The sequence below is a fragment of the Sphingopyxis sp. genome, assembly GCF_019459305.1.
In the GTDB taxonomy this organism is placed as follows: domain Bacteria; phylum Pseudomonadota; class Alphaproteobacteria; order Sphingomonadales; family Sphingomonadaceae; genus Sphingopyxis.
The window spans coordinates 1-47,491 of sequence record NZ_JAIBES010000039.1; the positions used below are offsets into that span (position 1 = coordinate 1).

Sequence of the window (47,491 nt, forward strand, 5' to 3'; positions counted from 1 at the left end):
CCCCCCCCCCCCCCCCCCCCCCCTTTTCGATGCCCGGGCATTACACAGTCGCGCCATCACGCTGCGGCAACTCGACGAAATATCGGCTTTGGATGGAAAACGGACATGAACTCTTCTCCCTTTGAGGGAGAGGATAGCGCAGCTTTGCTCGGTCAGAAGCTAGAGAAGCTTGGGGGTGAAGCGCCAGCGGACGAAAAATCCCCTCTCAACTGCGGCTAGGCAGCAAAGCTGCCGAGCCTTCGTATCTCTTCCTCGACGGGAGAGAGGAAGAACGTGCCAAGTCCTCAATCGGTCGTTTTACCGCCGCTCAATTCACCATCCGCTCATACCCCGCCCAATAAGGCGCCCGCAAATCCTTGCGCAAAATCTTGCCGCTCGCGTTCCTCGGCAAAGCATCAATCACATCAACGCTGCGCGGGCATTTGAACGGCGCAATGCGCTCGCGCGCCCAGGCGATGATGTCGGCTTCGTCGACCGTCATGCCCGGCTTGGCGACGCATACGGCCTTCACGCTTTCGCCCCATTTGTCGTCGGGGATGCCGAAAACCGCGACCTCCTGCACCGCGGGGTGGCCGAAAATCGCGCTTTCGACCTCGGCGGGATAGATATTCTCGCCGCCCGAAATGATCATGTCCTTCATCCGGTCGTGGATAAACAGATAGCCGTCTTCGTCGAGATAGCCGGCGTCGCCGGTGCGGATCCAGCCGTCGGCGCTGACCGTCTTGGCGGTCGCGTCGGGCAGGTTCCAATACCCCAGCATGTTGTTCGAGGATCGCGTGACGACCTCGCCAACGTCGCCGACCGGGACTTCCTCGCCCTCGGGGCCAAGGATCCTGATCTCGACCCCCGGCAGCGGCTTGCCCGCCGATCGCATCCGCGCATTGCCCGCCGGATCATGGTCCTCAGGCGGCAGCATCGAAATGGTGCCGGTTGTTTCGGTCATCCCATATGCCTGAATGAACTGCGCCCCGAACATCTGGATGCACTGGCGCAGCAATTCGAGCGGGATAGGCGCGGCGCCGTAGAGGATATATTTGAGGCGGCTGTAATCAACGCTGGCGCAGCGCGGGTGCATCAGCAGGAATTGCAGCGCCGCGGGAACCATGAAAAAGCGCGTCACGCCATGTTGCTCGACCGCGTCGAACACCCCCTCGGGGTTGAACTCGGCCAGGATGATACCGGGCAGTCCTGCCGCCAGCGCCATGATACCCAGCCCGGTGCCGCCAATATGCGCGCACGGCATCGCAACCAGCACCGCCTCGTCATCGTCCCATTTCGTATAGGGCATGTCGAGGTCGCTGGAATGTTTGCGCAGCGCGAACAAGTTGCGGTTCGACAGCACGGCGCCCTTGGGGTTGCCGGTCGTGCCCGAAGTGTAAAGCTGAAGCACCGCATCATCGGTGCCCGATGGCACGAATGCGGTCCGCGCGGCGCCGTCGATCATCACTCGCGCCTCGGCGGCACCGACGATGGTGGGGGCATGGTCGAGCTTACCGGCAAGCTGATCGGCGAGCGTGTCGAACCCCGGCCCCCCGAACACCATCTTCGCCTGCGTGTCGTTGACAATGAACGCCCATTCGGTCGGCGACAGGCGCCAGCCGATCGGCGCCATCACGATACCGGCGCGCGCGGCGCCGTAGAAGAGGATGAAATAGAGGTCGCTGTTCTTGCCGATCCACGCGATCCGGTCGCCCTTTTGCAGCCCCGCAGCGAACAGCGCCGACGCGACTTTCGCGGTCGCTTCGTCGAGTTCGGCATAGGTGTAAACGCGGCCTTCCTCGCGCAGCGCGACGCGGTCGGCGCGCTCGCTGGCCCAATGGGTCAGGAATTCGTCGAATGTGAAAAGCTCCGAAACGTCGCGGGGCATGAACTCTCTCTCCTCGAATCGCATCTTTTGCGTGCAATTGGGGAAAGGCTAGCGGCTGCGCGTGGCACGTAAAGCGCGTATCGACAACCCTGTCAGCAACGTCAGGTGCGGCGGAACAGCAGCATCAGGTTGTTCGCAGGCATTGGGCGGCGCTCCATGAAGCTCAGGCCCGCGTCGGCGGCGGCCGCCTTGACGTCATCAATGTTACGCAACCCCCACGCCGGATCGCGTGCGCGAAGACTGGCGTCGAAGACAATATTGCTGTCCGCGGTCGGCACATTGGGTTCGACATAAGGGCCGTAAAGAATCAACGGCGCACCGGTGCGCAGCAATCGCGCCGCGCCCGCCAACAGTCCAAGGGTCGCATCCCACGGGCTGATATGCACCATGTTGATGCAAAGGATCGCGTCGGCGCGGTCGATCGGCCAGCCCCCGACAGACGCGTCGAGCGCCAGCGGCAGCGCGATATTGGCAAGCCCCGCGTCGGCGCACCATGCCGCGATCGAAACCAGTCCGGCCGGATCGGGATCGCTCGGCTGCCAGTCCAGCGTTGGAAAGGCCGCGGCGAAATGGACGACATGTTCGCCCGATCCGCTTGCGACCTCCAGCACGGTGCCCGTCGCGGGCAACCACTCGGCGAGCACCGCTGCGATCGCATCGCGGTTGCGCAGCGTCGCCGGGGCGTGGCGCTTGTCGTCGCTGCCGCCGTCGCTGGGCATCCACGGCGGTGACGATGCCATCAGGCTTTGGCCTGCGCCCGTGCGCGGCGTTCGCGGACGATCAGCCATGCGAGCAGCCCGACGGGGCCGACCATCAGGGTCAGAAACAGGAATGGGAACTGCACGACGCGACTGAACCCCTTGTTGTCCGCATCGCGCGCGATCCACATGCCGGTGAACAGGTCGAACGCCAGATAATGCGTCCATCCCAAAGTCGCGCCGCCGGGGCTGTCGAACAGTTTCATGACCCCCGCCAGCGTCGTGAAATTGCCGCCGCCAGGGCCGCCGGGATCGATCCCGCCGCTGAGGAACCCGACAATCATCACGGTGTAGGCGAGGCAGAGCAGGAACACCCCGGCATAGAGGATTACAGCCAGGATTTTCGGACCGCGCGGAAGGAACGCCAGCGCGATCCAGCTGGCGAACGCCCAATAATTGGCGAGCAGAAAGATCGTATCCCAAGTCATCTGTCGTCCCTCCCCTAAACGCAAAACGCGATCCGTCTCCGCGACATGCGTCTTACGCGCGCACGCTGCCGACGTTTCGGTTGACCACAGCCTATATCAACCCGCCAAGCCCGAACAGCACGATCCCGCCGAACAGTGCGACCAGCCCGGTCGTGACGATCAGCAGCGTCATACGCGCCGCGGGCAGTCGCCGCGTCGCCGCGAAGGCCGCGGCGAGTCCCGCCCCGAGCGCGATCAGCGGCGCATAGACGAAAGCCCAGCCGTAGCTGAACTCGCGGCGCACCTCGATCAACTCCCATTGTTCGACAACCAGCCCGTACAGCGTGATCGCGGCGAGCCAGACCGCGACCAAGACGACCGCGAACAACGCTCCGCCGGCCAGACAGCCCGCCGTCGTGCGTTTCGCGCCGCTGTCGCCTCCTTCGCTCAACTGCCGCCGATCTCGCTCGGCGCGGGGGTGCCGGGTGCGGCGGCGGGCTCGTTCCAGGCAAGGATCGGCTTGCGCGCCGCGGCGGTCTCGTCAAGCCGCGCGCGGGGGGCAAAATGCGGGGCGGATTTGAGCGCCGGGTCGCCGTTTTTCGCACGCATCGCAATGCTGCGCAGCGCGCCGATGAACTGGTCGAGCGCCGCCTTGCTCTCGGTCTCGGTCGGCTCGACGAGCATCGCGCCGTGGACAACGAGCGGGAAATAGACCGTCATCGGATGATATCCCTCGTCAATCAGCCCCTTCGCGATGTCGAGGGTCGAGAAGCCCTCGGCGAGGCCTTTGTCGCTGAACAGCGCCTCGTGCATGCACGGCCCCGACGTCGCGAACGGCGCGTCGAGCACGCCCTCCAGGCTGCGCAACACATAATTGGCGTTGAGCACCGCATCCTCGGCGACCTGCTTGAGCCCGTCGGCACCGTGGCTGAGGATATACGTCAGCGCGCGGGTGAACATGCCCATCTGGCCGTGGAACGCGGTCATGCGGCCAAAGGTTTGCGGATGATCCTCCCCCGCGCTTTCCTCTTCGATCAGGCGGAAGCCTTCGGCATGCTTGGTCACGAACGGCAAAGGCGCGAAGGGTGCGAGTGCTTCGGACAGCACCACCGGCCCCGAACCTGGTCCACCGCCGCCGTGCGGGGTCGAGAAGGTCTTGTGCAAATTGATGTGCATGGCATCGACACCGAGGTCTCCGGGGCGCACGCGGCCGACGATCGCATTGAAATTGGCGCCGTCGCAATAGACATAACCGCCTGCCGCATGCACCGCGTCCGAAATCGCCTTCATGTCGCGCTCGAACAGCCCGCAAGTATTGGGGTTGGTGATCATCACGCCTGCGACGTCGGGGCCAAGCCGCGCCTTGAGCGCTGCGAGGTTGACGCGGCCCGCTTCGGTTGCCGGAATATCCTCGACCGCGAAGCCCGCGAATGCCGCGGTCGCAGGGTTCGTGCCGTGTGCGCTTTCCGGGACCAGAATGACGCGGCGGTCCTCGCCGCGCGCTTCCAATGCCGCCTTGATGCAGAGGATGCCGCACAACTCGCCATGCGCGCCCGCCTTGGGCGACATTGCGACGCTGTGCATGCCGGTCAGCGTGATCAGCCATTCGGCGAGTTCGTGGATCACCGCATAGGCGCCCTGTACCGTCTCCTGCGGCTGCAATGGATGCGCGTCGGCAAAGCCCGGCATCCGCGCGACCTTTTCGTTGAGACGCGGGTTATGCTTCATCGTGCAGCTGCCCAGCGGGAACAGGCCAAGGTCGATCGCATAATTCTGCCGCGACAGGCGCGTATAATGGCGCACCGTTTCGGCTTCGCTTAGCCCCGGCAGGCCGATCGGCGCGGTGCGCGCCAGCGGGCCGAGATCGGCGGCGAATGCTGTTTCGTCGAAATCGACGCCAGTCGTTTCGGCCGAGCCGATTTCGAAGATCAGCGCTTCCTCGAGCATCAGCGCGCGGTTTCCGGTGAAGGTGGTGCTGTCATCGGCACCGCCCGCGGCGATCATTTCGGGGCGCCAGCCGCCGGGGTTGAGTGCGGTCATGCCAGCACCTCCTTCAGAGCGGCGGCGAAGGCGGATATATCCGCGGCGGTCACGGTTTCGGTGACCGCAACGACGACGCCGTTCGCGAGGTCTGCGTTGGCGGGATAGAGACGGCCCAGCGATACGCCGCCCAAAATGTCACGCTCGGCGAGCTTATGGATCACCGGCCGCGCTTCGGTCGGCAGCAGCAGGGTGAATTCGTTGAAATAGCTGTTGTTGAGTACCGACACACCCGGGATATTGGCCAGTTCGGCGGCAGCTTGCTTGGCGCGGCCATGGTTGATCGCGGCGAGCTGGCGTAGCCCCGCCTCGCCCAGTAATGTCATATGAATGCTGAAGGCGAGCGCACAGAGCCCTGAATTCGTACAGATATTGCTCGTCGCCTTTTCGCGGCGGATATGCTGTTCGCGCGTCGACAGCGTCAGCACAAAGCCGCGCTTGCCATTGGCATCGACCGTCTCGCCGCAAAGGCGGCCCGGCATCTGGCGGACATATTTGGTCTTGCACGCGAACAGGCCCACGTAAGGCCCGCCGAATTGCAACCCGACGCCGATCGACTGCCCCTCGCCCACCACAATGTCGGCGCCCATTTCACCCGGCGCTTTGATCAGGCCGAGCGCGACGGGTTCGGTGACCACCGCGATCAGCAACGCCCCCGCGGCCTGACACGCCGCGGCCAGCGCGGTCATATCGTCGATGCGACCGAGGATGTCGGGATATTGGACGACAACGCAGCTTGTTTCCTTGTCGATACTGTCCGCGAGTGCCGCCCAATCGGTCCCGGCGTCGAGGCTGGGATCGCCATCGACGAGCACGTCGCCGGTATATTTCGCCATCGTGCGCGCGACGCTGCGATAATGCGGATGCAGCCCGGTCGACAGCAGCGCCTTGCCGCGCTTGGTGATCCGCCGTGCCATCACGATCGCTTCCCAGCAGGCGGTCGAACCGTCGTACATCGATGCATTGGCGACGTCGGTGCCGAGCAGGCGGGCGACCTGCGACTGGAATTCGAACAGCATCTGCAGCGTGCCCTGCGCGATTTCGGGCTGATACGGGGTGTAGGCGGTCAGGAACTCGCCGCGTTGGATCAGATGATCGACGCTGGCAGGAACATGGTGGCGATAGGCACCGGCACCGAGGAAAAACGGCCCGTCGGCCGCAGCGCGGTTCTGGCGCGACAGCGCCGCCATATGACGCTCGACCGCCAGTTCGCTGGCGTGCAGCGGCAGATCGGCGATTGGCCCATCGAGCCGCGCATCGACGGGAACATCGGCGAAAAGATCATCGATCGACGCCGCACCGATGGTGGCAAGCATTGCGCTGCGGTCATTGGTTGTCAGGGGAAGGTAACGCATGAACTACTCCGCAGAAGAAGCTGGTTTTTCGGAAAAAAGCTGGACGGTATCGGCAAGGGTACCGGAGAAAATCGCCGGACCGGCGTGGGTCGTGCGGATCCATGGCGCGAGCCAGATGCGAAAACCCGCGTCGCGAACGCGGCGGCAAAAGGCATAGTCGTCGGAGAGCAACGCCTGGCTTTCGGGCTCGATATAGGGACAGAAAAACGCGGGGACGATATCGCCAACGCCATGCGCCTGCCGCTCGGCGGGGTCGGGCCGGAAAACGAGGTCGGGCATCGCCTTCGCCATGCCGTCGAGCACCGCACGACGGATGAGCATCATCGCGGTGCCGAGCCGCGTTAGCTCGACGAGGTCAGTCATCTTGAAACTCTGCTCGGGGTTCAGGAAATGCAGCGCGAAGTCGCCGGTGTAGCGCGCGAGATCGGCGGGATTAACCTTGCCCAGCCCCTGTTCGACCGCACGCGCGACATTGGCCCAATTGATCATCCGCCGCGGATAGGCGCCGCCCAGCACCCCGCAATCGGGGTTCGCCTCCATCGCGCGGATCAGCGAGAACACATCGTCAGCCGAAAAATCGATGTCGGCATCGATGAACAGCAGATGGGTGCAATCGCTGGCGAGGAACATCGCGTTGAGCATGTTGCGCGCGCGGGTGATCGACGGCTGGTAGAGGATGAATTCGAACCGCACCGAAATGCCCATCGCCTGCGCGCGCAACGCCAGCGCCAGCGCCGCGCGGACATAGGTGCCCTGCGCCCCTTCATAGATGGGTGTCGCCACCATCAGGCGGCAATTGGCGAGGGCATGTTCGGTGGCGATTGCTTTTCTCCCCACTCCCGCTTGCGCGGGAGGGACCGGGGGAGAACCTGTTCGAGGGAGAAGCCTGTCCCCCGACAGGCCCTCCCCTAACCCCCTCCCGCAAGCGGGGGCTCGACTCTACAGCGCGTCGCAGAACGCCTTGTATGCGGCGGCGTCCATCAGCCCGTCGAGTTGGCTCTTGTCGCTGAGGGCGAGGCGGAAGAACCAGCCTTCTCCCTCGGGGTCCGAGTTGACGAGTGCCGGGTCTTCCTCGAGCTGGCTGTTGCCTTCGGTCACGGTGCCATCGACGGGAGCGTAGACGTCGCTCGCTGCCTTCACCGATTCGACCACCGCGGCATCGCCGCCCTGGCTGAGCTCGGCGCCGGTGTCGGGCACCTCGACGAACACGATGTCGCCAAGCTGGCCCTGCGCAAAATCGGTAATGCCGACCGTTGCGACGTCACCATCGACATCGATCCACTCATGCTCTTCGGTATAATAACGCGGCATCGATCAAGCTCCTGTTTTACGAACATAATTATGCGGAACAAAGGGCATGGCCGCGACGGTGCAGGCGACCCGCTTGCCGCGCACTTCGGCAGCGATCGCGGTGCCAGGTTCGGACAGACCGGTCGGCACATAGCCCATCGCGATCGGCGCGCCGACGCTGGGCGCGAACCCGCCCGAGGTCACGACCCCGATTTCGGTGTTGCCGTCGAACAGCTTGGCACCCTCGCGCACTGGCATTTTGCCGTCGACAAGGAGGCCGACGCGCTTGCGCGGGCTGCCGTCGGCGAGGTGACCAAGGATACGCGCCGCGCCGGGAAAGCCGCCTTCCTCGCGGCGGCGCTTGCTGATCGCGAACGCCAGATCGCCTTCGACCGGATCGATCGTCGGGTCAAGATCATGGCCATAAAGCGGCAATCCCGCCTCCAGCCGCAACGAATCGCGCGCGCCCAGCCCGATCGGCTTCACTTCATCCATCGCACACAGCGCGTCAGAAAAAGCGGTCAGCACCTCATTGGGCAGCGAAATTTCAAAGCCATCCTCGCCGGTATAGCCGGAGCGGCTGATCGCGATCGCATGGCCGTTCCACGTCGCACGCGTCGCCTGCATGAACACCAGTCCTGCGGCCTCGGGCACCAGCCGTGCCAGTGCATCCACGGCTTTTGGGCCTTGCAACGCGAGCAGGCCATAATCCTCATTATGGTTGAGCGTGATGTCGTCGGGCAGGTTTTCGCGCAGATGCCCGATATCTTCCCACTTCACCGCGCCGTTGACGACGATGCCATATTGATCACCCTCGTTGGTGATCATCAAATCGTCGAGAATGCCGCCATCCTCGTCGAGCAGCAGGGAATAGCGCATCCGGCCCGGCTTCAGCGCCGAAATATCGCCGGGAACGAGGGTTTCGAGCGCTTCGGCGACCTGGTCGCCCGACAGCGCCAACTGCCCCATATGGCTGACATCGAACAGTCCGGCGTGTTCGCGGACCCACAGATGCTCGGCCATGATGCCTTCATACTGGATCGGCATCCAGTAACCGGCGAATTCGACCATCCGGCCGCCTTTCGCGCGATGCCAGGCATCGAGCGGCAGCACTTCGGTCGCGGCTTCGATCGCGACGTCTTCGTCCAGCTGTTCGGTTTCGGTCATGTCAGTCTCCCGCGGTTGCACGGCGGATGCGCGGCGGGGTGCCGCGCCTTTCGCCATGCCCCCTCTGTCACGGGAACCTGAGAGTTTTCCCCCGGCAACAAAGTGCGGGGTTACCCCTTCGGTGGCTCCAGCCGACAGCCGGAACGCTTTCCAGAGTGTCCGTTCCAGCCTGCGCGGTCCTGCTGACCTGAGAGTTTCCGGGGCGGTTGCTCCTTCGGTGGTGAGGCGCCGGTTGCCCTGCCCTCACGCTCTCCCGCGCGGCCGGTCGAATCCCTTGCGAAACCCGACAGACACCCGAGCCTTGGCGCTGCCCTTAAACGGAGTCAATCGGCGAGCGCGCGGATTGCGTCGTTTTCGTGGATATGCACGCCCGAACCGTCTTGGCCGACGAGCGCAACGATCGCGGCGGCCACCGTCGCGCCATGAATCGCGCGGTAGCGGCGGAACGACCCGTGCAGCAAAGCATCGGCCAACGGCGCCGCGATCATCGCCAGCCCCTCACCCAGCCGCAGCGGCGCGGACCGATCGCCGAGCAGCAGGCCGGGGCGGATCAGGTCGAGCCGCGCGAACCCGAGCGCGCGCAGCGCATCCTCGGTCTCGCCCTTGGTGCGCAGATAGAAATTGCCCGCTTTCGCCGACGCCCCGACTGAGCTGACGATGATCATTTGCGCCGTGCCGCCTTGCCGGGCACCGCGCGCCGCGGCGAGGATCAGGTCATGGTCGACGGCGCGGAACGCCGCTTGCGACCCGGCCTGGCGGATCGTGGTTCCGAGGCAACAGATCAATACCGCAGGTCGTTCGGCGGCGATGATGTCGGGCCAGTTGTCGGGCGGCGCCACGCGTTCGGCGTGGTGCGGTGCGAGCCCTTCGACCGGGCGGCGGGCGACGACCGTGACGCCCCTGCTCCCGAACGCGTCGATCACGGCGCTGCCAACCAGTCCGGTCGCGCCAACGATCAGTGGGTCAGACATGCGCCAACGCTTCGGGCACCGCGGGGCGCCCAAAAATCTCGGCGTAACGGTCGATGGCGAAACGATCGGTCATCCCGGCGATATAGTCGCCTATATGCCGGGTTGTCGCGCATTCTTCGCCGGGCAGACGGGCCGACCAATCCTCGCCCATCAGGCGCGGGTCGTCGGCATAGGCGCCGAACAGCCGCCCGACGACCTCGTTCGCGGCGGCGGCGGCGGCGACCTGTTCGGGGTGGTGATAGAGGTTGGCGTACATGAAGCGCTTGAGTTCGCGCTCCTCGGCCGCGAGTTCGGGCGAAAACCCGCCGAGCGAGCGGCCCGCGGCGCGGACCTCGGCGACACTCGCCACGTCAGCCGCCGCCACATTGGCCGTGGTCGCGGCGATCACGTCGTTGACCATCACCCCGATCTGGTCGCGGACGAGTTCGCGCAGCAAGCGGTCGCGCGGTGCGCCCGGGAAGCGAGCTTCGACGGCGCGGAAATTGGCGGCGACGAACGCCTGCTCCATCAACTGATCGAGATCGAGCAGGCCCGCGCGCAGCCCGTCGTCGATGTCGTGATTGTCATAGGCGATGTCGTCTGCAACCGCCGCAATCTGCGCCTCCAGGCTGGCGTGGCTGCCAAGGTCGAGCGCGAAATCACCATCGATGGCCGCGAGCGCCCAGCCGGGATCGGTCACCGGACCATTATGCTTTGCCAGACCTTCGAGCGTTTCCCACGTCAGGTTCAGCCCGTCGAAACGCGGATAGGGACATTCAAGCGCCGCCAATGTGCGCAGCGTGTGGCCATTGTGGTCAAAGCCGCCGTGGTGCGCCATCGCCGCCTTGAGTGCATCTTCGCCCGCATGACCAAAGGGCGGATGACCGATGTCGTGCGCAAGGCAGAGCGCCTCGGTCAGATCTTCATTCAGCCCCAGCGCGCGGGCGATCCCCCGCCCGATCTGCGCGACCTCGATGCTGTGGGTCAGGCGGACGCGGTAATGGTCGCCGTCGGGGGCAACGAACACCTGCGTCTTATGACGCAGGCGGCGAAAGGCAATCGAATGAATGATGCGGTCGCGGTCGCGCTGAAAATCGTCGCGCGGCCCGCGCACAACGCGGCCCGTTTCTTCATATCGACGCCCGCGGCTTTGCGCCGGGTTGCTGGCACAGGCGGCGACGGTCACTTGATCGGATCGACGGCCTCGCCCGCCTCGCTGTTGAACAGAAACCCGTCGCCCTCCGCCTTTTTATAGTCATCGAGCCATGTCTGGGCTGCCTTGCGATTGGCGAACGGTCCGACCAGCAGGCGCCGCGTCTGGCCCCAGTCGGCGGTGCCGCCCGATTTGCCCTTGAACAGCGCGGCGTTGCGTTTGGCGAAGCGATTATAGTCGAACGCCAGCGCCTTGGGATTGGCGCCGGTCGCGATCTGAACCCAGGTGCGCGCCGGATGCGCCTTTTTCTCGGCGGCTTCGGCCTTGGCCTTGGCGTCGGCTTCGGCCTTGACTCTTGTCGCCGCCGCATCCTTTTCGCGTTTCGCTTGCTCGGCAGCGTCGGCGCGGCGCTTGTCCTCGAGCAATTTGGCCAGCGTTTCGGCACCGATTGCATTTTCGGGCTGGCTCAGCTCTTCAGGCGGAATTTCGATCGAGCCGACAATATCTGCGAGCGAGGCGAGGGGCGCGGAAACAGTGGCGGACGGCGCGGCCGCGACAGTTGCTGTACGAAGCGTCGACCGTGGCACGGTCGTGGAGGCGCCCGCGGCACCACCACCGATGTCGGCAATCGAGAAGCCGGGTCCGACAGGGTCGGCCGATTGGGTTGGATTCGTGCCGACCGGCGCTGCCGCCAATGCCGCGGCGATCGATTCAGTCGCCGCCCTTGATGAAACCTCCACACTCGCCGGTGTCGGCTTCGAAGCGGCGGGGAAAGGATTTTCCGGCGTCGGTCCATCCCGAACTGCGGTCGGCGCCGGGCCGCCAGCGGCGGGAAATGAATTCTCTACAGTCGGTCGCGGTGACGCGGTCCGGGGGGTGGGGTTCACTGTCAATGATGCGACCGTCGCCGGGCGCGCCGGCGTCGCTACAGTGGTCGGCGGAGTGGCAGGGGTCCGCGGCTGGGCATAGGCCGGTCCGAGTGGTCGGGAGCTGGCAGTCGAGGTCGGAGGCGCGGAGGCGGCAACCGACGCCGGCGGCAGACGCTTCGTGCTGGCCGACGCGCGCTTGCCCGATGCAGCGGGGGGCGCCGAAGGCGGCGTTGCGGCCGCCATCTGCACGGGCTTGCGCTTCGGCCCGAGCTGGCCGTTGGGGAAACGCCCGAAATGCGCCGCGGCGGCCTGCTGCGCGGGATTGAGCCGGTCCATCTGGGTCAGATAGGGCAGGATATTCTGCGCCATCGCGGGTGGCATCGTCGCATTGACGATTTCGGTGGCCTCGCCGTCGCGACCGTTCATCGCCAGGATCATCGCGCGCAGCCGCCAGGCGCCGCGATCCTGGGCGCGCAGTTGCGGGGTGAGCATCTGGATCGCACGGTCAGCCTCGCCAGTGATCCCGAGTGACAGCGCGAAGCGCCGGGTCAGTTCGTCATTCGGGGCAATTGACAGCGCCAGCTGATAATCGCGCTGCGCTGCATCCTGCTGGCCGAGCAGGTCGCGCGCCAGCGCCCTGTCAGACAGGAACAGCCGCTCCGGCGCACCGAGCAGTTGCGCTTCGCCGAAATAGTCGAGCGCGCGGGTCGGGTTTTCCATATGCACCATCGCCGACCCAAGCGCCGCCTTGATCGACCCATCGCGCGGGCTCGCCTGTTCGGCACGGACCAGAAACCCCAAAGCCGCACGATAATCATCAAGTTCGATCGACGCCCGCCCGGCGTCGAGCAATGCGCGGGGATCGCTATGGTTCGACGCGATGCGGGCAAGCGCCGACGACAGCAGAGTCCGCGCCGCGGTGCGTTTTTCCATCGCCGCCTTGGTCGCGGCATCGGGCGGCGTCACCTGCGCGGAGGCAGGCGCCGCCGCGAGCCCCAGAAGCAGCGCGCCGAACGCACGGGCGCAGAGCCGCGCGCGTGTCGGCTTCGCCGTCATTTTCGCTTGCCGCATGGGCAAATCATCCCGATCTCCGGTCTGCCGTGCCCTGCAGGCAGCCGTTTACAGCCCCGTTACTGGTTGTTCTGACGCCCCAGGAAACGTGGGATGTCGACACCCTCTTCCTTATCAGCCGCCTCACCCTCGGGCGGAGTGGCTCCACGCGACAGGCGCGACATGCGCTCGAACAAGGTACCACCGCCGATCGAGCGGGCGGGCGATTCTTCACCAGCCGCCGCATCGATGGCCGATGCCGGCACCGTGCGATAGTCGCTTACGGGTGCCTCAGGAGCATCGAGGACAAGTTCGTCGGACGTATCGTCATAGCTCGCGGCGACCTGTGACAATTCCATCGGCTCTTCACCGACCGCAGGCGCTTCGGCTTCAACCGTTTCGCTCAACGAAAAGCCGGGCGACGGTTCATGCGCGTCATCGACGGGAACTTCTGCAACCACCTCTTCTTCGACGACCGGTTCAAAGGCTTCTTCGGCCACCGGCGCAGTGGTCGCGGCGCGCGCCGGGGCAAAGGAGAAGCTGCGCGTCGCGGGCGAGGCCTGCGCTGCCATTGAGCCGCTGCTATCGATGCCGGTCGCAACCACCGACACGCGGATCTTGCCGTCGAGGCTGTCGTTGAACGCGCTGCCCCAGATGATGTTGGCGTCGGGATCGACCAACTCGCGGATATGGTTCGCGGCCTCGTCGACCTCCATCAGGCGCATGTCCTCGCCGCCGGTAATCGAGATGATGACACCCTTGGCGCCCGCCATCGACACGCCGTCGAGCAGCGGGTTGGCAATGGCTTTCTGCGCAGCTTCGAGCGCACGGCCGTCGCCTTCGGCTTCGCCGGTGCCCATCATCGCTTTGCCCATTTCGCGCATCACGCTGCGTACGTCGGCAAAATCCAAGTTGATAAGGCCGGGCATGACCATCAGGTCGGTGATCCCGCGCACGCCCTGTTGCAGCACTTCATCCGCCATGGTGAAGGCTTCTTTGAAGGTCGTGTTCGGATTGGCAACCAGGAACAAATTCTGGTTCGGAATGACGATCAGCGTGTCGACATGCTCCTGCAGCTCGGTAATGCCCGAGTCCGCAGAACGCATCCGGCGCTGGCCTTCAAAGGTGAAGGGCTTGGTCACGACACCGACGGTCAGGATGCCGCGGTCACGCGCCGCCTTGGCGATCACAGGCGCCGCACCGGTACCGGTACCGCCGCCCATGCCCGCGGCGATGAAGCACATATGCGCGCCGTTCAGCGCTTCTTCGACCTGCGCGATGCTTTCCTCGGCCGCCGCGCGGCCAACCTCGGGCCGCGAACCAGCGCCCAACCCCTGGGTAATCTGGGTCCCCAGTTGGATGCGCCGCTCAGCGGGCGACGCGTTCAGCGCCTGCGCGTCGGTGTTCGCAACGATGAAGTCGACCCCCTCGACCCGCGCCGCAATCATGTTCGCGATGGCATTGCCACCCGCGCCGCCGACGCCGATTACCGCGATCCGCGGCTTCAGCTCGTCGACCTGCGGTGGGCCAATATTGATGCTCATCAAAAAGTCTCCCTGCAGCGGCGGACAGGTGCCGCTTCCCCAACCTTGCGACCCAAACGAGCGGGTGTCCCGCCGCCCGGTTTTCTTACCCCGCATTGCACTATTGTGACCGGGGAATCACCCAAAAAATTAACCTTTTTTCGCGTTTCACCGCTAAAAACTGCTTTTTAGGGCCGCCATCAACCGATGCAGGATCGAAGTGCTCGCCGGACGATAGACATCCTGCGACATCATAGGGAGATCGCGCAGGTCGACCGGGTCCGACGCGGCATACAGAACCAGACCGGCGAGCGTCGCGAAAGCGGGGCCGCTGTGCGCATCGGGCAGACCGTGCAGCCCGCGCGGTCGCCCGACACGCGCAGCGCGCCCGAGCGCGCTCTGGGTGTAATCGGCGATGCCTTTCAGGTCGGCTCCGCCGCCGACGAGCACGACCTGACGCCCGATCGGGCCGACGAAATGCAGGTCTTTCAGCGTCCTGCCAATCTCTCCCATCATCGCGTCGAGGCGTTGACGGATCACTGTCACCAACTGCGCGCGGGTGATACGCGGGGCATCGCCGATTGTCGGCGCGCCGGGTTCCAGCTCGATAATCTCGTTATTGTCGCGCGGGCTGGCCGAGGCCGAGCCGTAAAAGCTCTGGAGCCGCTGCGCCTGACTGCGCCGGATGCCAAAGGCCGAGGCAATGTCGTCGGTGATGTCGCTGGCGCCAAAAGGCAGCGACGCCATTTCAACCAGCATGCCACCGGCATAGAGCGAAACCGTCGTCACCGCCGCGCCGAGTTCAACTAGCGCGACGCCGAGGTCGCGTTCTTCGTCCGACAGGCACGCCAGCCCCGCCGCGATCGGTGACGCGACCACCGCATTCACGTCAAGATGCGCCTGCCGCACCGCCGCCTCCAGGTTCCGCACCGGGGCGCCGTCGGCCATGATGATATGGATATCGACCCCTAGCCGGTCGGCGTGGAGTCCGATCGGGTTCTTGACCCCAGTCAGCCCGTCGAGCGTGTAGAGCGCGGGCTGCGCGTGGAGGATCATCCGCCCTTCGGGATCGATCCCGGCACGACCCGCGGCGAGCAGGTCGTCGATGTCTTCTTTCTCGATGCGGTGGCCGCCAAGCTCGCTTTCGATCGGCGCCACATCGCTGAGCAACCCGCCCGCCGAGAAACTGACCCAGACGTCATCGATATTGAGCCCGGCGATGCGCTCGGCCTGCTCGATCGCCTCGCGCACGATATGCTCGGTCTGCTCCATGTCGGCGACATAGCCGCGCTGGACCCCGCGGCTTTCGCGTTGCCCGGTGCCGAGCACGTGCAACTGGCCGTCGGCGGTCTGTCCCGCGATCAGCGCGCACACCTTCCACGACCCGACATCGAGCGCGGTGATGATCTTTTCGATGCGCGGCGGCGCCATGCCCTATCCCTCGTTCGACGCGGTGGTCGCGACCGCATCGACCGCGGCGCGTACGTCGTCGAGCTTTGCGGGCGCCACCTGCCCCTCATGCGGCAGGCGTAGCACGAACCGCGCCGGATCGCGCATGTCGAAACGCAGGATGCCGCGCCCGAGCAAGCGGTTGGCGCCATCCAGATGCGCAAACTTGGCGAGCGCGGCCTTTGCCGCAACTTCACCTTCGGGGAGCGATAGCGTTTCACCGCTCCGGAAACGCAAATCCCAGCGGCGGTTGCCGACCCAGGTCGCGCCCGCGAGCAATTCTTTCAACGAGCTCGCCTCGGCCAGCAAGCGGTCGAGATCCTGCGAGCGCTGGTTCGCCTTGGGGCCGATAACCAACGGCAGGTCGGGCATCGTCGCGACGGTCACCGACTCAAGCACCACGCCCTTTTCGTCGATCAACGACAGGCGATTATTATGCTGCCAGATCGCCGCCGGGGTGCGCTCGACGATGTCGACGACCAACGTATCGGGCAGCCGCCGCGACACGCGCGCATCCTTGATCCAGCCATAGCGCATCAAATCGCCGCGCACGCCGTCGAGGTCGACCGCCGCCATCGAGCGGTCCTTTTGCGCCAGCGCAATGTCGTAAACTTTCAGCCGGTCAATACGATCGGCCCCAACGACCTCGACCTTCTTGACCTGAAACCCAGCGCGGCCGACCGCCTGCGCATATTCCTCATCCATCTTGGCGGTGACCCCGGTGGCGTGGGCGGCAAGGCCCGCGACCGCGAACAGGCTGAGCCCGATTGTCCAGTTGGCGACTTTCTGCAGCCGCTGCGGGCTGATCGGCAGCGCGTTGATGATCGCGTTGAGCCGCGACGTCTGCACCTTGCGGCGCTTCTTCGGCGTCCGTGCTGGTCGGCGTGGCGGCGAGCTGCCGCGTTTGATCCGCGTGTTACTCATAACGCTTCCCCCACGATGCGTTCGACCAGTTCGGCATAATCCATGCCGACCGCGCGCCCCTGTTCGGGCACGAGGCTGAGCGGCGTCATCCCCGGCTGGGTGTTGACTTCGAGCAGATAGATGCCCGCCAGCCCATGTTCGTCGTCCCAGCGAAAATCGGAGCGCGAGGCGCCCTTGCAGCCGAGCAGGCGATGCGATTGCAGCGCCAGGTCCATCATCCGCTGCGCGACGTCAGCGGGGACATCGGCGGGGCAGACATGCTCGGTCAGTCCGTCGGTATATTTGGCGTCATAATCGTAGAAACCCGACTTGACGCGCAGCTCGGTCACCGCGAGCGCCTGATCGCCAAGCACCGCAACGGTCAGCTCGCGCCCCTTGATAAAAGGTTCGGCGAGCAGGCGGTCGAATTCCTGCCACGGACCGACGGCCTCGCGCGCGATCGGGTTGCCGTAATTGCTGTCGTCCTTGACGATCGCGACCCCGACCGACGAGCCCTCGTTGACGGGCTTCAGCACATAGGGGCGCGGCAAGGGGTCGATGGAATAAAGGCTCTCGCTGTCGACCATGGTCCCCGTCGGCATCGGAATACCATGCGGCACCAGCGCCTGCTTCGTCAATTCCTTGTCGATGGCGATCACTGAGGTGACGAGCCCGCTGTGGGTATATTTGAGCCCCATCAGGTCGAGCATGCCCTGCACCGTACCGTCTTCGCCCGGAACACCATGCAGCGCATTGAATACGACGTCGGGTTTCGCCTCGGCCAGCCGCTGCGCCACGTCGCGATCCATGTCGATGCGCGTGACCTTGTGCCCGCGGCTTTCGAGCGCGTCGGCAACGCCGTTGCCGCTCATCAGCGACACTTCGCGCTCAGCCGACCAGCCGCCCATCAGGACGGCGACATGCCACGGTCCCCGGCTCATTCGGGCTTACCCACGCGTTGAATCTCCCATTGCAAATCCACGCCGCTCTTGTTCTTCACGCGGCGGCGAACTTCTTCACCGAGCGCTTCGATGTCGGCGCTGGTCGCATCGCCGGTGTTGATCAAAAAATTGGTGTGCTTTTCGCTGACCTGCGCACCGCCGACCGCGAAACCACGACACCCGGCCTCGTCGACGAGCTGCCAAGCCTTGTGGCCGTCGGGGTTCTTGAAGGTCGAGCCACCGGTTTTCGAACGCAGCGGCTGCGACGCTTCGCGGCTTGCGGAGATGCGGTCCATTTCGGCCTGGATCACCGCGGGCTCGCCGGGCCGACCGCGGAAGGTCGCGCCGATAACAACTGCCCCCTCGGGCAGCTCGCTGTGGCGATAGGTGTAGCCGAGGTCGGCGAGCGACAACGTGCGGCGCTCGCCCGACCGCAGCACCACGTCGGCATCGATCAGTATGTCCTTCACCTCGCGGCCGTAGGCGCCGCCGTTCATGCGGACGAAGCCGCCAACGGTGCCCGGAATGGAGCGAAGAAACTCGAGGCCCCCTACACCGGCATCCCGTGCCGTCGAAGAGACCAGAATGCCAGAAGCGCCGCCGCCGCAGCTTAGCGTCTGCCCATCCTCAACCGCCACCTTGGCAAAGGTCTTGCCGAGCCGGACGACGACGCCCGGGAAGCCGCCGTCGCGGACGATGAGGTTCGAGCCGAGGCCGAGTGCCATCACCGGGATGGCAGGATCCAAGTCGCGAAGGAAATCCGACAGGTCACCCGCGTCCTTGGGTTCGAACAGCCAGTCGGCGGGGCCACCCGACTTGAACCAGACGAGCGGCGCCAGCGGCGCCTTCGCCGTCAACTTGCCGCGCACGACGGGAAGCGTTTCGGCGGTGCTCACGCCGCCTCCACCGCGTTCGCCAAACCCGCTGCCATCTTCGTAATATCACCCGCACCAAGGCAGATCACCATATCGCCCGCGCCCAGATCGCCCGCGGCAATGCTCGCGGCGATGGCCGAGGCCAGCGCCCCCGCATCCGCAACGACGCTCGCCTGCCGATGCCCGCGATCGCGCAAACCCGCGACCAGCGCGTATGATGACACGCCATCGATCGGCGCCTCGCCCGCGGCATAGACCGGCAGCGCCAGCACCATGTCGGCGTCGTTAAATGCCTGCTGGAAATCGTCCATATGGTCGCGCAGGCGCGTGAAGCGGTGCGGCTGAACCACGCCGACGACGCGCCCTGCCCCGACACCTTCGCGCGCCGCCGACAGCACCGCCCGGATTTCGACCGGGTGGTGGGCGTAGTCGTCGATCACCGTAACCACGCCGCCCTCGACCGCGATCTCGCCAACCTTGGTGAAGCGGCGCTTGACCCCGGCAAAGCCGTTGAAGCCCGAAACGATCTTGTCGTCACTGACCCCCATGTGGAGCGCGACCGCAATCGCAGCGAGCGAATTCTGGACATTGTGGCGGCCCGACATCGGCAAATGGATGCCCTCGATCGTCCGGCTGTTCCCGTCGCGGTCGCGCACGACGACGTCGAAGCGGTTGCCGTCAGGACCGGGCACCACATTGGTGCCGCGCACGTCGGCCTGCGCCGAGAAGCCATAGGTCACGATCCGCCGGTCGCGGATGCGCGGAATGATCGCCTGCACTTCGGGATGGTCGAGACAGAGCATCGCCGCGCCATAGAAAGGTACATTCTCGATGAACTCGACGAAGGCGTCCTTGATCGCGTCGAAGCTGCCATAATGGTCGAGATGTTCGGGATCGATGTTGGTGACGACCGCGATCGTGCCGTCGAGGCGGAGAAAGCTGCCGTCGCTCTCGTCGGCCTCGACCACCATCCAGTCGCTGGCGCCGAGGCGCGCGTTCGAGCCATAATTGTTGATGATGCCGCCGTTGATCACCGTCGGATCGATGCCGCCCGCGTCGAGTAGCGCGGCGACAAGGCTGGTCGTCGTCGTCTTGCCGTGGGTGCCAGCGATGGCGACGGTGGATTTCAGCCGCATCAACTCGGCGAGCATTTCGGCGCGGCGGACGAGCGGGATGCGGTGCGCGAGCGCTGCCTCGACCTCGGGATTGCCGCGCTTTACCGCGGTCGAGGTGACGACGACCGCGACGCCATCGACGTTCGCGGCGTCATGACCGATTGCAACCTTGATCCCGCGCTTGCGCAAGCCTTCGATGACATAGCCGTCGGCGATGTCGCTGCCCTGCACCTGATAACCCAGGTTGTGCATCACTTCGGCGATCCCCGACATGCCGATGCCGCCGATACCGATGAAATGGATGGTGCCGATGTCGGTCGCAACGCCGCGCATCATTCGCCTCCCATGCGGGCCGACGCCATGCCGCTCGCTGTGGCGCGCTGGCCCGACGGCGCACCGACGCGGATGACGTCCATCATCGGCGGCGCCGCGAGCGATTCGACCAGATCGGCCAGATCGCGGGTCGCGTCGGGCAGGCCGCAGCTCGCGGCGCGCGCGGCGGCATTTTCCAGCGCGCCAGGTTCAAGCGCCATGCGCTGGATCTGCTTGGCAAGCTCGCTTGCGGTGAATTGCGGCTGCGGGATCGACCGCGCCCCGCCCGCCTGAACCATGTCGACGACATTCCAGGTCTGGTGATTGTCCATCGCGTGCGGATAGGGAACGAAGATCGCCGGTCGCCCGGCGCAGGCCAGCTCAGCGACCGTGGATGCCCCGGCGCGCGCGATCACCAGATGCGCCCAGCGCAGCCGGTCGGGGAAATCGGCAATATAGGTCGCGCACTCGGCGGCGACCCCCATGTCGGCATATTTGCCACGCACCTCTTCCAGATCGGCCTCGCGGCATTGCTGCACCACCTGCAACCGGTCGAGCAGCGCGCGCGGCAGCATCGCGATCGCGGCGGGGACAACGTCGCTGAGCACGGTCGCGCCCAAGCTGCCGCCGACCACGAGCAGGCGAAAAATGCCGTCCTCAGTCAGCGGCGGAAAACCTTCCTCACGGATTGCGATAATATCGTCGCGCACCGGATTGCCGGTGATATGTTTCTTCAGCTCATGCCCCGCCGGGTAACGTCGGATATTGTGGTAAGCGACCGCCACCGCATCGACGCGCGGCGCCATCATGCGATTGACGCGGCCGAGCACGGCATTTTGTTCGTGCAGCACGCGCGGCCGTTTCGTCGCGCCCGCCGCAAGCAGGCTGGGCAGCGACGGATAACCGCCGAAGCCGACGACGACCGCCGGGTCGAAGTCGCGGATCAAGTCGATCGCCATGCGGCGCCCTTGGCGGATCGCCAGCGCCGCTTTTATCCAGCCGACCGGACCGCCCGTGACACGCCCCGCGGGCAGCACATGCGTTTCAAGCTCATGCGGCGCGCCAGGAATTTTCAGGCCGCGGTCATCGCTGACCAGCGCGACGCGGTGACCACGCGCAATCAGTTCGCCCGCAAGGGCATAGGCGGGCAGCATATGTCCCCCCGTCCCACCGGCGGCGAGCAGATAGTGGCGCGTTGCAGTCATTTCTTGTTCCAGTTGCGGGTCATCGACACCCGCGCCGCATAGGGGTTTCGCCGGGTCAGCGACAAGAGCAAACCCATGCCGATCGACAGCGCGATGAACGACGAACCACCATAGCTGATGAATGGCAATGTCATGCCTTTCGACGGGAATATCTGCGTATTAACCGCCATGTTGATCACCGCCTGCCCGCCGAATTGCGCGATCAGCGCCGCGACCGCGAGGATCAGGAAACTATCCTCCTCGTCGAGCAGGCGCACCAGCACCCGCACGATGATCGCGAGATAGAGTATCGCGATCGCGATGCACGCGATCATCCCGAATTCTTCGCCGATGACCGAGAAGATATAATCGGTGTGCGCTTCGGGCAGCTGGAATTTCGCCAACCCTGCGCCCGGACCGGTGCCGATCAGCCCGCCTGCGGTCAGGGTCGCATGGGCCTTGTCGACCTGAAAACTGTCACCCTCGGCGAACAGCCAGATATTGATGCGCTGCTGCGCCACCGGATAGAAGAAATAAGCGAGGATGATGCCGACGACCCCGGTCGCCGCGAGCATCCCCATGATCCGCATCGACAGCCCAGCGACCAGCACCAGCACCAGCCAGGTCGCGGCGAAGATGACGGTCTGGCCGAGATCGGGTTGGCCCATCAGCAACACCGCGATCACCCCGGTCAACACAAAGCTGAGCGGGACGACCGGCAGGGTCTGATCGTGCAAACGGAGCGACAATATCCACGCGAGGGACACGGCGAAGAAGGGCTTGAGGAACTCCGACGGCTGCAACCGGAAAATTCCGCTGCCGATCCAGCGCTGCGCGCCGTTCACCGTGGTGCCCAACAACGGCACGAGGAACAGCAGGACTAGAAAGATGATCGTGCCGTAAATCGCGAAACGCCGCGCCTGCGCCTTGGGCAGCATCGACACACCCAGCATCACCGGCACCCCGACGATCACCCACATCAGCTGGCGATAGAAATAATAAAGCGGATCAAGCGACGCCGTGCTGGTCGACAATTTCTGCGCCGCCACCGGTGACGCTGCGGCGACCGCGACCAACCCGATTGCGACCAGCATCGACACCAGCAGCAGCAGGACGCGGTCGATTTCCCAGAACCACAGGCCCAGCGGGGTGCGGTCGGCGCGGCTGAGCCGCGGGCCGCGGCGCTTGACGGTGCGCGTCGCCGCGATCACCGGCCGTTCGGTCGTGGCGTCCATATTGTCCAATCCCCCGCTCATGTCCCAAGCGCCTGCACAAGTCCGCGAAAGACATCGCCGCGCTGCTCAAAATCCTTGAACTGGTCGAACGACGCGCAGGCGGGCGACAGCAGCACGATGTCGCCGGCCTTTGCCGCCGCCGCCGCATGCGCAACCGCCGTCGCCATATCGCCGGAATAATCGACCGGAACCGCATCGCCTATCTCGGCGGCAAAAGATTCCATCGCAGCGCCGATCAGATACGCCTGCTTGACATGGCCGAGCCACGGGCGGCACGACGCCAGCCCGTCGCCTTTCGCCTGCCCGCCGACAATCCAGTGCAAACGCTGGTCCGGCGCCGGCGGAAAGGCCGCCAGCGCCGGTGCAGCGGAAGCCGCGTTGGTCGCCTTGCTGTCATTGAACCAGCGGACACCAGCGACTTCGCCGACCAATTCCATGCGATGCGGCAGCGACGTGTAGGTCGCGAGGCCGCGCTCAATCTGTTCGTCGTTCAATCCCAGCACCCGGCACACGGCAATTGCGCAGACGGCGTTCTGCGCATTGTGCGGGCCTTGCAGCGCGGGCCAGCGGTGCTGGTCGACCGGATCGATGTCCTGGCCCGACACGCGGTGCAGCCGATGATTGATCCGGCTCGCGATCATCTTCGACGGATCGTCATCGATCGCAACGATCGCGACCTGATCGCGGCGCTGCAAGCCGAACAGCCGCGCCTTCGACGCAGCATAGCCGGTAAAGCCGTCATAGCGGTCGAGGTGATCGGGGCTGAGATTCGTAAGAACCGCGACGTCGCACGCCAAGCTGTGCGACAGGTCGATCTGGTAGCTCGACAATTCAAGCACATAGACCCCGCCCTCGGGCAGCGGGTCGCGCGACAGGATCGGCAGCCCGATATTGCCTCCCATCAACGACGGGACCCCCGCGCTCTCCAGCATATGGTGGATCAGCGCAGTGACAGTCGACTTGCCGTTGGTCCCGGTGATCCCGACGACCTTGTGCGGCGGCAGGTCGCCCCGCGCCTCGGCAAACAGCTCGACGTCGCCGATCACCGGCACATGCGCCTCACGCGCATGGGCCGCGATCGGGTGGCGATTGAGTGGCACGCCCGGCGAGACGACGACCCCGGCGAAACCGATCAGGTCGATGTCGAGCGGATTGCCAATGTCGGCGCCCAGCGCCATCGCATCGTCGCACGCCTCCTCGCGGTCGTCCCAGGCGGTGACCCCGGCGCCGCTGGCGACGAGAGCCTCGACCGTCGCGAGCCCCGAGCGCGCCAGCCCCAGCACCGCATAGCGGCGTCCGGCAAAGGCGCGCGAGGTGATCACCGCAGTTTCAAGGTCGCGAGTCCCGCGAGCGCAAGGACGATCGACACGATCCAGAAACGGATAACCACGGTCGATTCGGGCCAGCCCAATTGTTCGAAATGATGGTGGATCGGCGCCATGCGGAACACCCGCTTGCCGGTGCGCTTGTACCAGAACACCTGGATGATCACCGACAAGGCCTCGACCACGAACAGCCCGCCGATCAGCACCAGCACCAGTTCGTGCTGCGCGGTCACCGCGATCGTCGCCAGCGCGCCGCCGAGTGCGAGGCTACCGGTATCGCCCATGAACACCGCCGCGGGCGGGGCGTTGAACCACAGGAAGGCCAGACAGGCGCCGATGATCGCGGCGGCGAAGATGGCGAGCTCACCCGCCCCCGCGACGTGCGGAATGCCCAGATATTCAGCGAACTTCGCGTTGCCCGACAGGTAAACGATGATCAGCATGGCCATGCTGGCGATGATCACCGGGAAGGTCGCGAGACCATCCAGCCCGTCGGTCAGGTTCACCGCGTTGCCAAAGCCGACGATCAGCACCATCGCAAACACATAATAGAGCGGCCCGAGTTCGAGCACGATACCGCTGAAAAACGGCAGATACAGGTCGGTGCCGGTGCGCGACACGATCAGGAACACCGCCACGCCCGCGATCAAAAACTCGATCAACAGCCGCACCCGCCCCGGAATACCGCGGTGGCTGGCCTTGGTGACCTTGTCGAGATCGTCGAGGAAACCGACCGCCGCGAACCCGCCGGTCACAAAAATACACGCCCATACAAAGCGGTTCGACAGGTCCATCCACAGCAGCGCCGAGATCATCAGCGAGATGAGGATCATCAGCCCGCCCATTGTCGGCGTGCCTTTTTTTGCAAGGTGGCTTTGTGGCCCGTCCTCGCGGATCGGCTGGCCCTTTCCTTGCCGCATACGCAGCATCAGGATGAAGCGAGGCCCGATCCACAGCCCGATGATCAGCGCGGTCGCAACCGCGGCGCCCGAGCGGAAGCTCAGATAGCGAATTAGGTTGAGAACCCCCGGAAAGCCGAGCCATTCCGCCAGCCAGTAAAGCATCAAAATTCCCCGTTGGTCAGCGCGGTCACCAGATGCGACAGGCCGACGCTGTTCGACCCCTTGATCAGCACCGTATCGCCGGGAAGGATCAAGTCGCCTAGCCGCGCTCTGGCGGCCGATTGGTCGGCGACATGCGCGAAATCAATCTGACCCTCAAGCGCCTTTGCCAGCGGCGCCATCTCGTCGCCGACAAGCAGGGCGAATTGCACCCCGGCTGCGACGAGTGGAGCCGCGAGGTCGGCATGATAGGCCGCGCCGTCAGGACCAAGTTCCTTCATCGCTCCCAGAATCGCGATCCGGCGCTCGCCCGATTCGCTGCCGAGCTGGCCGATCGTCGCCGCCATCGAAGCGGGGTTGGCATTATAGCTCTCGTCGATCAGCAAAATATGCCCGCTGCCGTACGGCGCGCGGTGGCGCGCGCCGCGCCCGGCGAGCCCCGCCATTTCGGCAAAGGCCAGTCCTGCTGCGGGCAGGTCGCCGCCCACCGCCTTCACTGCCGCGAGCACTGCGAGCGAATTGGACACCCAATGCGCCCCGGCCTGCGCGATGGTGAAACACAGCAGCGCATCCTGCACCTGCGCAGTCACGAGCGATCCGCCCTTGCCATCCGAAAGCCAATCGACCGCGCGAACATCGGCATCGGCACCCAGCCCAAAGCTGATGACATGCGCGGCGTGCTGCTCGGCCTTGGCGCGCAGCCGCGCGTAGTGCGGGCTGTCGAAGGGCACGATCGCAGTGCCGCCGGGCTCCAACCCTTCGAAAATCTCGCCTTTCGCGTCGGCGATAGCTTCTTCGCTGCCGAAAAACTCCATATGCGCCGGGGCGATGGTGGTGACGATGGCGACATGCGGGCGGACCATGCGCGTCAGTTCGGCGAGTTCGCCGGCATGGTTCATTCCCATCTCGAACACCCCGAAATCGGCGGTCGAGGGCATCCGCGCCAGGCTGAGCGGTACGCCGACATGGTTGTTATAACTTTTGACCGAGCGGTGCGCCTTGCCGGGACGGAAGCGATCGAGCGCCGCAAACAATGCTTCCTTGGTCCCGGTCTTGCCCGCGGACCCGGTCACGCCGATGATCCGGCCATGGCTGCGCGCGCGCGACGCGGCGCCGAGCGCGTTCAGCGCCGCGGAACTGTCGGCGACGCGGACATGCGGGTGGTCGATGGTACTTTCGCAGACGATGCCCGACGCTCCCGCCGCAATCGCCTTGTCGATAAATTTGTGCCCGTCGGTCGCCTCGCCGCGCATTGCGACAAACAGGTCGCCTGCGGTCACCTCACGCGAATCAAACGCCACGCCGTGGACGGTAAAATCGTGGCTCGCCTCCCCGCCCGTGGCAGCAGCAATGGCGCGCGCGGTCCACAGCGGGGTCATGCCGCGCACTCGCGCGCGACGGCGACGTCGTCGAAGGGAATGACGCGCATGTCAGCGCCAGCGCCGACGATCTGCCCCTGTTCATGGCCCTTGCCCGCGATGCAGACAATGTCGTCAGCGCGCGCCTCGGCAATCGCGGCAGCAATTGCGGCACGGCGGTCGCCGATAACCTGAGCGGTCGGCGCGCCCGAAGCAATCGCGGCGCGGATCAATGCCGGATCTTCGCCGCGCGGGTTATCGTCGGTGATGATCAGCACATCGGCTTTCGCGGCGGCCACCCGGCCCATCCCGGGGCGCTTCGCCTGATCGCGGTCGCCGCCGGCGCCGAACACCAGGATCAGCCGCCCGCTCGCGTGCGGGCGCAGCGCATCGAGCGCCGCCTCGATCGCGTCGGGGGTGTGGGCATAATCGACATATACTGGCGCGCCAGCGCGGGTTATCGCGGCGCGTTCGAGCCGCCCGCGCACCGGCTGGAGCCGCGCCAGATTGGCAAGCGTCTGGCCAACCTCGCCGCCCGTCGCGATGACCAGGCCCGCCGATACCAGCGCATTGGCGACCTGATAAGCGCCGATCAGCGGCAGATCGATCTTGTGGGTCCCATCGCCCGCCGCGATGACGAGCGACTGGCCAAGCTGGGTCGGTTCGCGCGAAACAAGGCGCAGGTCGTCGCCCATCGCGCCGACGGTCATCAGCCGCACGCCGCGCGCGCGGACCGCGTCGATGACGGCGGCCGAATAGGCATCGTCGTTCCATACGACTGCCGTACCGGCCTGCTCGACCACCTCGGTAAACAGCCGCAACTTGGCGGCGAGATAGGCATCCATCGTCCCATGATAGTCGAGATGATCGTGGCTGAGGTTGGTGAACGCCGCCGCCTTGATCGGCAGCCCCTCGGTGCGATACTGTTCAAGACCATGGCTCGACGCCTCGAACGCCGCATGGCTGACACCCTCGGTCGCCAGCCCAGACATATTGCTCAGGAAGGTCACGATGTCGGGCGTGGTCAGCCCGGTCGAGGCGATGTCGTTCGACGTCGTGATGCCCAGGGTGCCGATCGACGCGGCGTAGAAGCCCGCCATCCGCCACAGCTGCCGCGTCATTTCGACGGTCGACGTCTTGCCGTTGGTCCCGGTCACTGCGACGCAGGTCGCGGGAAAACGATGAAAATAATGTGCCGCAATATGGGCAAAAGCGCGACGCGGATTGGCATCGGCCACATGCACTGCGCCGGCAACCGGCGCCTCGGGCCGCGCGACAACCGCAATCGCCCCGGCTTCGACTGCCGCCGGAATGAAATCTTCGCCGTTGAATTTTTCGCCGACAAACGCGCCGAAGATCGTCCCCGGCGCGACCTTGCGATGATCGATGGCAAGGCCGGTGACGACCGGATCGGTGCCCACCGGCCCAGCGTCCCCTATCAGCGCGGACAGGCGCATTATTCCTCTTCCCCGTTTCTCCACAGCAGCGGGGTGAGTTCGGACACGTCGACGTCGCGGCTTTCGTCAGGGAAGACGCCCAGCATCGGACCGGCGCGGGTGACGACCTTGCTCACCACCGGCGCCGCGGTCCAGCCCGCAGTACGCTGGCCCGAACTAAAGGCATTGCCCTTCGGTTCATCGATCATCACCAGCACAACGTAGCGCGGATTGTCCATCGGAAAGGCCGCGGCAAAGGTCGCGACGACCGAGCTGCGGCGATAACCGCCCGCGCCGGGCTTTTCGGCGCTGCCGGTCTTGCCCCCGACGCGGAAGCCAGGCGCTTCGGCCTTTTTGCCCGTGCCGTCGGACACGATCAGACGCAGCAGCTGGCGCATCCGGGCGCTGGTCGCGGCCTTGAACACGCGGCGGCCCTTGGGCGGCGCCTGGTCGCCGAGTTTGGTGACCGTCGCCGGACGATAAATGCCGCCGTTGACCAGCGCGGCATAAGCGCTGGCGAGATGCAGCGGGGTAACAGCAATGCCATGGCCGTACCCGGTGGTCATCGTCGTCAACCGGCCCCAGTCGCGCGGCCACAGCGGAAAGGCGCGTTCCTTGATATCGATCTGCGGGCGACCGTCGAATCCCAGGCTGCGGAACATCGCCTCCATCTTTTCGCGACCAAGTTCGTCGGAAATGCGCGCGGTGGTGATGTTCGAACTGTGGATCAAAGTCTCGGGCACATTCAGCCAGCGGTTCGACGGATGGCTGTCGCGGATCCGGAACCCGGCGATCGCCAGCGGCTGCGTCGCGTCATAGCGGCGCGCCATGCTGGTGACGGTGCCCGCGTCGATCGCAGCGGCAACGGTCAACGGCTTGAAGGTCGACCCAAGCTCATACAGATTATGCGTCATAGCATTGCGGCGCGTCGCGGGATCGCTGCCGCTCAGCTTGTTCGGGTTGAAGGTCGGCAGCGACGTCATCGCCATCACTTCGCCCGTGTGAACGTCGAGGATGATCCCCGCGCCGCCGATGGCTTCAAGGTTTGCAACCGCCGAACCCAATTCGCTTTCGAGCACCCCCTGCACGCGCGCGTCGATCGACAGGGCCAGCGGATCGCCGCGCGTCGCCTTGTCGATCAGGCGGTTGTCGAACGCGCCTTCGACCCCAGTCACGCCATGTCCCGCGGCATCGGTGAAGCCCAACACATGCGCAGCAAGCGAAAGCTGCGGATACAACCGCTCCTTTTCGCGCGGAAAATCAAACCCGACGTCGCCGATCGCATTCACCGCCGCGACCTGGTCAGGCAGCGCGCGGCGGCGGATATAAGTCGGGCGCGGTCCGCTGACCTTGGCGAGCAGCTCGGCGCGGGGCATATCGGGAAAAATCTTGTGCAGTTCGTCAGCCAGATACTGTCGGTTATTGAGCAGCTTTTCGGGAACGACGCGGATCGCGTAACCGTCGATCGTGCGCGCCAGCGGCACACCGTTGCGATCGACGATATCGGCGCGCACCGGGATGAAGGCGGCCGACGCCGACCCATTACGCGACCCGGTATCGAACAGCGCGAAATAGACCAGACGGACCGACACCAGAAAAAATGCCGCCATGAACAGCAGCATCAAGATCATCAGACGCTGCTGCGCGGTCAGCAAGATCTGCTGCCGCACCCCAGCGGTACGCACGCGCGTCGGACGGACGACCAGCGTGTTCATCGGCTGGGCTTGCCCCCTGCGGTTTCGGCGGCGGCGGCACGCTTCAGGTCGGCGAGCGTCGATTCGGCGAGCAACTGGTCCTCGATCATCTTGAGCTGCTCGCGGCGACGGGTCGGCGTCATGCGCGGCACAGCGTCGCTGCGGATGCCGGTTTCGGCCTGCGCCAGCACGACGGGCTTCGTCGCAGCGGGCTTTGCTGCAACCGGGCTTTCCTTTGGCGCTGCGGGAAGGGCGACCGGCGATACCATCGCCATCAACACCGGCGCGACCTCGTTGGCGCCGCGGGCGCGCGGCAGGCCATCCAGCGAGGCGAGCTGTCGCTCGTTGGCGAGATACTGATCGGCACCGGGCGCCGAATAACCAAAGGTGTCGGCGTTCCACTGCTCGAGCTGGCGCATCGACGCGCGCACCGCGAGTTCGGATTCGAGGTAGCGGATATTGTCGCGGCTGCGCTCAATCTCTTTTTCGATGCGCGTCAGCTCGCTGCGCGTCGCGGCGACCTTCAGCGACACGGGATAGAGCATCATGGCACAGATGAGCACGAGCAGGACCAGCCCGATGCCCTGAAGTTTGCGCGCCGCCATCAGCATGAGATCGCCTCCTTCATATTGGATTGACCCGGCCAGGCCGGGGCTGCTGTCCGCACCGCGCTGCGCAGCGTGGCCGATCGAGCGCGCGGGTTGCGCGCCTCTTCGGCCTTGCTCGGCCGCACTTTGCGCGCCGGAGTTTCGAACGTGGCGGCCCGCGCCAGAGGGATCGGCGCGGGCCGGTGACGCGAACCGGCGGCATCGCTTCCGCTCCGTTCGCGCAGAAAATTCTTCACGATCCGGTCTTCGGTGCTGTGAAAGCTGACCACCGCCAACCGGCCGCCCGGGCGCAGCAACCGTTCAGCGGCGGCCAGCCCCGCGACCAACTCGTCGAGTTCGGAATTGATGTGGATGCGGATCGCCTGAAAGCTCTTGGTCGACGGATCCTTGGGCGCGCCGGGCGGATGGCGCAGCGCCTTGCGGATCACCGTCGCCAGCTCGGCGGTACGGCTGAGCGGGCGCGCCGCGACGATCGCGCGCGCGACGCGGCGCGACTGACGCTCGTCGCCAAAGTGAAACAGCACATCGGCGATCTCGGTCTCGTCGGCGCGGTTCAGCCACTCGGCGGCGCTTTCGCCGTCCTGCGCCATCCGCATGTCGAGTGGGCCGTCTTTCTGGAACGAAAAGCCGCGCTCGCCCTGGTCGAGCTGCATCGAAGAGACGCCGATGTCGAAGGTGATGCCATCGACGGCGTCGATGCCGCGTTCGGCGAGCAACCGGTCGATTTCACCAAAGCGGCCGTGGAGCAGCGTCAGCTTGCCATCGGCTTGCTCGACCAGCACCTGTCCTTCGGCAATCGCATCGGGATCGCGGTCGCAGGCGACGACGTCGGCGCCCGCGGCGAGCATCGCGCGGGTATAGCCACCGGCACCAAAGGTCGCATCGACATGACGCTCACCCGGGGCGATGGCGAGCGCGGCGATCACTTCGTCGCGCAGGACGGGGTCGTGGCGGGGATCGCGGGAAAGATCGCTCATTTGCGCCCCTTCCCTTTGGTCACATCCCATGCCGCGGCGAGCCGCTGCAACACCGGATCGGCGTCGGCGCATTCGGCGAGCGTCGGCAGCCACCAGATTTCAAACCGGCGACCCGACCCGACAAAGGCGGTCGCACCGACGTCGCCTACGCGGTCGCGGTGGGTGAAGCCGGGCAGGAAGCGCCCGCTGTCGTCGAGCGCATAGGCATCGGTGTAGCTGAAGCGCTTCTTAAACTCGGCATCCTCGTCGAAATCGAGGTTGCGCGAACGCGCCGTATCGCGATCGCGTTCGATCTCGCCATTCAGCCGGTCATATTGATCGTGGCCATAGGCAACGAGGCAGGGCAGCTTTTCGTGGAAGCCAACCCAAAGCACGCGCTGGCCGTCCGCAGTAAGGGGCACATTGTTGCGGAACTGAGAGGGGACGGCGATGCGTCCCTTGCCATCGATCGCGGCGAAGCTGGTTCCCGCATACTGGCCGGGCGTCACAATCGCCATCGCTCTGCCCCCCCGTATGCGCCTGCGGGCAATACTTTCCTGGCCCCAGAATCGCGTGATTCCAGTTGGTTCGGTTTCGGCGGAGATTGCCCCTCTCCGATTCCTGACTATCAACTATAGAGTGGGGTGAAAAGGGGAAATTTAGGGTGAAATAGGGAATCTAGCCCCTAATCGTCGCAAAATGACCAAATAGTCGGTCGAAATGCGGTCGGCACGGATCGGCGCAGCCGCAAGACGCAGCTTCGTCAGGGCAAAATGGGGTCAAAAGGACACCTCAGTTGGCGCGGGCGCGAATCCAAAGCGGTTGCAGCACCGCGAACCCGGCACCGGGCCACAGCTGCGCCGACAGCCATTCGATCGTGTCGGCCCGCCGAAGATGGTCTGCCCCCGGCACGAGCGGCGACCAAAGGGGCGCAAACAACAGGTCGGCATCACCTACCAGCCACGCCTCGCCCGCTCCGATCCGGCATTGCGCGACGTGGCGGTCGGCGAAGCTTCGGCACGTCGGCGGCAGGCGTTCAAACGCCCCGGCGCTCGACAGGCGCAGCCGCGCGCCCTCGACATCGACCACCGACGCCGCGTTGTCATCGGTCGGTGCTGCGCCCAGCGCCACCCCCCAATGATCGAGCAGCGGGGTGAGCAAGCTGGTCACCGGCGGATTGCGCGGATCGCCGAGTGGGTGAGCCGCGGGCCAGCCCGACAGTGCATCGGCAAGCACCACCGCCTTGCCGCCACCGCGGACAAAGGCGTCAATCGCCACGAGTTCCTGCGGCGCCAGCGCGCGCGGGTGCGCAATGAGCAACGTACCGCCCGGCGGCGGTACCGAATCGACCAGACTATCGACCAGCGACACCTGCCCCATGGCCTCAAGCTGGGCCAGCGCCGGATCATCCCCTCCCCCATCGGCAATGATCGCCGCAATATCGCCGCTACCCGACCAGCGCAGAGGCAGGCCCGTCAGCATCGTCATCGTCGGAGCGCAAGACGATGCCGTTGCGGGCCGATAGAGCGCAGCGAGCAGCCCATGGCCACCCCCAAATCCGACTATCACCAGCACCGCCCCGGCGAGCCAGGGCAGGACTGTCCTTCGCGGGCGCCATTGCACCAAGCGATCGGCGACAAAAGCTGCCGCCGCGCCGGTCAGCAACGTAATTCCCAATTGTAACCAAGCCATCGATCCTGCCAGCACGGACCCAAGCAGGGCTTGTGCCACCGCCAGAAACGCCAGAGCGGCAGTCAACGTGCGCCATCGCAGCGCAGTTCTCACTCCGCGATGCCACAGCGCCAGCAGCAGCATCGGCAGCGCGATGATGGGGACCGCGAGCGCGGGATCGATCCGGCCAAGCCATGCTTGCCCGCCACCGATCCACGTCAGCAGCAGCGTCAAGACAGCAATCGAAACAGCGCGCACCAACAGGCGGCGCGACAATATCGTCACGGGGCCGATTTGCGCGCGCGCTGCAATTCGGGATCGGGCTCAAGATCAGGAACGGTTGCGGGCGACGGTGCCGCCTGCGGTACCTTCACAGGTGTCTCGGCATTTTCATCTTTCGACGATGGGGACACCGGCTGAACCCCCAGCTCTTCAAGCGCGGCGCCGCCGGTCTTAACTTCATCGCCGGGCATTTTGACCTCGGCAGAGGTCGCTGTGTCGTTCTCTGCATTTTCGCGCGCGCGGTCGCCGATCAGACCCGCCATGCCGACGAGCAACAACACCGTAAGCACCCCGGCAATACCGATCTGCAACCGCCGCATCGTGTCGTTGACCGGCGTCGGGACCACGACCTTGGGCGGCGCATTTTTGTCGATCCGCATATCGGTCATGCTGTCGCCTCCGCCAGACCTTTGCTCGCCAGCCACTCGGGGTTGTAGAGCGTCGAGAGATAGCGAAACCCGCTGTCGCACAGGATGGTTGCGATACGCTTGCCCGGGCCGAGCTCCCGCGCTAGCGCCATCGCGCCGGCGACGTTGATCCCCGACGACAGGCCCAGGCACAGCCCTTCGTCATCGAGCAGCGCCCGGACGACCGCCAGCCCCTCCGCATCTGAGATGCGGAACTGGGTGTCGATCGGCGCGCCGTCGAGGTTGGCGGTGATGCGGTTCTGGCCGATGCCTTCGGCAACGCTGCTGCCTTCGGCTTTCAATTCGCCGCACTGGTAATAATTATACAGCCCGGCGCCATGCGGATCGGTCAGCGCAATGACAATGTCGGGATTATGCGCCTTCAACCCCAGCCCCGTGCCTGCGATCGTCCCGCCCGTACCCGCCGCACAGGTGAAACCGTCGATCCGGCCGCCCATCTGCTCCCAGATCTCCTCGGCGGTCCCCATCACATGCGATTTGCGGTTGGCGATATTGTCGAACTGGTTCGCCCAGACCGCATTGTCGGTTTCCTCGGCAATGCGGCGCGAGGTGTGCACGAAATGGCCGGGGTTGGCGAACGGCGCTGGCGGCACCAGCACCAGCTCGGCGCCGAGCGCGCGGATTGTCGCCATTTTCTCGGCGCTCTGGTTGTCGGGCATGACGATGATCGTCTCATACCCCAACGCGTTGCCGACGAGCGCCAGCCCGATGCCGGTGTTGCCCGCAGTCCCCTCGACGATCGTGCCGCCCGGGCGCAGCGTGCCGTTCGCTTCGGCATCGCGGACGATGTAAAGCGCGGCGCGGTCCTTCACCGACCCGCCGGGGTTGGCATATTCGCACTTGCCCCAGATTTCGCAGCCAGTGGCTTCGCTCGGCCCCTTCAGCAACACCAGCGGGGTGTTGCCGATCAGGTCGAGGCTGTTTGCAGCAATAGTCATGCAACTGATTTAGGGGCGTGCCGGGGTGGCCGCAAGACAGCATCGCTTGGCATCAGCGAGATCGCACTTTGTCGACCAACAGCGCCGTGCTGCCGACAAACTGCCAAAAAAATTGCAGGGTCGATGCTTGCCTTAGTAACAGTATAACATTACTGACCCCGTCATATTCCCTCTGCAATGATCAGGATTTTTCGTCAATGCGTCTGCTTTCCTCCGTCGGTTTCTCCCTTGCCATCTTCCTCGCCGCCCCAGCCTTTGCGCAGGATCGTGCTGCAGGGAGCGATGACGATGTGCACACCGGCGACCCGATTATCGTCACCGCGCCCTATGTCCGCAGCCTGGACATCCTGGGCAACGTATCGGTGCTGGAGGGTGACGAGCTGGCGCGCGACATCCGCGGCCAGATCGGCGACACGCTGACCCGCCAGGCCGGCGTATCGGCGACCAGCTTTGCCCCCGGCGCGTCGCGCCCGGTGCTGCGCGGCTTTTCGGGCGAGCGGGTCCGCGTTCTGACCGACGGCATCGGGTCGATCGACGTATCGAACACCTCCGCCGACCACGCTGTTACCATCGACCCGCTAACCGTCGAGCGGATCGAAATCCTGCGCGGACCCGCGGTGCTGCTGTTCGGCAGCCAGGCGATCGGCGGCGCGGTCAACCTGTTCGACCGCCGCATCCCGCGCAAGGTGCCGGCGGACCATGTCCACATCGATGCAATCGGCGGCTATGCGACGGCAGCCAACGACCGCAATATCGGCAGCTCGATCGACGTCGCGCTGACCCCCCAGATCGTTGCGCATCTCGACGGCAGCTGGCGCAAGACCGGCGATGCGCGGTCGGGCGGCTTTGTCTATGCCCCCGGTATCCGCGATGACTTGCTCCACTTGGCCGAGCATGAAGTCGAAGAAGGGCACCTCGACGAAGCCGCTGAACTGACCGCCGACGCCAACCGCCGCGGCAAGATTCCCAACACCGCCAGCGAAACCTGGACCGCCGCGGGCGGCCTGTCGCTGATCAACGACGGCGGGCAGCTGGGCATTTCGGTCAGCTATTACGACAGCAAATATGGTGTTCCCAGCCGCCCGGGCACCGAGCATCACGAGGAAGGTGAAGAAGAGGAAGGCCACGACCATGGCGAAGCGCCCGTCACCATCGGCCTGAAGCAATGGCGTGCTGACCTGCGCGGCGAGGTCGAAATGGGCGACGGTTTCTTCGACAAGCTGCGCATCCGCGCCGGGTTCGCCGACTATGAACATACCGAATTTGAGGGCGACGAGGTCGGCACCGTCTTCACCAACCAGGGCGTTGAGGGTCGGCTCGAGCTGGCGCAGAACGACCGCGGCGGCTGGCGCGGCGCCAGCGGTATCCAGTACAGCCACCGCGATTTCAACGCGATCGGCGCCGAAGCCTTTGTCCCGCGCAACCTGACCGACCAGTTCGCGCTGTTTACCCTGCAGGAATGGACGCTGGGTTCGCTCGGCGTCGAAGCCGCGGCGCGCTATGAAACAACCGATGTCCGCGCCCCGGCGCTCGGCATCGCGCGCAGTTTCGGCACCTTATCGGGTGCCTTGGGCGCGAATTACGACATCAGCAACAGCGCGAAGATCGGCCTGTCGGTCGCTCGCGCCGTCCGCGCCCCGTCGGCCGAAGAGCTCTTCTCGAACGGGCCACACATCGCGACGCAATCGTTCGAGGTCGGCGACGTCAATCTGAAGCGCGAAGCCAGCTGGGGTGCCGAAGCGTCGTTCAAGGTGAAGACCGAAGCGTTCAGCCTTAGCCTGACCGGCTATTCCAACTGGTTCGACAATTTCATCTATTCCGAAGCCACCGGCGGGGAAGAAGATGAGCTGCCCGTCTTCCAATATTTCCAGCGCGACGCCCGCGTCTGGGGTTTCGAGGCCGAGGCGAGCGCCCGGCTGGCGCAGATCGGCGGTTTCAACATTGTCGGCGATGTCGTTGCCGACATGACGCGCGCCAAGATCAAGGGCGGCGACCATGTCCCGCGCATCCCGGCGATGCGCGTGCTCGGCGGGCTTGAAGCGCAGGGCGAGCGCATCGACGCGCGCGCCGAGGTCGAATGGACCGACGACCAGACCCGCATCGCGCCGTTCGAAACGGCGACCAAGGGCTTCACGCTGGTGAACGCCTCGATCAGCTGGCGGCCGCTGCCCGACACCAAGAACCTGACGCTGTCGCTAGCGGCGAACAATATCTTCGATATCGAGGCGCGGCGCCACGCCAGCTTTACCAAGGATTATGTGCCGCTGATCGGCCGCGATATCCGGATTACCGCGCGGGCGAGTTTCTGAGCGCTAAGCTTAAAATAGCACCGTCATTGCGAGGAGCGAAGCGACGCGGCAATCCAGAGTAGGGTAAACCGCCCTGGATTGCTTCGCTTCGCTCGCAATGACGAGTCTCGCGGGAGCGATCTTCCAATCGATCGTCAAAACGGCAATTGTTTCCGCTTGTTCCAGTAAATCGATGTCGCCGCCGCATAGGCGCCGACCTTTTCCCACGCCGCTTCGTCGACCTTTTCAATATCGACGCCATTGTCGATATAGGCCTGGACGATCGCCATGATCTGATCTTCCGTCATGTCGCTCGACAAGTCGGGGTTCGCGCCTGCCGGGCCGAAACCGAGCGCCTTATCGACGATCGCCGACGGCAGGTTGAGCTTGGCGATGTCACCGACCAGCCACTCGCGCGAGATGCGCGCGAGGCTGTAATCGAAATACGCGGCCTTCTGCGCTTCGGCGATGCCATGCTTCGTCACGCAGCCCTCGGTAATCGTCGCAAGTTGCTTGAACAGGACTTCGCGTGAGGCATCGTCGCCCGCGCCTGCCATCGCCGCACCGATCGACGCCTTGATGTCGGCAGCGACCGCCGACACAGCGCAATCGAACTTCTCGCCTTCCTGCGCCGCGGCCCCGGCGGGTAGCGCCGCGATTGCCAAGGCAGCGCTCGCGATCAAACCCTTCAGCATCCCGATATTCCCTTCACTGTCACCGCGCGATCCATCAGGACAGCATGGCCATGCCGCCGTTCACATGCAATGTCTGACCGGTGACATAACCCGCTTCTTTCGACGCCAGATAGACAACTGCGGCGGCAATATCGCTGCCCTCGCCCATTCGCCCCGCCGGAATGCGCTGGTTGAGCGCTTCCTTCTGCGCGTCGGGCAGGTCGTCGGTCATTGCGGTGGCGATAAAGCCCGGCGCGACGCAGTTCGCCGTCACCCCCCGGCTCGCCAACTCCTGCGCCAGCGCCTTGGTCATCCCGGTGACCCCAGCCTTCGACGCCGCATAATTGGCCTGCCCCGGGTTGCCGGTGGCGCCAACGACGCTGGTGATCGAAATGATCCGCCCGAACCGCGCCTTCATCATCGGCTTCGCGGCCGCGCGCGCGAGGCGGAAATTGGCCTCCAAGTTGATACGGATGACGTCCATCCACTCCTCGTCCTTCATCCGCATGATCAGATTATCGCGCGTCACCCCGGCGTTGTTGACCAGGATGTCGAGCTTGCCACCAAGCGCCTCGACCGCCGCCGGCACGAGCGCATCAACTGCCGCCGCATCGCCCAGATTGCAGGGCAAAGCCACATGATCGCCGCCGAGCGTGTCGCGAAAAGCGTTCAGCTTGTCGGCATTGGAACCGGACACCGCGAGCCATGCGCCCTGCGCCGCCAGCGCCTGAGCAATCGCCGAACCGATACCGCCCGATGCGCCGGTAACAAGGGCCGTCATGCCGGTGAGATCGAACATCTGAATTTCTCCTGAAATCTTTGAATTAGAGCGTCTTGAGCAGCGCTTCAATGTCGTCCATCGAAATGACACTCACCGTCTCGACCTCGCCCGACGCGCTGCGCTTGACCATCGGCGACAGCACTTTGCCGCCGAATTCGACGAAGCGCGTCACCCCGACACCCTCCATCGCGCCGACGCTTTCGCGCCAGCGGACGCGGCCGGTGACTTGCTGGACCAGGATGTCGCGGATCATGCCGGGGTCGCTGACCGGGCTGGCGGTGACGTTGGCGACGACCGGCACCAGCGGCGCAGACGGCGGGTCGGCGCGCAGCGCGTCTGCCATCGCGTCGGCGGCGGGCTGCATCAGCGGGCAGTGGAAGGGCGCCGACACCGGCAGCAGTACGCCGCGCTTGATGCCAAAATCCTTGACCAGCGCGACCGCGCGTTCGACCGCGCCCTTGTGGCCCGAGATCACGACCTGCGACGGATCATTATCGTTGGCGACGGTGCAGATTTCACCCTCGGCGGCCGCATCAGCGAGCTTCTGCGCGGTCTCGATATCGGCGCCGAGCAGCGCCGCCATCGCGCCGATGCCGACCGGCACCGCGGCCTGCATCGCCTGCCCGCGCGTCTTGAGCAGCCGTGCTGTGGTCGCAAGGTCAAAGGCGCCCGCTGCGCAGAGCGCCGAATACTCGCCGAGGCTGTGGCCCGCGACATAATCGGCTTTGGCCGCCAGCGTCACGCCGCCTTCCTTTTCGAGCACGCGCAGCGTCGCGATCGCATTGGCCATGATCGCTGGCTGGGCATTTTCGGTAAGGACCAACTGGTCCTCCGGCCCTTCGGTCATCAGCCGGAACAGTTTTTGCCCCAGCGCATCGTCGACTTCCTGAAACACCTCGCGCGCGACCGGCGATGCGTCGGCGAGCGCCTTGCCCATGCCAACCGCCTGGCTGCCCTGACCCGGAAAGATGAATGCGCGCATGATTCGTTCCTCATCGTCATCCCAGCGCAAGCTGGGGTCGGTTGCATCCTAACTCCCGCGATCCCAGCTTACGCCGTGATGACGGAAAGATGCCGCGCCTATTCCCTCACCCGGCGCGATGCAAGCCGAAGGGGACCACCTTGTTGTCCGCATCATGCCCGATGTCGGCGCGGCCAAGATATGGGATGTCGCAGCGCGCGCACCACTCCTGCGCGATCTCCTCGGCCTCCATGCCGAACGGGCGGTCATTCTCGCGAATGTCGCCCACCCGGCCGAGCCGTAGGCCGGCGAGTCCGAGCGGACCAAGATAGCTTGCGACATGAAAAAGGGCGCGGTCGAACGCATAGAGATATTCGCTCACCTCCTCCACCACCAATACATGCCCCGCGAGGTCAGGCTCCAGCGGCGTGCCGAGCAGCATCGACAGCGTCATCAGGTTAAACGCCGCATGACGCGCGCCATGCTGCAAACCCGGCTCACAAGCGCCCGGATCGCGCGCGACGAGCCAGTCGAGCGCGCGCAGCACCGCCGCATCGCCGCCGTCACGGCGGATGTCGGCGACCATCGGCCCGTGCGCGACATGGTCGAAACCCTCGCGATAGAGCGCGCCGAGCAGATTGCCCTGATCCGAATAGCCCAGAAACGCCTTGCCCCGCGCGACGTCGGTCATCGCCGCGACCGCATACTCGGCGATCCGGCACGCGCCATAACCGCCGCGCGCGAACCAGATCCCGTCGATGTCGGGGCGGTTCGCCATCTCGACCAGCGCCGCAAAACGATGCCCGTCCTCGCCCGCAAAATGACCGTGCGTCGCGAAGCATTGCGGGTCGAAGATCAGCTCGACGTCGGGATAGCCAAGGCTGGCGAGCGCCCGGACCGCCTCGGCATCGTCGGGCAATATGGGGGTCGAGGGAGCAACAATCCCGATACGCATTTTCAGCCAACCCCCTGTTCCGTTCGCATCGAGCAAAGTTGCGATGCCCCTCGGCCCCGCGCTGTCCCGGTGGGTGTCTCGTCTTCGCTCGACAAGAACGGACTTTGCGGCGGGCGCCAGTTGCAAACCTTGCAACAAGCCCATATCGCGCCGCCATGTCGGAAAACAAATCCTATTTCTTCTGCGGCATCGGCGGGTCGGGCATGTTGCCGCTGGCGACGATCGTCGCGGCGCGCGGCGCCAGCGTTGCGGGGTCGGACCGCAGCCATGACGAAGGCCGCTCGCCCGACAAATTCGCGTGGCTTGAAAGCCAGGGCATCGCCTTTTACCCGCAAGACGGCAGCGGCCCGAAATCCGGCCAAATCCTCGTCGCGTCGGCGGCGGTGGAGGACAGCGTTCCCGATGTCGCCGCGGCCAACGCGCTCGGGCTCGCGCGCATGACCCGCGCCGACCTCAACGCCGCGCTGTTCAACGCTGCGGACAAGGCGATCGGCGTCGCCGGGACCAGCGGCAAGTCGACGGTTACCGGGATGATCGGCTGGATACTCGAAAGCGCGGGCCGGAAGCCCACCGTGATGAACGGCGCGGTGATGCGCAATTTCGCGAGCGACGACCGGCCCTTTGCCAGCGCGCTGGTTGGCGATGCGGAAACCTATGTCAGCGAGGTCGACGAAAGCGACGGCTCGATCGCGCTGTACAACCCCGACGTCGCGGTCGTCACCAACATCAGCCTCGATCACAAAAGTCTTGTCGAACTGCACGCATTGTTCGACGATTTTGCTGCGAAGGCGCGCATCGCGGTGATCAACGCCGACGACGCCGAATCCGCACCGCTGCTCGCGGCTCAAAACGTCATGCGTTTTGGTTTCAGCGACGCAGCGGCGATCCGCGGCGGCGATTTCAAAGCTTTGCCCAATGGCTGCCGGTTCACGGTCAGCTTTGCTGGCGACCGGCACGCGGTGCGCCTGCGGATGCCCGGGCGCCACAATGCGATGAACGCCCTTGCGGCAATTGCCGCGGCGCGCGCGGTCAACATTTCGGTCGATCAGTCGGTCGCCGCCCTCACCGATTTCGCGGGCCTCGCGCGCCGGTATGAAGTGCTAGGCCAAGCAAACGGCGTCACCGTCATCGACGATTTTGCGCACAACCCAGACAAAGTCGCCGCAACCCTCGCCGCGGTCGCCGAGTTACCGGGCCGCGCCCTGCTGTTCTTCCAGCCGCACGGTTACGGCCCGCTACGCCAGATGGGCAAGGAACTCGCGGCGAGCTTTGCGAAGGGAATGCGCGACGGCGACAAGCTCTATGTCTGCGATCCCGTCTATTTTGGCGGCACTGTCGACCGCAGCATCGGCAGCGAGGCACTCGTCGCCGACATCGTCGCGGGCAGCGGCGATGCGGCGCATCTGACCACCCGCGACAATTGCGGCGCGGCGATGCTGGACGAGGCGAAATCCGGCGATCGCATCCTGATCCTCGGCGCGCGCGACGATAGCCTCACCGAATTCGGGCGCCAGCTTCTCGAAAGATTGTCAGCATAGAAAAGGCGCCGGTGGTCAAAGACTGCCGACGCTTCCCCGAACATCATGATCAATCAGCGGTGCGCGATCGGGTCGCGGCTGCCGTCGGGGTCGTTGATCGCCAGCCCGTCGGCGCGCACGGCGCCCAGCAGGAACAGACCCGCCACATGCGGCGTCGCCATCGAGGTACCCGAAATGGTGTTGTAACCGCCGTCTTTCCAAGTCGACTGGATCGAAACGCCCGGCGCCGCCCAGTCGACCGGCGGATTGCCGAAGTTGGAAAAGCTCGCCCAACATCGTTGCGATCGACGGCGGAAACGGTGACGATATTGGGTCCGTTGGCGCGCGCCGGCGACTTGGTCGTGGCGCTAGTGCTTTCGTTGCCTGCGGCGAGCGCAAAGACGATGCCATTGCTCGCCGCCGCGATCACCGCATTGTCGAGTGCATGCGAGGCACCGCCGCCAAGGCTCATATTAGCGACATCGCCGCTGCGCCCGGTCGCCGCGACATAATCGACCCCCGAGATGATGTCGGCATAGCTGCCGGTACCGCGGCGATTGAGCACCCGTACTGCGGCAACCCGTGTCTCCGGCGCGACCCCCACGACGCCGATGCTGTTGTTCACCGCCCCGATGGTCCCGGCGACATGCCTGCCGTGGCCGTTCGCATCCTCAGCCGAGCTCTCGCGCGCCACGAAGTTGCGACTGAGCACGGTGTCGACGATCAGGTCGGGTTGGTTGAGGTCGATGCCCGTGTCAATGACCCAAGCGATCCCGGCGGCGGTCGTCGTGCCACCGCCGACGCGGGCGATCCCGACCGGCACCGTCTGCGCGGGTGGCGTACCGCCACCGCCGCCCGGCTTGGCATTGATGCCGACCGGATCGATAATCGACGCCACCTGGTCCTGCTCGCAATAGGCGATGTTCGGATTGCGCGCCTGCATATTTGCAACGCCTTGCGCTGACGCCTGCACGGCAAAGCCCTGCAAGGCGGTTGAATAGACATGGCTGACATCGCCGCCGTCGGCACTGGCCGATCGCACGGCTTCGGACCGCTCGTTACCGCGGCCGACGGCGCGGACGCGAAAGACGCAGATATAGCTGCCCGCGATCTTGCAGCCGGCCTTCAGCTCTGCGACCGGCGCCTTGGCGGATGCCGCCGCGGGCGTCGAAGCTGTCCCGGCTGCGGGCAATTGCACCAGCCACTCGCCTGGCATGCCCTTGCCGCCAGCCGCCGCATAAGCCGCCCCGACCAATGCCACGAGCGCCACGCCACCAATAATTCCGGATTTACGGAGCAAAAATCTCCCCGTTTTCGATCCGGGAAAGCTGCGCCCATCGGACGCGCAATGCTATCAATTTCTCATCTCGAGCCGCCCTTTTGCGCGCCTTGGCGGGAAGCATCGTCGTCCGAGTGGTTTCTGTATCAAAATTACCCATCATGGCGCGTGATACTGGCAGGTTGCCGCCAGCCCCCAAAGCTTGCTTTCCGTCGCCAGATCTGTATAGGCGCCCTCATTCGGGGCGAGGCTCTATGCCATCGCCCCGTTTGCTTTGCACCAATTCGCAAAGCGAGACGACAGCCGGAGGGGCCTGCGATTGGCGCAGGTCAGCGATCGGCCAAATCGAAGGAAGCGCATCATGCCGTTCTACGAGCATGTTTTTATCGCGCGTCAGGATCTGAGCCAGGCTCAGGTCGACGCGCTGGCGGAAACCGTCACCAACGTCATCACCGAGTATAAGGGCGAGGTCCATAAGACCGAAACCTGGGGCCTGAAACAGCTCGCCTACAAGATCCAGAAGAACCGCAAGGGTCATTATGTGATGTTGTCGGCCGAAGTGACGGGCGAAGCGATCGCCGAGATCGAGCGTCAGGCGGCGATCAGCGAAGACATCATCCGCTGGATGACGATCAAGGTCGACGAACTCGAAAAGGGCCCGTCAGTCATGATGCGCAAGCAGGAACGTCGGGGCGGCCGTGGCGGCCGTGACCGCGACGGCGAAGAATAAGGATAGAGACCATGGCACGACCCTTTTTCCGCCGCCGCAAGACCTGCCCCTTCACCGCGAAGGACGCACCGGTCATCGATTACAAGGACGTTCGCCTGCTCCAGGGTTACCTGTCGGAGCGCGGCAAGATCGTCCCGTCGCGGATTACCGCGGTGTCCGCCAAAAAGCAGCGTGAGCTGGCAAAAGCGATCAAACGCTCGCGCCACATCGGCCTGCTGCCCTACATTGTGAAGTAAGGAGGGCTGGTCTGATGGAAATCATTCTGCTCGAACGCATCGAGAAACTCGGCGGCATCGGCGATGTCGTCAACGTCAAGAACGGCTTTGCCCGCAATTACCTGTTACCCAACAACAAGGCGCTGCGCGCGAACGACACCAACCGCAAGCTGTTTGAAGCGAACCGCACCAAGATCGAGGCCGATAACGCTGAACGCCGTGGCGAAGCCGAAGGCCGCGCCAAGGACATCGACGGCAAGCAGATCGTTCTGATCCGCCAGGCGTCTAACACGGGCCAGCTTTATGGTTCGGTTTCGGTCCGCGACATCGTCGATGCGCTGGCCGAAGAAGGCATCACGGACATCGGCAAGTCGATGGTCGCGCTCGAACGCCCGATCAAGGCGCTCGGCTTGGTCGACGTCAAGGTCAAGCTGCACCCTGAAGTTATCGTGTCGGTCGGCGTCAACGTCGCCCGCTCGCCCGATGAAGCCGAGATGCAGAAGCAAGGCATCGACGTCATCGCCGCGATGTTCGAGGAAGAACAGGCCGAAGCCGTCGCAACGGCGCTCGAGCCCGACAGCGAAGACGAATTCGACGACGCAACGCCGCCGTCGGAACTGGTTGCCGAAGCGCCTGTCGCGGACGAAGCCGAAGAGAAAGCCTGAGGCGTCTCTGGCGAAAGCTTTTCGAAAAGGGCCGCGTTTCCGAAAGGAAGCGTGGCCCTTTTATTTTGCGGGATGCTTGACGGTGCGGTCCGGTTTCGACCAAAAACAGCCGTCGCCCGCGAAGGCGGCGGCCGCTGTCGGCTTACGCGGCGACGCAGGAATAGGCCCCTTGCGGCCCCCGCCTTCGCGGGGGCGACGTAAGGCGAACGGCAGCTAACCATCTGTGGACCTCGGGTAATCGCGGCGCCGAGTCGGATTGTCGATAGTGTTGCGATCTGGGCGCTTTGCCCGGTGGTAAGCAACACTGGAGGATTCGATGCCGTATTCCGTAGGATTGGACGTTTCGCAGAAGACTACTGCAATATGCGTGGTTGATGCTGAAGGCACGCGTATCTGGAGAGGCGACTGCCCCACGCATCCCGAGAAGATCTCCACGCTGGTTTCCAAGCACGCTGGATCTGATGCAAAGGTTGGAGTGGAGACCGGTGCAATGACGCCGTGGCTGGTTCATGGCTTGCGAGCTTCAGGCCTCCAAGTCGATTGTCTCGATGCGCGCCGGGTGAAGTCAGCGCTGCAGATGCGATTGAACAAGACGGACCACAACGATGCAGAAGGCCTAGCGCAGGTAGTGCGAACGGGGTGGTATCGGGCGGTGCACGTCAAGTCGCTTGAAGCTCATCAGGCGCGATCGCTTCTTGGAGCCAGAGCTCAGCTGGTCGGTATGCGAACGCGGCTTGCCAACATGATACGGGGTGTTCTGAAGACCTTCGGCATCTTGCCCGGGAGTGAGCGAGGTATGCGGTTCGATCGACGCGTTGAGCATGCCATGGAAAATTCGCCCGAAGTGGCTGCGATAGTGCAACCGCTGCTGGTGTCATGGAGACACTTGCGTGAGCAGATTGCCGGTTTCGACGTCGCCATCCAGCGCCGCGTCAAGGCTGACCCGACCTGCCGGCTGCTGATGAGCGTTCCGGGCATTGGGGCACTATCGGCGCTCGCATTCGTCAGCACCATCGAGGACCCGGCACGGTTCTCTCGTTCTCGGGCTGTCGGTGCTCACCTCGGTCTGACGCCCAGACGCTACCAGTCGGGAGAGATCGATCGAAGCGGGCGGATCTCCCGCTGCGGCGATGCCTTGGCGCGAACGCTCATGTATGAGGCAGCGGTCGTGATCTTGCACCGGGTCAAGCGCTCGTTGCCTTTGAAGGACTGGGCACTGGCGATCGCCGAGCGCTCGGGGCCGGGCAAGGCGCGTATAGCTCTCGCACGCAAGCTATCGGTGATCCTGCACAGCATATGGCGATCGGGCGAGCCGTTCCGCTGGGAGCCTGAGACCGCCGCGCAATAGTTTATCAGTTCATCCCCCAGGCGGATGAACTTGTCGCCTCGGGCGAGGTGCGGGTGACTGCGCTTTAGGGGCCATGGGCACGTCACTGTGACGCAAGCCCGTTGTGGACCTTGCAGCACTCGCGCTTTTCCAACCGGACCAGATGTTGCGGCGGCATTTGCCGACCGCGGAGAGAACCATGACCCGGAAAGCGACGAAGAAGCAGGCTTGACGAGGGAGGCGCGATTAGAGAACGCCCCAAAAGACGCAAGCAGTTTTTGGAGGTAGTTCACGTAGTCGGATGCTGCCATCTGTCCGGCCTCTGATGCAGCATCGGAGGCTGCGGGCCCGTATGGGAGTTCGCGGACCGGAACCACATCACCCACAGCGTGCTCGCGGCACGGTGGTTAGCCCTGGTTCTTCCGGCCCCGTCTCGCCGACTGTTGTGCCATACTCTCCTTCGACCGACTACGCCTTCCGGCGACCTCTGGTCCGCCTTGGCTTACGCCGCGGCTGCGACCGGAGCTCTGTAATCCTCTTCTTTCACTAGCACGGCCCAGATGATCCGCGCTGTCTTGTTGGCAAGGGCAACCGTGACCAGCATACGCGGTTTCCTCGCCATCATCTGCTCTAGCCATGAGCCCTTAGGCGCGCCTCGCTTGCTGGCCTGCAGGACCACCGCACTGCAACCGATGATGAGCAATCGCCGCAGGGTGCGCTCGCCCATTTTGGATATCGAGCCCAGCTTCTGCTTGCCCCCCGTCGACATCTGCCTTGGCGCCAGCCCTAGCCACGCCGCAAAGTCCCGTCCCTTGGTGAAGGTTTCTGCCGGCGGCGCAAGAGCCGCCAATGCGGTGGCCGTTATGGGCCCAACCCCAGGGATCGTCATCAGCCGCCTCGCGACGGCATCCTCACGAGCCCGGCGCGCAATCTCCTTGTCGAGATCGCCGATCTTCTCGTTCAGCTCCTCCAGCAGGTCGAGCATCGTGCGGAACATCGCCCTGGCTGCCTCGGGTAGCGACGAGCCCATCTCGTCCTCAAGCAGATCGCCGAGCATCGCGACCTGCGACGGGCCTTTGGGCGCTACCCAGCCATATTCGGTCAGATGGCCTCGGATGGCATTGATCAGCTGGGTACGTTGCCGCGCCAGCAGATCACGGGTCCGGAACACCAGGCCTGACGCCTGCTGCTCTTCACTCTTGATCGCCACGAACCGCATGCTCGGGCGCTGGGCGGCCTCGCAGATCGCCTCCGCATCCGCCGCATCATTCTTGTTCCGCTTCACGAACGGCTTCACATACGCCGGCGGGATCAGCTTCACCTCGTATCCCAACCGTGTGAGCTCTCGGCCCCAATGGTGCGCTCCCCCACAGGCTTCCAGCGCGACCGTACAACGCTGGTGCCCAGCAAAAAACTCCAGGAGCTTCCCTCGGCCGATCTTGCGGCTGAACAGCGCCCGCCCGCTCGCATCCGCGCCGTGCGCATGAAAAACATTCTTCGCGATATCCAGACCGATTATGCTAACTTCCGACACGGACGCCTCCTCTAGTGGTGTGACAACACCTCCACTATGGCACATCGATGCCGCCGGGGGGCGTCCACCCCATCACCCCTGAGCACACTCGCGTCACCGGTTCATCCCATCTGGCCAACCCGCTTCGCCTTTCCTATGGCTCGGCAATGGCCGACGATCCCTTCCAGCGCCGCTTTGCTGCCGATGCAAGTCTGCTCCCGCATATGGCAGATCTTGCCAACGATCGGGTTCTGGTCGCGCTGCTTGCAGAGCCCGACTATCGCGCCGCAAGCTTTCTCGACCAGCGGTTGCTTACCGATCGCATCAGGCGTGAGTGGCTGCCGTGGGACGCGCTCCCTGACCTCGGCGCCGCCGCGCCCCCGCCC

General features: G+C 64.9%; 43 protein-coding genes, 1 pseudogene and 2 riboswitches. Of the genes and pseudogenes, 7 read left to right on the top strand and 37 right to left on the bottom strand.

The genetic code is table 11. The features are described from left to right. Positions 1 to 307: 307 nt before the first annotated feature. The 31 genes from K0M74_RS04220 to K0M74_RS04370 form a co-directional block, all read right to left on the bottom strand. Positions 308 to 1,867, bottom strand: coding sequence for a fatty acid--CoA ligase (locus K0M74_RS04220; RefSeq protein ID WP_293968412.1), 1,560 nt, complete (start codon positions 1,865 to 1,867; stop codon positions 308 to 310). 101 nt (positions 1,868 to 1,968) lie between these two features. Then, positions 1,969 to 2,607 carry a DUF938 domain-containing protein gene (locus tag K0M74_RS04225; protein ID WP_293968414.1) on the bottom strand — a complete coding sequence of 213 codons (639 nt, stop codon included), beginning with the start codon at positions 2,605 to 2,607 and terminating at the stop codon, positions 1,969 to 1,971. Further along, positions 2,607 to 3,053, bottom strand: a complete 447-nt coding sequence (locus tag K0M74_RS04230) for an ABA4-like family protein (protein ID WP_293968416.1) — start codon at positions 3,051 to 3,053, stop codon at positions 2,607 to 2,609. Before K0M74_RS04230 ends, K0M74_RS04225 begins: the two co-directional genes overlap by 1 nt. A gap of 91 nt (positions 3,054 to 3,144) precedes the next feature. Then, positions 3,145 to 3,483, bottom strand: a complete 339-nt coding sequence (locus K0M74_RS04235) for a hypothetical protein (RefSeq protein ID WP_293968418.1) — start codon at positions 3,481 to 3,483, stop codon at positions 3,145 to 3,147. Continuing rightward, positions 3,480 to 5,036: an aminomethyl-transferring glycine dehydrogenase subunit GcvPB gene (gene gcvPB / locus K0M74_RS04240; protein WP_293968491.1), complete on the bottom strand. Its 1,557-nt coding sequence runs from the start codon at positions 5,034 to 5,036 to the stop codon at positions 3,480 to 3,482. The genes K0M74_RS04235 and gcvPB overlap by 4 nt, the downstream gene beginning before the upstream one ends. Positions 5,037 to 5,068: 32 nt before the next feature. Continuing rightward, a complete protein-coding gene (gene gcvPA, locus K0M74_RS04245) occupies positions 5,069 to 6,427 on the bottom strand; it encodes an aminomethyl-transferring glycine dehydrogenase subunit GcvPA (protein WP_293968420.1) in 1,359 nt (452 codons plus the stop codon). A gap of 3 nt (positions 6,428 to 6,430) precedes the next feature. Next, a complete protein-coding gene (locus K0M74_RS04250; protein WP_293968422.1) occupies positions 6,431 to 7,213 on the bottom strand; it encodes a hypothetical protein in 783 nt (260 codons plus the stop codon). A gap of 153 nt (positions 7,214 to 7,366) precedes the next feature. Next, a complete protein-coding gene (gene gcvH / locus K0M74_RS04255; protein ID WP_293968424.1) occupies positions 7,367 to 7,738 on the bottom strand; it encodes a glycine cleavage system protein GcvH in 372 nt (123 codons plus the stop codon). A 3-nt stretch (positions 7,739 to 7,741) separates the two neighbouring features. Beyond that, on the bottom strand, positions 7,742 to 8,884 hold the full coding sequence (gcvT, locus tag K0M74_RS04260; protein WP_293968426.1) for a glycine cleavage system aminomethyltransferase GcvT: 1,143 nt from the start codon (positions 8,882 to 8,884) through the stop codon (positions 7,742 to 7,744). 54 nt (positions 8,885 to 8,938) lie between these two features. Continuing rightward, positions 8,939 to 9,048: riboswitch (glycine riboswitch) on the bottom strand. After that, a riboswitch (glycine riboswitch) is annotated at positions 9,049 to 9,150 on the bottom strand. It lies immediately after the preceding riboswitch. Positions 9,151 to 9,207: 57 nt separating this feature from the next. Continuing rightward, positions 9,208 to 9,855, bottom strand: coding sequence for an NAD-dependent dehydratase (locus tag K0M74_RS04265; RefSeq protein ID WP_293968428.1), 648 nt, complete (start codon positions 9,853 to 9,855; stop codon positions 9,208 to 9,210). Continuing rightward, positions 9,848 to 11,020, bottom strand: coding sequence for a deoxyguanosinetriphosphate triphosphohydrolase (locus K0M74_RS04270; RefSeq protein ID WP_293968430.1), 1,173 nt, complete (start codon positions 11,018 to 11,020; stop codon positions 9,848 to 9,850). The genes K0M74_RS04265 and K0M74_RS04270 overlap by 8 nt, the downstream gene beginning before the upstream one ends. Beyond that, positions 11,017 to 12,912, bottom strand: a complete 1,896-nt coding sequence (locus K0M74_RS04275; protein WP_293968432.1) for an SPOR domain-containing protein — start codon at positions 12,910 to 12,912, stop codon at positions 11,017 to 11,019. Before K0M74_RS04275 ends, K0M74_RS04270 begins: the two co-directional genes overlap by 4 nt. Before the next feature lie 74 nt (positions 12,913 to 12,986). Next, positions 12,987 to 14,450: a cell division protein FtsZ gene (ftsZ, locus tag K0M74_RS04280; protein ID WP_293968434.1), complete on the bottom strand. Its 1,464-nt coding sequence runs from the start codon at positions 14,448 to 14,450 to the stop codon at positions 12,987 to 12,989. 153 nt (positions 14,451 to 14,603) lie between these two features. Continuing rightward, complete coding sequence (gene ftsA, locus K0M74_RS04285; RefSeq protein WP_293968436.1) at positions 14,604 to 15,860, bottom strand: cell division protein FtsA; 1,257 nt, start codon at positions 15,858 to 15,860, stop codon at positions 14,604 to 14,606. Positions 15,861 to 15,863: 3 nt separating this feature from the next. Further along, positions 15,864 to 16,802, bottom strand: a complete 939-nt coding sequence (locus K0M74_RS04290; RefSeq protein ID WP_293968438.1) for a cell division protein FtsQ/DivIB — start codon at positions 16,800 to 16,802, stop codon at positions 15,864 to 15,866. Further along, positions 16,799 to 17,722, bottom strand: coding sequence for a D-alanine--D-alanine ligase (locus K0M74_RS04295; protein ID WP_088440305.1), 924 nt, complete (start codon positions 17,720 to 17,722; stop codon positions 16,799 to 16,801). The genes K0M74_RS04290 and K0M74_RS04295 overlap by 4 nt, the downstream gene beginning before the upstream one ends. Beyond that, positions 17,719 to 18,618, bottom strand: a complete 900-nt coding sequence (gene murB, locus K0M74_RS04300; RefSeq protein WP_293968441.1) for a UDP-N-acetylmuramate dehydrogenase — start codon at positions 18,616 to 18,618, stop codon at positions 17,719 to 17,721. Before murB ends, K0M74_RS04295 begins: the two co-directional genes overlap by 4 nt. Beyond that, positions 18,615 to 20,045 carry a UDP-N-acetylmuramate--L-alanine ligase gene (gene murC / locus K0M74_RS04305; protein WP_293968493.1) on the bottom strand — a complete coding sequence of 477 codons (1,431 nt, stop codon included), beginning with the start codon at positions 20,043 to 20,045 and terminating at the stop codon, positions 18,615 to 18,617. Before murC ends, murB begins: the two co-directional genes overlap by 4 nt. After that, positions 20,045 to 21,229 carry an undecaprenyldiphospho-muramoylpentapeptide beta-N-acetylglucosaminyltransferase gene (murG, locus tag K0M74_RS04310; protein WP_293968443.1) on the bottom strand — a complete coding sequence of 395 codons (1,185 nt, stop codon included), beginning with the start codon at positions 21,227 to 21,229 and terminating at the stop codon, positions 20,045 to 20,047. Before murG ends, murC begins: the two co-directional genes overlap by 1 nt. Beyond that, entirely contained in the window at positions 21,226 to 22,464 is a 1,239-nt protein-coding gene (locus K0M74_RS04315; protein ID WP_293968445.1) for a putative peptidoglycan glycosyltransferase FtsW, read from the bottom strand. The genes murG and K0M74_RS04315 overlap by 4 nt, the downstream gene beginning before the upstream one ends. After that, positions 22,461 to 23,765, bottom strand: coding sequence for a UDP-N-acetylmuramoyl-L-alanine--D-glutamate ligase (murD, locus tag K0M74_RS04320; RefSeq protein ID WP_293968447.1), 1,305 nt, complete (start codon positions 23,763 to 23,765; stop codon positions 22,461 to 22,463). The genes K0M74_RS04315 and murD overlap by 4 nt, the downstream gene beginning before the upstream one ends. After that, complete coding sequence (gene mraY / locus K0M74_RS04325; RefSeq protein ID WP_088440310.1) at positions 23,762 to 24,832, bottom strand: phospho-N-acetylmuramoyl-pentapeptide-transferase; 1,071 nt, start codon at positions 24,830 to 24,832, stop codon at positions 23,762 to 23,764. The genes murD and mraY overlap by 4 nt, the downstream gene beginning before the upstream one ends. After that, positions 24,832 to 26,208 carry a UDP-N-acetylmuramoyl-tripeptide--D-alanyl-D-alanine ligase gene (gene murF / locus K0M74_RS04330; protein WP_293968450.1) on the bottom strand — a complete coding sequence of 459 codons (1,377 nt, stop codon included), beginning with the start codon at positions 26,206 to 26,208 and terminating at the stop codon, positions 24,832 to 24,834. The genes mraY and murF overlap by 1 nt, the downstream gene beginning before the upstream one ends. Then, positions 26,205 to 27,644, bottom strand: coding sequence for a UDP-N-acetylmuramoyl-L-alanyl-D-glutamate--2,6-diaminopimelate ligase (locus K0M74_RS04335; RefSeq protein ID WP_293968452.1), 1,440 nt, complete (start codon positions 27,642 to 27,644; stop codon positions 26,205 to 26,207). Before K0M74_RS04335 ends, murF begins: the two co-directional genes overlap by 4 nt. Then, a complete protein-coding gene (locus tag K0M74_RS04340; protein WP_293968454.1) occupies positions 27,644 to 29,338 on the bottom strand; it encodes a penicillin-binding protein 2 in 1,695 nt (564 codons plus the stop codon). Before K0M74_RS04340 ends, K0M74_RS04335 begins: the two co-directional genes overlap by 1 nt. After that, complete coding sequence (locus K0M74_RS04345; RefSeq protein WP_293968456.1) at positions 29,335 to 29,928, bottom strand: hypothetical protein; 594 nt, start codon at positions 29,926 to 29,928, stop codon at positions 29,335 to 29,337. Before K0M74_RS04345 ends, K0M74_RS04340 begins: the two co-directional genes overlap by 4 nt. Then, a complete protein-coding gene (gene rsmH, locus K0M74_RS04350; protein WP_293968458.1) occupies positions 29,922 to 30,902 on the bottom strand; it encodes a 16S rRNA (cytosine(1402)-N(4))-methyltransferase RsmH in 981 nt (326 codons plus the stop codon). The genes K0M74_RS04345 and rsmH overlap by 7 nt, the downstream gene beginning before the upstream one ends. After that, positions 30,899 to 31,399: a division/cell wall cluster transcriptional repressor MraZ gene (locus K0M74_RS04355; RefSeq protein WP_293968460.1), complete on the bottom strand. Its 501-nt coding sequence runs from the start codon at positions 31,397 to 31,399 to the stop codon at positions 30,899 to 30,901. The genes rsmH and K0M74_RS04355 overlap by 4 nt, the downstream gene beginning before the upstream one ends. 274 nt (positions 31,400 to 31,673) lie before the next feature. After that, entirely contained in the window at positions 31,674 to 32,837 is a 1,164-nt protein-coding gene (locus K0M74_RS04360; protein WP_293968462.1) for a hypothetical protein, read from the bottom strand. After that, positions 32,834 to 33,223 (bottom strand): hypothetical protein, encoded by a 390-nt coding sequence (locus K0M74_RS04365; RefSeq protein WP_293968464.1) that lies wholly within the window; start codon positions 33,221 to 33,223, stop codon positions 32,834 to 32,836. The genes K0M74_RS04360 and K0M74_RS04365 overlap by 4 nt, the downstream gene beginning before the upstream one ends. Continuing rightward, complete coding sequence (locus K0M74_RS04370; protein ID WP_293968466.1) at positions 33,220 to 34,200, bottom strand: cysteine synthase A; 981 nt, start codon at positions 34,198 to 34,200, stop codon at positions 33,220 to 33,222. Before K0M74_RS04370 ends, K0M74_RS04365 begins: the two co-directional genes overlap by 4 nt. A gap of 197 nt (positions 34,201 to 34,397) precedes the next feature. Here K0M74_RS04370 and K0M74_RS04375 point away from each other — a divergent pair, with 197 nt between their 5' ends. Then, complete coding sequence (locus K0M74_RS04375) at positions 34,398 to 36,509, top strand: TonB-dependent receptor (protein WP_293968468.1); 2,112 nt, start codon at positions 34,398 to 34,400, stop codon at positions 36,507 to 36,509. Positions 36,510 to 36,643: 134 nt separating this feature from the next. Here the strand turns inward: K0M74_RS04375 and K0M74_RS04380 are convergent, their stop codons facing one another. The 4 genes from K0M74_RS04380 to K0M74_RS04395 form a co-directional block, all read right to left on the bottom strand. Next, the gene (locus tag K0M74_RS04380; RefSeq protein WP_293968470.1) at positions 36,644 to 37,183 is read right to left on the bottom strand and encodes a hypothetical protein; all 540 of its coding nucleotides are present in this window, start codon (positions 37,181 to 37,183) and stop codon (positions 36,644 to 36,646) included. A gap of 34 nt (positions 37,184 to 37,217) precedes the next feature. Further along, entirely contained in the window at positions 37,218 to 37,961 is a 744-nt protein-coding gene (gene fabG, locus K0M74_RS04385; protein WP_293968472.1) for a 3-oxoacyl-[acyl-carrier-protein] reductase, read from the bottom strand. Positions 37,962 to 37,986: 25 nt separating this feature from the next. Continuing rightward, positions 37,987 to 38,925, bottom strand: a complete 939-nt coding sequence (fabD, locus tag K0M74_RS04390; protein WP_293968474.1) for an ACP S-malonyltransferase — start codon at positions 38,923 to 38,925, stop codon at positions 37,987 to 37,989. 106 nt (positions 38,926 to 39,031) lie between these two features. Further along, on the bottom strand, positions 39,032 to 39,859 hold the full coding sequence (locus K0M74_RS04395; RefSeq protein WP_293968476.1) for an LD-carboxypeptidase: 828 nt from the start codon (positions 39,857 to 39,859) through the stop codon (positions 39,032 to 39,034). A gap of 155 nt (positions 39,860 to 40,014) precedes the next feature. On the opposite strand from K0M74_RS04395, the gene K0M74_RS04400 reads away from it, so the two are divergent. Further along, complete coding sequence (locus tag K0M74_RS04400; RefSeq protein ID WP_293968478.1) at positions 40,015 to 41,397, top strand: Mur ligase family protein; 1,383 nt, start codon at positions 40,015 to 40,017, stop codon at positions 41,395 to 41,397. A gap of 53 nt (positions 41,398 to 41,450) precedes the next feature. Here the strand turns inward: K0M74_RS04400 and K0M74_RS04405 are convergent. Then, positions 41,451 to 42,592: pseudogene (locus K0M74_RS04405) on the bottom strand (S8 family serine peptidase). 424 nt (positions 42,593 to 43,016) lie between these two features. On the opposite strand from K0M74_RS04405, the gene rpsF reads away from it, so the two are divergent. From rpsF to K0M74_RS04425, 4 genes are all read left to right on the top strand, one after another. Beyond that, positions 43,017 to 43,385, top strand: coding sequence for a 30S ribosomal protein S6 (rpsF, locus tag K0M74_RS04410; protein ID WP_293968482.1), 369 nt, complete (start codon positions 43,017 to 43,019; stop codon positions 43,383 to 43,385). Between the two features lie 11 nt (positions 43,386 to 43,396). After that, complete coding sequence (gene rpsR, locus K0M74_RS04415; protein WP_088440322.1) at positions 43,397 to 43,621, top strand: 30S ribosomal protein S18; 225 nt, start codon at positions 43,397 to 43,399, stop codon at positions 43,619 to 43,621. Positions 43,622 to 43,635: 14 nt separating this feature from the next. After that, positions 43,636 to 44,265: a 50S ribosomal protein L9 gene (gene rplI, locus K0M74_RS04420; protein ID WP_293968484.1), complete on the top strand. Its 630-nt coding sequence runs from the start codon at positions 43,636 to 43,638 to the stop codon at positions 44,263 to 44,265. Between the two features lie 316 nt (positions 44,266 to 44,581). Beyond that, the gene (locus tag K0M74_RS04425) at positions 44,582 to 45,613 is read left to right on the top strand and encodes an IS110 family transposase (protein WP_293968485.1); all 1,032 of its coding nucleotides are present in this window, start codon (positions 44,582 to 44,584) and stop codon (positions 45,611 to 45,613) included. 481 nt (positions 45,614 to 46,094) lie between these two features. On the opposite strand, the gene K0M74_RS04430 is transcribed toward K0M74_RS04425, so the two are convergent. After that, positions 46,095 to 47,126 carry an IS110 family transposase gene (locus K0M74_RS04430; protein ID WP_293968487.1) on the bottom strand — a complete coding sequence of 344 codons (1,032 nt, stop codon included), beginning with the start codon at positions 47,124 to 47,126 and terminating at the stop codon, positions 46,095 to 46,097. Positions 47,127 to 47,272: 146 nt separating this feature from the next. Between K0M74_RS04430 and K0M74_RS04435 the strand changes: the two genes are divergently transcribed. Next, the coding region (locus K0M74_RS04435; RefSeq protein ID WP_293968489.1) for a hypothetical protein at positions 47,273 to 47,491 on the top strand (219 nt) is incomplete at its 3' end.

Excerpts from the sequence above, each read along its gene's own strand:
- K0M74_RS04220 (WP_293968412.1), bottom strand. The coding sequence starts at position 1,867 with ATGCCCCGCGACGTTTCGGAGCTTTTCACATTCGACGAATTCCTGACC.
- K0M74_RS04225 (WP_293968414.1), bottom strand. The coding sequence starts at position 2,607 with ATGGCATCGTCACCGCCGTGGATGCCCAGCGACGGCGGCAGCGACGAC.
- K0M74_RS04230 (WP_293968416.1), bottom strand. The coding sequence starts at position 3,053 with ATGACTTGGGATACGATCTTTCTGCTCGCCAATTATTGGGCGTTCGCC.
- gcvPB (WP_293968491.1), bottom strand. The coding sequence starts at position 5,036 with ATGATCGCCGCGGGCGGTGCCGATGACAGCACCACCTTCACCGGAAAC.
- gcvPA (WP_293968420.1), bottom strand. The coding sequence starts at position 6,427 with ATGCGTTACCTTCCCCTGACAACCAATGACCGCAGCGCAATGCTTGCC.
- K0M74_RS04250 (WP_293968422.1), bottom strand. The coding sequence starts at position 7,213 with ATGGTGGCGACACCCATCTATGAAGGGGCGCAGGGCACCTATGTCCGC.
- gcvH (WP_293968424.1), bottom strand. The coding sequence starts at position 7,738 with ATGCCGCGTTATTATACCGAAGAGCATGAGTGGATCGATGTCGATGGT.
- gcvT (WP_293968426.1), bottom strand. The coding sequence starts at position 8,884 with ATGACCGAAACCGAACAGCTGGACGAAGACGTCGCGATCGAAGCCGCG.
- K0M74_RS04265 (WP_293968428.1), bottom strand. The coding sequence starts at position 9,855 with ATGTCTGACCCACTGATCGTTGGCGCGACCGGACTGGTTGGCAGCGCC.
- K0M74_RS04275 (WP_293968432.1), bottom strand. The coding sequence starts at position 12,912 with ATGACGGCGAAGCCGACACGCGCGCGGCTCTGCGCCCGTGCGTTCGGC.
- ftsZ (WP_293968434.1), bottom strand. The coding sequence starts at position 14,450 with ATGAGCATCAATATTGGCCCACCGCAGGTCGACGAGCTGAAGCCGCGG.
- ftsA (WP_293968436.1), bottom strand. The coding sequence starts at position 15,860 with ATGGCGCCGCCGCGCATCGAAAAGATCATCACCGCGCTCGATGTCGGG.
- K0M74_RS04290 (WP_293968438.1), bottom strand. The coding sequence starts at position 16,802 with ATGAGTAACACGCGGATCAAACGCGGCAGCTCGCCGCCACGCCGACCA.
- K0M74_RS04295 (WP_088440305.1), bottom strand. The coding sequence starts at position 17,722 with ATGAGCCGGGGACCGTGGCATGTCGCCGTCCTGATGGGCGGCTGGTCG.
- murC (WP_293968493.1), bottom strand. The coding sequence starts at position 20,045 with ATGCGCGGCGTTGCGACCGACATCGGCACCATCCATTTCATCGGTATC.
- murG (WP_293968443.1), bottom strand. The coding sequence starts at position 21,229 with ATGACTGCAACGCGCCACTATCTGCTCGCCGCCGGTGGGACGGGGGGA.
- K0M74_RS04315 (WP_293968445.1), bottom strand. The coding sequence starts at position 22,464 with ATGAGCGGGGGATTGGACAATATGGACGCCACGACCGAACGGCCGGTG.
- mraY (WP_088440310.1), bottom strand. The coding sequence starts at position 24,832 with ATGCTTTACTGGCTGGCGGAATGGCTCGGCTTTCCGGGGGTTCTCAAC.
- murF (WP_293968450.1), bottom strand. The coding sequence starts at position 26,208 with ATGACCCCGCTGTGGACCGCGCGCGCCATTGCTGCTGCCACGGGCGGG.
- K0M74_RS04335 (WP_293968452.1), bottom strand. The coding sequence starts at position 27,644 with ATGCGCCTGTCCGCGCTGATAGGGGACGCTGGGCCGGTGGGCACCGAT.
- K0M74_RS04340 (WP_293968454.1), bottom strand. The coding sequence starts at position 29,338 with ATGAACACGCTGGTCGTCCGTCCGACGCGCGTGCGTACCGCTGGGGTG.
- K0M74_RS04345 (WP_293968456.1), bottom strand. The coding sequence starts at position 29,928 with ATGCTGATGGCGGCGCGCAAACTTCAGGGCATCGGGCTGGTCCTGCTC.
- rsmH (WP_293968458.1), bottom strand. The coding sequence starts at position 30,902 with ATGAGCGATCTTTCCCGCGATCCCCGCCACGACCCCGTCCTGCGCGAC.
- K0M74_RS04355 (WP_293968460.1), bottom strand. The coding sequence starts at position 31,399 with ATGGCGATTGTGACGCCCGGCCAGTATGCGGGAACCAGCTTCGCCGCG.
- K0M74_RS04365 (WP_293968464.1), bottom strand. The coding sequence starts at position 33,223 with ATGACCGATATGCGGATCGACAAAAATGCGCCGCCCAAGGTCGTGGTC.
- K0M74_RS04370 (WP_293968466.1), bottom strand. The coding sequence starts at position 34,200 with ATGACTATTGCTGCAAACAGCCTCGACCTGATCGGCAACACCCCGCTG.
- K0M74_RS04375 (WP_293968468.1), top strand. The coding sequence starts at position 34,398 with ATGCGTCTGCTTTCCTCCGTCGGTTTCTCCCTTGCCATCTTCCTCGCC.
- K0M74_RS04380 (WP_293968470.1), bottom strand. The coding sequence starts at position 37,183 with ATGCTGAAGGGTTTGATCGCGAGCGCTGCCTTGGCAATCGCGGCGCTA.
- fabG (WP_293968472.1), bottom strand. The coding sequence starts at position 37,961 with ATGTTCGATCTCACCGGCATGACGGCCCTTGTTACCGGCGCATCGGGC.
- fabD (WP_293968474.1), bottom strand. The coding sequence starts at position 38,925 with ATGCGCGCATTCATCTTTCCGGGTCAGGGCAGCCAGGCGGTTGGCATG.
- K0M74_RS04395 (WP_293968476.1), bottom strand. The coding sequence starts at position 39,859 with ATGCGTATCGGGATTGTTGCTCCCTCGACCCCCATATTGCCCGACGAT.
- K0M74_RS04400 (WP_293968478.1), top strand. The coding sequence starts at position 40,015 with ATGTCGGAAAACAAATCCTATTTCTTCTGCGGCATCGGCGGGTCGGGC.
- rpsF (WP_293968482.1), top strand. The coding sequence starts at position 43,017 with ATGCCGTTCTACGAGCATGTTTTTATCGCGCGTCAGGATCTGAGCCAG.
- rpsR (WP_088440322.1), top strand. The coding sequence starts at position 43,397 with ATGGCACGACCCTTTTTCCGCCGCCGCAAGACCTGCCCCTTCACCGCG.
- rplI (WP_293968484.1), top strand. The coding sequence starts at position 43,636 with ATGGAAATCATTCTGCTCGAACGCATCGAGAAACTCGGCGGCATCGGC.
- K0M74_RS04425 (WP_293968485.1), top strand. The coding sequence starts at position 44,582 with ATGCCGTATTCCGTAGGATTGGACGTTTCGCAGAAGACTACTGCAATA.